General features: G+C 66.1%; 54 protein-coding genes. 22 read left to right on the forward strand and 32 right to left on the reverse strand.

All coding sequences use genetic code 11. The features are described from left to right. The 6 genes from FJV41_RS19695 to FJV41_RS52365 form a co-directional block, all read right to left on the reverse strand. A partial coding sequence (locus FJV41_RS19695) for an HK97 family phage prohead protease (protein ID WP_497812660.1) occupies nucleotides 1-247 on the reverse strand: 247 nt, incomplete at its 3' end. A gap of 21 nt (nucleotides 248-268) precedes the next feature. Then, entirely contained in the window at nucleotides 269-1,660 is a 1,392-nt protein-coding gene (locus FJV41_RS19700; RefSeq protein WP_246137291.1) for a phage portal protein, read from the reverse strand. A gap of 10 nt (nucleotides 1,661-1,670) precedes the next feature. Next, the gene (locus FJV41_RS19705) at nucleotides 1,671-2,642 is read right to left on the reverse strand and encodes a hypothetical protein (RefSeq protein WP_141644055.1); all 972 of its coding nucleotides are present in this window, start codon (nucleotides 2,640-2,642) and stop codon (nucleotides 1,671-1,673) included. 117 nt (nucleotides 2,643-2,759) lie between these two features. Continuing rightward, a complete protein-coding gene (locus tag FJV41_RS19710) occupies nucleotides 2,760-4,301 on the reverse strand; it encodes a terminase large subunit domain-containing protein (protein ID WP_141644056.1) in 1,542 nt (513 codons plus the stop codon). Then, nucleotides 4,288-4,914 carry a hypothetical protein gene (locus tag FJV41_RS19715; RefSeq protein WP_181790769.1) on the reverse strand — a complete coding sequence of 209 codons (627 nt, stop codon included), beginning with the start codon at nucleotides 4,912-4,914 and terminating at the stop codon, nucleotides 4,288-4,290. The genes FJV41_RS19710 and FJV41_RS19715 overlap by 14 nt, the downstream gene beginning before the upstream one ends. A gap of 22 nt (nucleotides 4,915-4,936) precedes the next feature. After that, a complete protein-coding gene (locus tag FJV41_RS52365; protein WP_181790771.1) occupies nucleotides 4,937-5,476 on the reverse strand; it encodes an ABC transporter permease family protein in 540 nt (179 codons plus the stop codon). Between the two features lie 382 nt (nucleotides 5,477-5,858). Here FJV41_RS52365 and FJV41_RS19730 point away from each other — a divergent pair, with 382 nt between their 5' ends. The 11 genes from FJV41_RS19730 to FJV41_RS19770 all read left to right on the forward strand — a co-directional run bounded on the left by FJV41_RS19730 (nucleotide 5,859) and on the right by FJV41_RS19770 (nucleotide 11,776). Beyond that, the gene (locus FJV41_RS19730; RefSeq protein WP_141644059.1) at nucleotides 5,859-6,476 is read left to right on the forward strand and encodes a hypothetical protein; all 618 of its coding nucleotides are present in this window, start codon (nucleotides 5,859-5,861) and stop codon (nucleotides 6,474-6,476) included. A gap of 62 nt (nucleotides 6,477-6,538) precedes the next feature. Beyond that, the gene (locus tag FJV41_RS52370; RefSeq protein ID WP_181790773.1) at nucleotides 6,539-6,712 is read left to right on the forward strand and encodes a hypothetical protein; all 174 of its coding nucleotides are present in this window, start codon (nucleotides 6,539-6,541) and stop codon (nucleotides 6,710-6,712) included. Between the two features lie 277 nt (nucleotides 6,713-6,989). Further along, a complete protein-coding gene (locus FJV41_RS19735; RefSeq protein WP_141644060.1) occupies nucleotides 6,990-7,322 on the forward strand; it encodes a hypothetical protein in 333 nt (110 codons plus the stop codon). Nucleotides 7,323-7,386: 64 nt separating this feature from the next. Beyond that, entirely contained in the window at nucleotides 7,387-7,776 is a 390-nt protein-coding gene (locus FJV41_RS19740; protein ID WP_141644061.1) for a hypothetical protein, read from the forward strand. A gap of 126 nt (nucleotides 7,777-7,902) precedes the next feature. Further along, on the forward strand, nucleotides 7,903-8,322 hold the full coding sequence (locus FJV41_RS19745) for a hypothetical protein (protein ID WP_141644062.1): 420 nt from the start codon (nucleotides 7,903-7,905) through the stop codon (nucleotides 8,320-8,322). Between the two features lie 81 nt (nucleotides 8,323-8,403). Next, nucleotides 8,404-8,865 (forward strand): C40 family peptidase, encoded by a 462-nt coding sequence (locus FJV41_RS19750; protein WP_141644063.1) that lies wholly within the window; start codon nucleotides 8,404-8,406, stop codon nucleotides 8,863-8,865. A 51-nt stretch (nucleotides 8,866-8,916) separates the two neighbouring features. Next, a complete protein-coding gene (locus tag FJV41_RS19755; protein ID WP_141644064.1) occupies nucleotides 8,917-9,426 on the forward strand; it encodes a hypothetical protein in 510 nt (169 codons plus the stop codon). Between the two features lie 56 nt (nucleotides 9,427-9,482). Next, a complete protein-coding gene (locus FJV41_RS52375; protein WP_181790775.1) occupies nucleotides 9,483-9,656 on the forward strand; it encodes a hypothetical protein in 174 nt (57 codons plus the stop codon). A 204-nt stretch (nucleotides 9,657-9,860) separates the two neighbouring features. After that, nucleotides 9,861-10,166 (forward strand): hypothetical protein, encoded by a 306-nt coding sequence (locus FJV41_RS19760; RefSeq protein WP_141644065.1) that lies wholly within the window; start codon nucleotides 9,861-9,863, stop codon nucleotides 10,164-10,166. A 562-nt stretch (nucleotides 10,167-10,728) separates the two neighbouring features. Further along, a complete protein-coding gene (locus FJV41_RS19765; protein ID WP_438616746.1) occupies nucleotides 10,729-11,193 on the forward strand; it encodes a hypothetical protein in 465 nt (154 codons plus the stop codon). Nucleotide 11,194: 1 nt separating this feature from the next. Then, nucleotides 11,195-11,776, forward strand: coding sequence for an imm11 family protein (locus FJV41_RS19770; protein WP_141644067.1), 582 nt, complete (start codon nucleotides 11,195-11,197; stop codon nucleotides 11,774-11,776). Between the two features lie 16 nt (nucleotides 11,777-11,792). Here the strand turns inward: FJV41_RS19770 and FJV41_RS19775 are convergent, their stop codons facing one another. After that, the gene (locus tag FJV41_RS19775; protein ID WP_141644068.1) at nucleotides 11,793-11,996 is read right to left on the reverse strand and encodes a hypothetical protein; all 204 of its coding nucleotides are present in this window, start codon (nucleotides 11,994-11,996) and stop codon (nucleotides 11,793-11,795) included. Between the two features lie 109 nt (nucleotides 11,997-12,105). After that, nucleotides 12,106-12,324 (reverse strand): hypothetical protein, encoded by a 219-nt coding sequence (locus FJV41_RS19780; protein WP_141644069.1) that lies wholly within the window; start codon nucleotides 12,322-12,324, stop codon nucleotides 12,106-12,108. A 211-nt stretch (nucleotides 12,325-12,535) separates the two neighbouring features. Between FJV41_RS19780 and FJV41_RS52380 the strand changes: the two genes are divergently transcribed. Next, complete coding sequence (locus FJV41_RS52380) at nucleotides 12,536-13,462, forward strand: hypothetical protein (RefSeq protein ID WP_181790779.1); 927 nt, start codon at nucleotides 12,536-12,538, stop codon at nucleotides 13,460-13,462. 249 nt (nucleotides 13,463-13,711) lie between these two features. Here the strand turns inward: FJV41_RS52380 and FJV41_RS19790 are convergent, their stop codons facing one another. Next, entirely contained in the window at nucleotides 13,712-13,942 is a 231-nt protein-coding gene (locus tag FJV41_RS19790) for a hypothetical protein (protein ID WP_141644070.1), read from the reverse strand. Nucleotides 13,943-14,002: 60 nt separating this feature from the next. Here FJV41_RS19790 and FJV41_RS19795 point away from each other — a divergent pair, with 60 nt between their 5' ends. Next, entirely contained in the window at nucleotides 14,003-14,548 is a 546-nt protein-coding gene (locus tag FJV41_RS19795; protein WP_181790781.1) for a RusA family crossover junction endodeoxyribonuclease, read from the forward strand. Beyond that, a complete protein-coding gene (locus FJV41_RS19800) occupies nucleotides 14,545-15,525 on the forward strand; it encodes a hypothetical protein (RefSeq protein WP_141644072.1) in 981 nt (326 codons plus the stop codon). Before FJV41_RS19795 ends, FJV41_RS19800 begins: the two co-directional genes overlap by 4 nt. 212 nt (nucleotides 15,526-15,737) lie before the next feature. Here FJV41_RS19800 and FJV41_RS52385 read toward each other — a convergent pair whose 3' ends face one another. The 18 genes from FJV41_RS52385 to FJV41_RS19890 all read right to left on the reverse strand — a co-directional run bounded on the left by FJV41_RS52385 (nucleotide 15,738) and on the right by FJV41_RS19890 (nucleotide 26,892). After that, nucleotides 15,738-16,007, reverse strand: a complete 270-nt coding sequence (locus FJV41_RS52385; protein ID WP_181790783.1) for a hypothetical protein — start codon at nucleotides 16,005-16,007, stop codon at nucleotides 15,738-15,740. Further along, on the reverse strand, nucleotides 16,004-16,204 hold the full coding sequence (locus FJV41_RS19810) for a hypothetical protein (protein WP_141644074.1): 201 nt from the start codon (nucleotides 16,202-16,204) through the stop codon (nucleotides 16,004-16,006). Before FJV41_RS19810 ends, FJV41_RS52385 begins: the two co-directional genes overlap by 4 nt. A gap of 119 nt (nucleotides 16,205-16,323) precedes the next feature. Next, nucleotides 16,324-16,887, reverse strand: coding sequence for a hypothetical protein (locus FJV41_RS19815; RefSeq protein WP_141644075.1), 564 nt, complete (start codon nucleotides 16,885-16,887; stop codon nucleotides 16,324-16,326). A gap of 74 nt (nucleotides 16,888-16,961) precedes the next feature. Next, entirely contained in the window at nucleotides 16,962-18,080 is a 1,119-nt protein-coding gene (locus tag FJV41_RS19820) for a DnaA N-terminal domain-containing protein (protein ID WP_141644076.1), read from the reverse strand. Continuing rightward, nucleotides 18,061-18,360, reverse strand: coding sequence for a hypothetical protein (locus FJV41_RS19825; RefSeq protein ID WP_141644077.1), 300 nt, complete (start codon nucleotides 18,358-18,360; stop codon nucleotides 18,061-18,063). Before FJV41_RS19825 ends, FJV41_RS19820 begins: the two co-directional genes overlap by 20 nt. Then, entirely contained in the window at nucleotides 18,357-18,545 is a 189-nt protein-coding gene (locus FJV41_RS19830) for a hypothetical protein (RefSeq protein WP_141644078.1), read from the reverse strand. Before FJV41_RS19830 ends, FJV41_RS19825 begins: the two co-directional genes overlap by 4 nt. Beyond that, nucleotides 18,542-19,114 (reverse strand): phiTE_072 family protein, encoded by a 573-nt coding sequence (locus FJV41_RS19835; protein WP_141644079.1) that lies wholly within the window; start codon nucleotides 19,112-19,114, stop codon nucleotides 18,542-18,544. The genes FJV41_RS19830 and FJV41_RS19835 overlap by 4 nt, the downstream gene beginning before the upstream one ends. Continuing rightward, complete coding sequence (locus FJV41_RS19840; RefSeq protein ID WP_141644080.1) at nucleotides 19,107-19,499, reverse strand: hypothetical protein; 393 nt, start codon at nucleotides 19,497-19,499, stop codon at nucleotides 19,107-19,109. Before FJV41_RS19840 ends, FJV41_RS19835 begins: the two co-directional genes overlap by 8 nt. After that, complete coding sequence (locus tag FJV41_RS19845) at nucleotides 19,492-19,692, reverse strand: hypothetical protein (protein ID WP_141644081.1); 201 nt, start codon at nucleotides 19,690-19,692, stop codon at nucleotides 19,492-19,494. Before FJV41_RS19845 ends, FJV41_RS19840 begins: the two co-directional genes overlap by 8 nt. Then, nucleotides 19,682-20,311, reverse strand: a complete 630-nt coding sequence (locus FJV41_RS19850) for a sigma-70 RNA polymerase sigma factor region 4 domain-containing protein (protein ID WP_141644082.1) — start codon at nucleotides 20,309-20,311, stop codon at nucleotides 19,682-19,684. The genes FJV41_RS19845 and FJV41_RS19850 overlap by 11 nt, the downstream gene beginning before the upstream one ends. Then, nucleotides 20,308-20,520 (reverse strand): hypothetical protein, encoded by a 213-nt coding sequence (locus FJV41_RS19855; protein ID WP_141644083.1) that lies wholly within the window; start codon nucleotides 20,518-20,520, stop codon nucleotides 20,308-20,310. Before FJV41_RS19855 ends, FJV41_RS19850 begins: the two co-directional genes overlap by 4 nt. Further along, nucleotides 20,517-20,888, reverse strand: a complete 372-nt coding sequence (locus FJV41_RS19860) for a hypothetical protein (RefSeq protein WP_141644084.1) — start codon at nucleotides 20,886-20,888, stop codon at nucleotides 20,517-20,519. The genes FJV41_RS19855 and FJV41_RS19860 overlap by 4 nt, the downstream gene beginning before the upstream one ends. 369 nt (nucleotides 20,889-21,257) lie before the next feature. Beyond that, complete coding sequence (locus FJV41_RS19865; protein ID WP_141644085.1) at nucleotides 21,258-22,481, reverse strand: tyrosine-type recombinase/integrase; 1,224 nt, start codon at nucleotides 22,479-22,481, stop codon at nucleotides 21,258-21,260. Beyond that, on the reverse strand, nucleotides 22,478-22,705 hold the full coding sequence (locus FJV41_RS19870; RefSeq protein WP_141644086.1) for a helix-turn-helix domain-containing protein: 228 nt from the start codon (nucleotides 22,703-22,705) through the stop codon (nucleotides 22,478-22,480). The genes FJV41_RS19865 and FJV41_RS19870 overlap by 4 nt, the downstream gene beginning before the upstream one ends. Continuing rightward, nucleotides 22,702-23,649 (reverse strand): DNA cytosine methyltransferase, encoded by a 948-nt coding sequence (locus tag FJV41_RS19875; protein ID WP_220137875.1) that lies wholly within the window; start codon nucleotides 23,647-23,649, stop codon nucleotides 22,702-22,704. Before FJV41_RS19875 ends, FJV41_RS19870 begins: the two co-directional genes overlap by 4 nt. After that, nucleotides 23,646-24,215, reverse strand: coding sequence for a hypothetical protein (locus FJV41_RS19880; RefSeq protein ID WP_141644087.1), 570 nt, complete (start codon nucleotides 24,213-24,215; stop codon nucleotides 23,646-23,648). The genes FJV41_RS19875 and FJV41_RS19880 overlap by 4 nt, the downstream gene beginning before the upstream one ends. A gap of 60 nt (nucleotides 24,216-24,275) precedes the next feature. Continuing rightward, entirely contained in the window at nucleotides 24,276-26,285 is a 2,010-nt protein-coding gene (locus tag FJV41_RS19885) for a DNA polymerase I (RefSeq protein WP_141644088.1), read from the reverse strand. A gap of 76 nt (nucleotides 26,286-26,361) precedes the next feature. Further along, nucleotides 26,362-26,892, reverse strand: a complete 531-nt coding sequence (locus FJV41_RS19890) for a hypothetical protein (protein WP_141644089.1) — start codon at nucleotides 26,890-26,892, stop codon at nucleotides 26,362-26,364. Between the two features lie 221 nt (nucleotides 26,893-27,113). On the opposite strand from FJV41_RS19890, the gene FJV41_RS19895 reads away from it, so the two are divergent. Continuing rightward, entirely contained in the window at nucleotides 27,114-28,145 is a 1,032-nt protein-coding gene (locus tag FJV41_RS19895) for an AAA family ATPase (RefSeq protein WP_220137876.1), read from the forward strand. 534 nt (nucleotides 28,146-28,679) lie between these two features. Here the strand turns inward: FJV41_RS19895 and FJV41_RS19900 are convergent. The 4 genes from FJV41_RS19900 to FJV41_RS19915 all read right to left on the reverse strand — a co-directional run bounded on the left by FJV41_RS19900 (nucleotide 28,680) and on the right by FJV41_RS19915 (nucleotide 35,157). Further along, on the reverse strand, nucleotides 28,680-30,626 hold the full coding sequence (locus FJV41_RS19900) for a DEAD/DEAH box-containing ATP-dependent helicase (RefSeq protein ID WP_141644090.1): 1,947 nt from the start codon (nucleotides 30,624-30,626) through the stop codon (nucleotides 28,680-28,682). A gap of 55 nt (nucleotides 30,627-30,681) precedes the next feature. Next, nucleotides 30,682-31,983, reverse strand: coding sequence for a PD-(D/E)XK nuclease family protein (locus tag FJV41_RS19905; protein ID WP_141644091.1), 1,302 nt, complete (start codon nucleotides 31,981-31,983; stop codon nucleotides 30,682-30,684). 241 nt (nucleotides 31,984-32,224) lie between these two features. After that, complete coding sequence (gene acpP / locus FJV41_RS19910) at nucleotides 32,225-32,593, reverse strand: acyl carrier protein (protein WP_141644092.1); 369 nt, start codon at nucleotides 32,591-32,593, stop codon at nucleotides 32,225-32,227. Between the two features lie 221 nt (nucleotides 32,594-32,814). Beyond that, nucleotides 32,815-35,157 (reverse strand): virulence-associated E family protein, encoded by a 2,343-nt coding sequence (locus FJV41_RS19915; protein ID WP_246137293.1) that lies wholly within the window; start codon nucleotides 35,155-35,157, stop codon nucleotides 32,815-32,817. A gap of 614 nt (nucleotides 35,158-35,771) precedes the next feature. On the opposite strand from FJV41_RS19915, the gene FJV41_RS19920 reads away from it, so the two are divergent. Next, on the forward strand, nucleotides 35,772-36,485 hold the full coding sequence (locus tag FJV41_RS19920) for a sigma-70 family RNA polymerase sigma factor (protein WP_141644093.1): 714 nt from the start codon (nucleotides 35,772-35,774) through the stop codon (nucleotides 36,483-36,485). Between the two features lie 49 nt (nucleotides 36,486-36,534). Here FJV41_RS19920 and FJV41_RS19925 read toward each other — a convergent pair whose 3' ends face one another. Next, nucleotides 36,535-37,452: a DUF4238 domain-containing protein gene (locus FJV41_RS19925; protein WP_141644094.1), complete on the reverse strand. Its 918-nt coding sequence runs from the start codon at nucleotides 37,450-37,452 to the stop codon at nucleotides 36,535-36,537. Between the two features lie 476 nt (nucleotides 37,453-37,928). Here FJV41_RS19925 and FJV41_RS53755 point away from each other — a divergent pair, with 476 nt between their 5' ends. The 6 genes from FJV41_RS53755 to FJV41_RS19955 are packed head-to-tail and all read left to right on the forward strand — an operon-like array spanning nucleotide 37,929 to nucleotide 43,313. Then, the gene (locus tag FJV41_RS53755) at nucleotides 37,929-38,213 is read left to right on the forward strand and encodes a hypothetical protein (RefSeq protein WP_246137294.1); all 285 of its coding nucleotides are present in this window, start codon (nucleotides 37,929-37,931) and stop codon (nucleotides 38,211-38,213) included. Beyond that, the gene (locus FJV41_RS19935) at nucleotides 38,213-39,625 is read left to right on the forward strand and encodes a terminase large subunit domain-containing protein (RefSeq protein WP_141644096.1); all 1,413 of its coding nucleotides are present in this window, start codon (nucleotides 38,213-38,215) and stop codon (nucleotides 39,623-39,625) included. The genes FJV41_RS53755 and FJV41_RS19935 overlap by 1 nt, the downstream gene beginning before the upstream one ends. Before the next feature lie 8 nt (nucleotides 39,626-39,633). Next, entirely contained in the window at nucleotides 39,634-40,980 is a 1,347-nt protein-coding gene (locus FJV41_RS19940; RefSeq protein ID WP_246137295.1) for a phage portal protein, read from the forward strand. Between the two features lie 35 nt (nucleotides 40,981-41,015). Beyond that, the gene (locus tag FJV41_RS19945; RefSeq protein ID WP_141644097.1) at nucleotides 41,016-41,792 is read left to right on the forward strand and encodes an HK97 family phage prohead protease; all 777 of its coding nucleotides are present in this window, start codon (nucleotides 41,016-41,018) and stop codon (nucleotides 41,790-41,792) included. Nucleotides 41,793-41,796: 4 nt separating this feature from the next. Beyond that, complete coding sequence (locus FJV41_RS19950) at nucleotides 41,797-42,888, forward strand: phage major capsid protein (protein WP_141644098.1); 1,092 nt, start codon at nucleotides 41,797-41,799, stop codon at nucleotides 42,886-42,888. Nucleotides 42,889-42,899: 11 nt separating this feature from the next. Continuing rightward, nucleotides 42,900-43,313 (forward strand): hypothetical protein, encoded by a 414-nt coding sequence (locus FJV41_RS19955; protein WP_141644099.1) that lies wholly within the window; start codon nucleotides 42,900-42,902, stop codon nucleotides 43,311-43,313. Nucleotides 43,314-43,401: the final 88 nt, after the last annotated feature.

Below are 43,401 nucleotides of genomic sequence, written 5' to 3' on the forward strand. Positions count from 1 at the left end.
TGGGCTCCATCAACCACTCGGTGCCCTCGCGGAAGCACCGCGCGACGCCGATGGCGGGGCTCCAGGAGTCGTGGTTCCACAACAGCGGCACGCGGAATTCGTCTCCCGCCGACTTGATGGCGAGGACTCGGTCCTTGTGCCTGTCCAACGATGTGGAGGTGATGCGGAACACCGGGGCGGCGTTGGTGGCGCCGCTCACGGCAGGCTTCGACTCCAGCAGCTTCTGGAATGACTTGGGCTTGGTCATGCCCCGGTAGAAGGGGCGGCGCTACACGCGCCCCTCCTCGCCCGTCCTGTCGCGCGGGGGCTCCGGCGTGGCGTTGGCGGCGGCGCTCTCCACGGTGTTGCCGCCACCGCCCTGGCCCGGCAGCGTCGGCCCGAGCACTCCCTCCAGCTCCGGCAGCGCCTGACGCCCGGCCAGCTCGCGCGCTTCGTTCTGCGTAAAGGCCGGGGTGATGGGCGTCGTCATCGCGCGGAAAACCCTCTCCCATTCCTGCGGGCGCGGGTCCTCGTAGTCGAGGATGACATCCGCGTCGACGAGCGGCACCAGGCGGTGCTGGAACCAGGAGAGGAGGAACTCCAGGCGCGGGGCCACGGCATACTCGGCAAGGTGGTACTTCGCTGCCTCGGACGTGCTCCGGTTGCTGGAGGCCGTGTCGCCCAGCAACTCGGGCGGCACGTTGTACGTCTGGCGCACGTAGGAGCGCAGGCCCTTCGCCAGCTCGTCCGCCTGCAGCTCGCGGTAGTTGACGGCAATCTGCGCGAGAGAAACACCGCCAGGGGCGAACCACACCTTGCCCGCGTTCTCTGGGCCCTTGTGCTCTTCCTTGAAACGCTTCTCCAGGTCCTCGGCGGCCTCCTCGCCCTCGAAGCTGTCGCGCTTCGAGTCGACGCCCACCACCGCAGCCGGGATGCCGCCGCGCTCGAAGGTGGCCTTCGCCGCGCGGTCAATGGCCTCCATCGTGTCGAGCTGGTCCCCCAGCGCCATGCCCCGCCCGGTGCCGCGTCCCAGGGGATTCTCGGGGTCGAGGTGCTTGAGCCAGAGCATGTGCGCGGCCGCCACGTGCCCATGGAAGAGGCCATACGAGACAGCGAAGAATGGGGCGCCGGGCTGGGGCGTCTGGAGCACGCAGTGCGGCGGCACCGCCTCCCAGCCGACGGGCCGGCCGTTCTCTCCGAGCCGAAGCCACAAGAACGCCTCTCCCACCAGGTCCAGGTGCAGCTGCGCGAGCTTGCGCAGCTCCCGGCCAGGGAACTCAGGGTGAGGCGACTCCAGCAGCCGGAGTATCTCGTGGGCCGGCAACTCCACCAGCTCGCCGGCCTCGGTCCCCTCCTCCAGCGCCCTGCGCCGCTCGGCCTTGACGGTAGACCTCCACCGCGGGTCCCCGTGCCAGCGCTTCGCGTCGCCATGCGCGACGCGCTTGTAGGCCTTCCAGCGGGGCGTTGCGACGGCGTCCGCCACCGTGTCCACCACGGCGCCGAGCCAGCCGTTCTCACGGTAGGCTGCGAGGACGGCGCGGCTGCCCCGGCGCGGTGAGAAGCTGACGACGGGCAGGGCGTAGACGAGAGGCCCGGAGTGGGTGGGCAGCAGGCCCACGGCTTTCAGGGCACGGCGGAAGAGAGAGGCCATGCCCGGGAGAAGGGGCGGTCGACGCCCCATCTCCTGGAGTTCATGTCTTAGGTGGAGATATTCGCTGAAGAAGGTCTATCGCCGTGGCGTGCGGCAATGGCTCTGCTTGGTCGATGGAGTATCCACTTGTTTGCGGTGCGAAGATGGTGCTTGCCGCCTGGGCCAGAATTACGTCCTTCACCTTTGAGTCTGATGCGGTGCTGGCAAAGACATTGAAGGTGCTCAGTGCGAGAGCGCGATGTCTGTTGACAATGTAGTTGTGTCGACTTGTCCTGTAGTTTCTCGCGCAAAGTGAAAGCGCGTAGAACGCAACCGACAAGGCAAAGAACCTGGGGATGTATGCCAGTACTGTCAGGGGCAAGGAATTGTCAACCAAGGCGCCGGGAGGGTGAAGGCTCGCATAGATCGTAATCAACAGGACCACTGCGGCCGAGCCTGCGATACCGCCAAGCCAGCGCTGAGCGTATTCTTCGTGAATGACTGCCTCGGACGAGAAGTGGGCTGCCTGACTCGCGACGATTGCATCGATAGCATAGGCCTTTACCTCTGCGAGTATTCGATCTCCTTCTGCCTTTGCGGCCTTTATTGACGCAAGCTCGACATGCGCTTGATTGGCGGCTTCACCTGTGCTTGTTAGAAGGGCAAGGGCGAGATGTGGCGCAGTCGATGTATATAGATCGTCGTACGCCTTTGAGATGGCAGTGACTGTTGTGTCGCGAAGCCTGGTGTCGAGGGCTCTTCTGTCGTTGTAGCTGGTTGCTGCCGTGAGATTGTTTAGCAGTGTGCTGGTGTGCCCCATGATCGGATTGAGAACTGTAAGTGGGACTGTGCTGAGTTGGACGTTCGCCAATAACTTCAATAGCTCAAGTGATGCAGCTACGTACGCGTCCATGAAGGGTAGAGCGCCGCCATCCTGTCGCGCACTGCCAATTATTCTAGCTGCGTCGAGTGTTGAGACTGTTTGTGCGGTGTCGCATATCTGCTTGCTTCTGTTGTCTTGGTCTGTGCGCATGTGGGCGGTGTGCCTTCTGTTGGGTGGGTTTTGATCTGCACTCTTTGTTTTAGTCTGGTGACTAGGTAATTTGGCTCGTTATGCCCACGCGCTTGCCAGTTCTTGATGGTCACCTCCTTATTCGGCTTCTTCATTATAATCGATAGAGTTTGTTGTGGAGCCCAGTTCTGTACGGCCCATTGCGCCCGCGTTCTTTCGCCGCCGCACCACCCAAAGATAGATGGGCCAGCACATGGCGTCCACGCGGTCATCCCGTGCGTGGCCGCCTTCCTGGCCGGTGAATTTCGCGAGCTGCTCCTCGAGCTTCGGGTGCTTACCCACCATGTGGACCAGTCCCGCTTCCGCGAGCATGGACACCGGGGCCGCGCGCTCGGCCTTGGACTGGCGCGCCCGCTCCGTCTTCACCTTCACCTTGGCCGCTTGGTGAATGGTGTGCTTCACCATGCTGCCTCCGGTGTTCGTCTCGGCAAACACCCACGCCTTTGGCCGGCCGCGTGCGTCCTTGCGCGCGAAGGGCTCCCAGTAGCGCAGGGCCTCGACAGCCTTCTTCGCCCAGGCGCTCGGCTCCGGGCTTCTTAGCGAGAGGTCCGCCAGCACATAGACGTGGTCGAGGCCGTCTGTCTCTTCGCGCACGCCCACCACGACGATGCCGTGCATGTCCGCGTTGCGCTTCTCCCCGGTGGCGGGGTCCACGCTCACGACGATGAAGTCAAACACCGCAGGCCGCGCCTTGGGCGCCACGTGATACCTGCGCCAGTCCACCTTTCGAAACAGCGCCGGGTCCAGGTCGAAGACGAGTTCTCCGAGGTACTCGCGCCGGCCGATGGAGGAGCCGGTCGCGGCGGCCCTCGCCTGGCGGATGTAGGCCGCGTCGAGGTTGGCCGCGTTGTCGAACGTCGAGGAGCGCGACAACACCAGCCCCTCTCTGTCCTTCAGGATGGCGCGAAAGAGCTGGGTGGGCGCGGGCGTGGTGGTGATGACCTTGCGCGAGGAGAGCCCCAGCTCTCGCATCCGCGTGGACGTGCCGCGTCCGACGCGGCAGCACTCCTCGTAGACGCCCTCGGGGTCTTTGTCCCAGGCCACGATTTCATCCAGCCACTCGAAGGTGTACCCGTACCCGCGGAACTTGTTCGCCTTCGCGGCAGGCAGGTAGTCCGCCACCACTCCGTTGGGGAAGATGAGCTGCTTCTTCGACTTTCGGTGCTCCGGTTTGAACCAGGGCGGCGCCAGGGTGAGGATGCCGCTGGGCCCCTCGAGCTGGTTCTTCTGAATCTCCGTGTACGTGGGGCCAACGATGAGGATTCGCGCGCCCGGGTCCTGGCGAGCCTCGCGGATGACGGAGGCGGCGCCCGCGTGCGTCTTGCCGGCACCGCGTCCACCCAAGAGGAACCAGACGCGCCACTGCGCCAGTGACGTGTCCACCAGGTCGGGTGGCTGCTGCATCGGGCGCAGGCTGAACTGGGGCTCGTAGTGGAGCGTGAGCAGTTCCTGGGGTGTCAGCTCGAGCCGCCCCGCGAACCCGTGGACTGCGCCGAAGCGCTCGCGCAGCTTGAGCGCCAGCCGGTCCAGCCGCGAGTAGCGGCCGTGCGTCTCCGGCCGGAGGATGGGGAGGCCCTCCAGCAGATTCCCGTTGTCGACGACAGCCTTACTCGTCGTCATCGTCGGCCTCCCTCTTCGTAGGGGACTCCTCGCCGCTGGCGCCCGGCGACTCCACGGACGGCTCGGCGGCCTCCACCTCGGCGGCGGGCACTGCCGATGTGTCGGAGAGGAAGCGCTCCAGCCTCTCGGTGAGGGAGCGCACTGCGTCCTCGGGCTTCACCAGTTCGAAGGGCCCCTGGCCATCGCTCGACTCTGCCGCCTCGCGCACCGCGCGGAACTCCCGGTCCGCGACGCCCAGGCGCCAGCGCAGGGCCTTGTCGTTCATCGTCTTGTCGCGGATGGCCTCGTCCACCGCGGAGAGCAGGCCGGCCTGGTACTCGGCCTCGGCGCGGTCGACCTCCTGGACGAACTCGGTATAGCGGCTGCGCTTGCCGGCCTCGATGGCCTCGCGCCCGCGCCGCAACCAGTTCTCCAGTCGCTTTGGGCTGGTGCCAGCGAGGGAGGCCGCGAGCCGGCGCGTGCGGCCCTTGCGCAGCTCAGCCACCAGCGCCGTCTGGAGGGCGTACGTCAACGACGTGGCCGGCCCGCTGAACTTCGAGGGCCGGCCACGCTTCTTCTTCGGGGGCCGTCCGGTGGGGGGCGCGGCCGGGTCGTAGCCGCGGGGTGGGGACATGCCCCGTCAGAAGGGGCGGCGACTACTTGCCGCGCGCGAGATGCTCGGCGCGCTCGACCATGGCCAGCGTCGCCTGGACGGCCCGCTGGCGCGTCGCCGCGTCAGCCCAACTGTCCACCCCGGTGAGGACTCCAAGGACACTACTGGCCGCGTTGATGGCGGCGGCGAGGTCCCCCAGGGTGACGATGCCGGCGACGCGCTCTGCGAGCGCCAGCGTCTTCGCGAACCGCTCGTCGAGTTGGTCCAGCTTCCCGGTGACGTCGCTCGCGTTGAGGGTGAGGTCGAGGTGGACGTCGCCGAGCTTGTGCCGGGGCGCCGCCTCGGTGCTCTCCGGGTTCTCCGCAGCATCGGCCGGTGACGACTCCGGCACGAGGAGAGAGACGCCGGCGAGGACGGGGATGGCCGCCACCAGCCCGCGCAGGATGGCCGGGGCCTCGGCCGGGGCGCAGACCACGGAGAGGTGTTGCCCGCCCCCGTGGGAGGACAGGGACAGGACGGACTCGCCCGCGAGCTGCTCGGGCGTGGGGGACTGCGACTCGACGGCGGGGGTGGTCTTGGTCATGCCCTCGCAGAAGGGGCGCCAGCGGGCCGCCACGCGATGCGAAAGCCGAGGGCGCCCCCGCCACGGCCGAACTCCCAGGACGCGCCAGCGGGCCGCCCAGGAACTGAGGGGCCCAAAAAATGGGGGGTCTACCCTCAGTTCTCCCTCGAAGAAATGCGGATAAATCCGTGACGCGAGATTGTGGGGCGCCGAGCAATCCAAAATTAGGGGTACATGTGGGTTTCCCACCCCAGGGGAGTCACGCCTACATTCAACCCCACTGGAACTTCCCGTGTCTGTCCTACATGGGAGCCATGCAGGCTGTCCTGTTCAGCTGAATGCCTCCTCCGCGAATGCCTGTACGCTGCAAGCCATCAAGGGGGCCTGATTGGATCCAAGCGCGATGTCTGCAGCTGCGGCGAAGTTGGCCGCGAGCTTTGGCGTCAAGAAGTTGCTCTCGTTCTCGACCCAGGCTCGATTCGATGTGGCACTGCAAAAGATGGTTGCCGATACGGTCTTCGAACTCGAGGCTTCCTTCGTCAAGGTCTGCGAGCGGCTCGCATCGCTTGAGGGAAGCGTTGCCTCGACGGAAACGCCGCGTCAACCGCCCATCACAGAGGAACAGTTCGCCGCGCTGTTCGCACGACTGTTCCCCGAGGCGCTGTACTCGGCGACCCAGGAGCGGCGGCGACTGATGACATCCGCGATTGCGGGCCTCATCGTTCCGAACCTCGCGCTGGAAGAGAAGTCACGGGTGGTCCGAGCCCTCGCCGCGCTTGAGCCGAGTGATGTCGTCCATCTCCGAGTGTTCGTACTGGGGGACAGGGCTGCGAATGACGACATTCGCAGGTGGCGACAACTCGGCAGAGGCGGGGATTTCTCACAGGTTGCCTTGGAGAACGCGGGCTGCCTCGTCCATGTGGACGGGATTGGGCAAGCTGGCTACGTCGCGACGGCACTGGGCAAAGCAGTCGTGAAGCATCTTGAGGGGTGGGCACCAACAGCAGATGTAGCGGCCTGACATCTCTTTGGTGATGCGCAGTCGCACCGCACTAGCCCGTTGTTTCGCCCCTTCTGCCGGGTATGGCCAAGACCACGGAACAGAAGCTCGCCCGTCGGCTCCAGGAGAAGACTGGCGCCTCGTACAACACGTGCCTCAACCACACGCGCGCGGTCCGCCCGTCGGTGGCCGATGGCCCGGACTACGTGGAGCGCTGGTTCGACGCGGCACTCGGGTCCCTGAATGCGCCTCGATGACCGCCCGGTGCGCGTCTTTGCCCGCTGGCGGTTCGCGACGCCGCGCCTCCCCGACCGCGCCGTCGTTCCAATCACCGGTCTTGGTGTAGAAATTCGAGCCTGGGCCACGCCCGACCTGCCATCTCCGTCTCACGGGCATGTGTGCTCCCCTGTCTCTCGGGCTCGCCCTACCACTCCGGTGGTACGCGGCAACTGTGGAAAGCCGTTGAGCAAAGGGTAGGGTGGCAAGTCGCCCGGCGCGTGACGTGTCGTGGCACTCCCCATGGAGGGGTGAAAGATGACAAGCCTCAATCTGTATAGCATTGCGTATGACCTCAACGGCGAACAGACGCGCGTGAAGGACGCGCTCAAGGCGGTGGGGTTCCGCGCGACGGCGGACGGAAACTTGGGCCACGCCACCCCCCTTCCCGACACGCTGCTGTTCTTCGAGGCCAAGTCCGAAGACGCAGTCGAGGCGGCATTCGATGGGGCGATACGGGCAGCATTCCTCTCCCCGCCAATCGTCACGAAGATAGCCATCATGAAATTGGCCGCCCCACCCGTCGTGAAGGCTCGCGATGAGATACCCTTGAGGGACTTCGTGCGAGCGCTTATCGAGTCGAAGGGCTAGCCGGAGGCGGTCACGCGCCCGCGTGGGCTGTCGCCGATGGACAGCCCGCCCCTTCTCGCGGAGCATGACCCCCTCGATTGAGACCGCCATCTTCGCCCTCGCGGTCAGCCAGCTCCTGGTGCCGCTCCTCAACGGCATGCTGGCGCGCCGGCAGGTGAAGCATGAGCAGGCCGCCGACCAGGTGCCCCTCCTGGTGCAGAGGGTGGAGGCCATCGGCGCCGACGTGAAGGAAATCAAGACGGAGCTGCGCGTGGTGCGCGAGCACGACGCGGAGCTTCGCCTGGTGGACCAGCGCCTGCGCGGGCTGGAGTCCTGGCAGGGCGAGGCCCGGCCCCAGCTCGGCCAGCTCACCAACAACGTCCACGTGCTGATGGGCGAGCGCGGGGCACGGCAGCAGCTCCAGCGCGCCGCGAACCTCGTGGTGGCTGCTGGTGGCGAGCGCTCCGACACCTGATGCGCGCCCCTTCTCCCGGGTTGTTGTCCCCTCGCAGTCCCGGGAGCACTACATGAGCCAGCAGCAGCAGCCCACCATCAGCGCATCGTCAACTACGTCATCCCCGAAGGCCCGACGAAGGGGCAGGTGCGGCCTGCCATCATCACCAACGTCGACGGCGGGCGCGTCGCGCTGCATGTGTTCACCGACCGCTTCGTGGACGACGTCTTGCCTGTCACACCGTCTGTCCCCAACGCCACGCTCGGAGGCCCCGACCAGCCGGGCACGTGGTTCTGGCCGCCCGAGCCAGCGAAGCCCGCGGCGCCGACCTATACCCCTCCCGACGAGTTGCTGGAGCGCGCCCTCGTCGCCATGGAGGGGGTCGAGGGCGAACTCCGCGAGGCCGAGCGCGCCTACAACGCGTACCTCAGCGCGACGGACGGGCGCTCGGCGGTGACGGGTGAGAAGTTGCCGCCCTTCGGTGCGTGCCCGCTGCTCGTGCGTGCCGGCTGGCTCGCCGTCGTGCGTAGCAGCAAGCCCCCAGAGGTGATGGGCGTCGGCTCCTGAGCCGTGCCCTGGCCCGTGCCCGTCTCGGCGCGGGCCGCCTCTTCTCCTGGAGGGTAACCCTCACCTCCAGGAGTGTTGTCCATGCTTCGTCCCACGCAGCGCACCGCCTTCATCGCCACTGTCCTCGCCCAGATGCACGCTCCGTATCGCTGGGGCGCGAAGGGCGAGCGCGACGTCGTCACCCACCAGCGCCTCTATGACTGCTCCGGCCTCGTGACCTGGGCGCTGCGTGAGGTGTGCGGCCCGGACTGGCGGGGCTCGCACAACACCGACCGCCTGTGGGCTGACTGCATGCGCGTGAGCCCCGGCGAGGAGCCGAAGCCGGGCGACCTGGTGCTCTACCACTCCAAGACCGACCCGTCCGACCCGGAGCACGTCATGGTGTACCTGGGTGATGGGCTGGTGGTGGGCGCGGCGGGCGGTGGCCGAAAGACGCTCACGCTGGAGGACGCACGGCTCGCGGATGCCCGGGTGAAGGTGTTCCAGACGCCGCACTACAGGCCCGGGTACATGGGCTTCGCGCGCCTGCCTCTCGCGGGATGACCGCCTCTTCTTCGGGGGTGTTGTCCTCTCGCTGTCCAGGAGCTGCACCCCATGAAGAAGCACTCCGCAGTCCTCGCCGTCCTCATGATGGCTGTCCTCGCCGCGCCGCCCGCGCTCGCCGCCGAGGGCACCAGCCCACCGGATTCCATCCTGTCGTCGCTTCTCACCACGCCCGGCGTCATCGGCTCCGGGCTCGCCATCATCGCCAGCGCCATCGGCCTGTTCGCGGGGGGCGCCTGGCTCACCGAGCGGCGCAAGCGGCGCATCGCCCTGGCGTTCCACCACGCGTACAACATCGTCGAGGACATTGCGGCCGAAGACCCGGCGGAGAACCTGGTGGACAAGGCGGCCCGGGGGCTGAAGCTGGCCGATGACTGGCTGAAGGCGAACGGCTGGCGTCCACTGAAGCCGCATGAGCAGGCACTCGCGAAGATGGCGTTCAGCTCGCTCCACGGCCAGCAGAAGACGACGGAGAAGATGCAGGGGGCCGCCGTGTCGGTCGCGCTCGGCGCCATCGGCAGTGCGGCGGCGCTGGCTCCGGTGGGTGCGGCGGTCCCTTAGGTGCCCCGCGCGCGGCAGTCGCCGCGGGGCTCTCCCGTGTCCTCGTCGACGTCCCGGTGAGGACGGGCTACCTGGAGGCGCAGGCTGGTGCCTCCTCCCTCTCGGGCGCATATGCGCGGCTGGAGGCGGGCGCGAGGTTGAGGCCGGACCTGGGCCTTTTCGCGTTCGCCGAGGCGAACCAGCGCGAGCGGATGGCCGGCGCCGGCATCCGGTGGACGTTCGGCTGGTAGGGCATGCGGCCCGCTCCTGAGCACCGGGGGCGGGCCGCTTCGCATGTGTCGTCCGGTCAGTTGTCACGTCAATCCATCGACGTGTGGTTGTTTGTCATTCATCAGAATTGGAGGAAACCGACTGGCTATTGATTGGATTGGGGTTCGGGGATAGGAGGTATGGGCGCGCCAGTGATGCACTTCCCGGCGCGGCAGAGGCAACTCATGTCCCCAATGCAGGTTCTGTTGATTGACTACGACCTCAAATCCGAGCCGCATACGGACCGAAGCAAGGACTACGCGGCGCTGGAGGAGACCATCCGGCAGCACAGCATGGGAACCTACGAGCGAGGTCTTCATTCGCAGTTCTTCGTGTTCAGCCCGATGCCCATCGTGAACTGGCACGGCCACATCCGACAAAGCCCCGGCTGGCGCAACGGCGACGAAGTCACCATTGTTCAACTGCAGCCCGGCAGCGCGTCGGGGGACATTCCTGCCAGGGTGCTGGGGTGGGTCGCGCGTTCAGCCTGATGCTGCCGCGTCGTGCAGGTCGAGCAGTCGTAGTGGGAGTCGCTGCGCGTCCCATGAGCTCGATGAGGGCTACTGCGAGGCCGCCGCCCGGCGCATCGAGGCCTCTCTCCGCGAGGGAAAGCCGCGCACGGCCTGAGCAGAGCCGCTCAGTGACGCGGTGGCCTGTCTCGTACTTTGGGGCAGGCCACCGCGCTCCGGTGGGCATCTCCAGGCTGGATTGCCGACTCTGCGACAGGGCTGGCCCGCTGGAGTTCACATCCGGCACGACCGCAGGTGTGCTTGCCCTATGCCTGTCGTCATTCGAGGTCGGAGAGTCCGCTTTGAGCAGGCCGGTCCGAACGACGGGCCCAAGCCACCGAAGCGCCCCCCGTGCGAGTACTGCGGGAAGCCAGCGCACCCATTTGCATCCGACCCAGGGTCGAACATGGGCAGCCCTCCGGCTCTGAAGCGGAACATCCTTGCTGGTGCGGCCGCTGAGGAGCACCCGTGGTACTCGGGGCGGTGGACCATCGCGGCCCATCACCTGATTCCGTCCGAGGCAATGGCCGACGACGAGGTGTGGATGCAGTTCTGTTGGCGCTTCGGCTACGCCATCAACCGCGCCCTGAACGGCGTCATCCTCCCGATGGTGATGGCCGTTGCCTGCGAGCTGCACGCCCCGGTACATGTCAGCCACCACGGTAGCGGCTGGGCATTCGACATGGACATGGCCTACCCCTCAGCGACGAAGGCACGGCTGGCGAAAGTCGCCCGCGCTGTTGCGGCTGGGGCCTACTGCTCCAACCCCGCCGGCTTGACGGAGGAGTTGGACCGGCTCAGCGCGGACATTCTCAGCCGAATCGCCAGCGGCCGGTGGACCATCACCAGCGACGGGCGTGACTACCTCCCTGGCGGCAACGGATGTGCCGGCGCGACGAGCCTTCAGGCCAAGCCGTCCCGCGCATGCCCCCACGGCCGACGTCACGGGAGCCGGCAGTGGCGCACTGGAGCGCCGTTGGCCCGCCGGGCTCTTCATGTGGGGGCCTGACATGGAGGGCGAGTACACCGTGTTGATGCGGGCGCGCTCTCAGCATCACCCCCTGCTCGTGTGGAACCAGGACTACCTGCCGTTCCTTAAGGCGGGCCCGGTCAACGTCGCTGAGCCCGTGCAGCTCCGGCTCGGTGACCCGGTCCCGCGCAAGCCGGTGATGGCCGACCACCACGCGCTGCCTGCGCCTGTCGTCTCGCCGCGGGTTCGTGACGTGCTCGCGCCGCTCGACCTCCACGGCGTCCAGTGGGTGCCGGCGGACGTCCAGGTGGGCGAGGGCGACGTCCGCCGCTACTGGCTGATGCACATGTGGCGCCCGATTCGCGCGATGGACCGGGCTCGTTCAGTGTTCACCGCCGCGCCGAGTGGGCATTTCCTCCTGAGCCTCGACAAGCTCGTCCTCGACGATGCCGTGCTGAGCGAGATTCCCCTGCGGGAGCGACTGGTCTTCATGCTGGAGGAGGACACGGTCCACCTGGTGCATCGGACGGTGGTGGACCGACTCATGTCGATGACACCACCACCGGACGGCCTCCGGTTCGTGCCGGTAGAGGAGTGGGACGACTCAGCCGGGTTTCGGTGATGCCTGTCGGCGGCTGCTACTTCGCGCCGCCCTGCCTCGCGAGGACGTCGAGGAGCCGGTCCAGGAGCCGCCGGAGGGACACTGCGTCCCGCCCGGCCAGCTCCGCAGGCTCCCACCAGGGCGACCAGTCGCCGTGCGCGTCGTAGACCTCCAGGCGCGGCGCGCGGCCGGGCTCCTGGACGACGCGCATGTCCTCGGCCTGCCATCGCACGTCGAGCATGAGTCCTCGCGGCAAGGGAGAAGAACAACCCCGCCCAGCACGACGCCGAGCGGGTGTGGCGGTATAACAGGCCGAGTTGCCGCGCCGTGGCCTGGGCCGCCACGAAAGCTCAGTCGTCGTGGAGGCCCAGGCCGCAGATGCGCTTGCTGCCCCTGAGCAGCCAGGGGCCGCCGCAGTAGCACCTCTCGGCGAGGGCAAGCGCGGGCGTGGCTGGCGCCTGGGGCTCGGGTTCGCCCTTTAGCTGGCGCAGGGCGCGGTCGTAGTCCTCGCGGACGCGCTTGCGGCGCAGCTGCTCGGGAGTCTGGGCGGGTGTACGGTCTCTATGCACGGTGCGGCCTCCGTGCAGGAGAAGAAGGGGCGAGGGTCTTGTGTCAGGAGGTCAATTTGAGGGGAAGGGTGATGTCGCATCCAGTCCGTCCGTGAGTTTCTTCGGCTGGGTTGTAGCGGAACTTTGTGGGATAGTGCCCACAGCAAATTGTGGCCGCTGGGGTATGGCGCGTTTCTTGGTGCACTCTTGATGAAGAGGGGAGTTCCTGCCGATGAGTAATAGTGGACAATCGGGGACAACGAAGCTGCTCTGGCTTGCGGATGCGCCGCATTTTATCGATGCGCGACAAATTGGTAGCTTTTACGATGCCATCGTCCGGCCGGTCGGAAACCGGGGCACAACAAAACACATCATCAGCAATGAGACGCTCAAGCAGGTTTCCGGAGGCATTGCTGCTTCTGCCTCAGTGGGTGCTGCTGAAGCCGCCGGGATACTTGCTCCGATTCTTCTGCTGGTTAAGCCCGAGTTGAAGGTGGAGGGAGAGGCCGGGGTTGAGGCTTCGTGGGTAAAGGCAGATACGCGAGAGTTTGAGTTGCATCCAATTGAGACGCCTCAACGCCAGTTGGTTCAGCTTGCGATGCATTACTTTACGGAGTTTCCGTCGCGACTCTTTCTTGTGACTGATGTTGCTAGTCCTCAGTGGCGTACACCCGAGGTGATTTCTGAAGTCCCCAGGGCACTTGTTTTTCTGGATTTGCCGGCCGGGACAAAGCTCATCCCTACTGCTGCAGAGTTTGAAGATGGGGTAGTGGTGCCTCTCTATGTTGAGCTAGATGCTAAGGATGCGTCGGCTCCTCGACAGCCACGGTATCCGGAGGAGGAGAAGGCGGGGCAGAGTCTGCAAGACGCTCGGAAAAGCTACTGGCAGTGGTTTGCCAAGCATGTCTCTGCGACGCAAGCAATGCTGGCTATTGAGGATGCTGCGAGTAAGCATGGGCGAATTCGCTGGATTGATTATAGGCTTCCGATCGGTGCGGACGGCGATACGCTTCATTTGCATATTCAGGCCAATGAGGCGTATGACACTGGAGTTTTTGCCTATAATCTCGTTAAACGTGCGTCAAAGCATGGTGTCCGCCTTGTTGGAACTCTGAGGTCCGAGCCCGACATGAGCGTGCTGGCGTTCTACGATAAGTGACACGTCAATCAGCAATAGGTTGATTGCCGACAGCGTGGCGCAGGGATGGCTAAGGCTCCCTGCCGCCAGCATTTAGGCGGCTCCGGTGATCTTCCTCAAGGACAAGGGTTGCTGAAGCTAGTCAGCGTCTCTGCTTGCTCTCATGCCACAAGGGAGACGTGGATCCTGTCTACCCGGACGGTGGAGCCAGCCGAGTCCTTCTGCTGTTCCGGGCGCGTCTTACTGCTGTCGTGAGGCACGGCGGGGCTGCTAGCCCACCTCTGCGTCCGCCGCGTGCTGATTCTCCACCAACGCCAAGGCGTCCCTCGGTCCGAGTTCGGCGAGCGCCGCCGCCTCAGCCATTCGGTATTCGGCTTTCGCGCGGACGTACCGGGTCCTCCACTCCGGACTGCCGTCCCGCGCCGCAACCACCGCCTGCATTTCCCTCTCTGCTGCGCCAAGACGCTGTGCGAGCGCCTCCCGCCGATACCAGTCGTTCATGCCTCGCGGGAGAGCACGGTGCATGCCGGCGCTGTCAGGTTTCGGTGGTACCGGATGGGCATGCCCGCCCCCATCATTACGACAGGTGGCCAGCCGCTCGCGGAGGTGCGGCTGGTGCTGCCCTATCCACCGTCCGCCAATACGTACTGGCGTCCCGCCCGAGGACGCGGCCTGGTGCCTTCCGACGAGGCCACCGCGTACAAGGCCTCCGTCACTCGCGCGGCAATGCTCGCTCGAATCCTGCCCCTGGTCGGGCCCGTGCGCATGGCTGTCACCGTCTTCCGCCCGCGCAAGTCGGGGGACCTCGACAACACGCTCAAGGTTTTAAATGACGCCTTGAACGAGGTTGCATGGCTCGACGACGAGCAGCTCGTCGTCATCATGGCCATGCGCGAGGACGACGCGGCGGCACCGCGGGTTGAGCTCCATGCCACGGCAGAGCGGCACGCTACACGCGAGGAAGCTGACGCCCACCGTCGTGCCCGTGCCGAGCGCGCCCAGAAGGCCCGAGCGACGCGGAACCGGAACCGGGCGGCGAAGGCCAGGGCTGGCGGTGTTCGGCTGTCCCCGTCGCTCCGTCTGCCCACTCGGAGGGACGACGAATGAACGAGCGCACTGTGCCAGCCCTTGCGCGGGAGTTCGTCCTCGAGGAGTTGCTCCACCAACTGCGCACCCTGCCAGCCGGGAGCGCGTCGGCCCTGCGAGCGGAGTCCCAGCTCGCCGAGCTGCTGATGCCGGACATGGTCCGCGTGGCCCGCGTTGTTGCTCGCGCCTGGAAGGTGCCTGCCGAGGACATGGTGCAGGAGGGGCTGGTGGCGGTGATGGCTCGCCAGCGCACGCACCCCTTCGAGCCAGGTCTCGCCGGCGCGGGCCGGAGTGCATTCCCTGCCTGGGCCATGCGCCTGGGACGACAGGCCATGGAGCGCGCGGCGGCCACCTGGTCGAGTCCCGTCCACCTCACGGACCACGCGCGCAAGGCGGTCCGCCGTGCGAAGCGCACGGCCGCTTCCGAGGGAGTGGCCGTGTCCTCGGTGCTGCGGCGCCAGGGGCTGGTGGCCGCCGCGACCTACGTGCTCGGCGAGGGCACGGTGACGGCACCGCTGTCCCTCGACGCCCTCCTGGCCTCGCGCGAGTCCACCGCTGACTCTCGGGATGCTGCGGTGGACCGGCGCGGCGGCGTCCGCGCCAGCGTGGAGCTGACGCTGTCCCTGGTGGACAACACCGCCGAGCGGCTGTCGACGGTGGCCCAGCGGGAGGCCGTCCTGTGGGCGCTGTACCGATTGCCGCGCCTGGAGCGCCAGGTGGTGCAGGCCTCCATGGGACTGGGGCGGCCCGACGGCCAGGAAGCCTCGACGCGGACGCTCGCCGTGGAGCTGCGCTTGTCGCTGGCCCAGGTGGCCCGCCTACGCGAGCGCGGGCTGGCGCGCCTGCGTGAGCACCTCAACGCCCAGGGGCTCGGGCCGGGAGAGCCGACGGGCCCGCGCACGGGCGAGGTGCGTCGCCGCGAGGTCGCCAGCGCGCGCAGCGTGCGGCGTCCGCGCCAGGGACAGATGGCGTTGCTGTCGCTCGGCGAGGGGACGTGAGGTGCCCGTCATCGTCGCGGAGAAGCCGGGCACGTGCACAGCGGCTGGGTGTGGCGGGCGCATCCTCCGCGGCGAGCTGTGCTGGTTCGAGGCCGCGACGGGCACGCGGCACCTCGAGCCGGCATGCCGCGAAGCCAGCGCCGGGCGCCGCTCCAACGGCCGGGCCGGGCGGTGTCGCTGCGGTGCTCACGTGCCACCGCGCGAGGGAAGCCTCACGCTGCGCGAGACGCGGCGTGCCGGCCGTCACCGCAAGCAGTGGACTGTGATTTGCGCGCGGTGCTCGTGACGGCCTGCCGCCGCTGTCGCGAGGCCCACTGGTAGAGGGTGCTCAGCCGTACGTAGGTCTCGGCGTGCACCGCGTGTGCATCGGCGCCGCGCCGAAGGAGCGCCTGTGCAAGCCGCCTGATGCGCGCCGCCTCGTCGGGGTCGTCCCGTGCGAGCTGGCGCAGGTCCACGCCTGGGTCGTTCTCTGGTGACGTCATCGTGTCCTCCCGTCTCGCATGGCGCGGCGGGTGCGGCGGCGCTTCAACATGAACGCGAAGAAGTCGCTCCACCACCCGCTCCACTTGAGGACGGCGCGAAGTGCAACAACAGACAACCACAAGCACAGGCCGAGGCAGACGAGGGTTCCCGTCATCACCACGGCCCACGCGACGACATGGAGGAGGCCCGGGAACATCACGGGCACCTCCGCAATCGGGAGCTGATGAGGGCACTGTTGAACGAGCGGAATCGAAGCATCTGGCACCTCCACGGAGAAGACGGGGCCCGGCACCCACCGGGCCCCTGGGGTCAGCACTACGGAATCGGCACGGCTTCACGAGCGAGCAAGACGAAGACGACGGTTCCGACGAGCGCGACCTCTCCCGGCGTCCACTCGTCCTTCTTCAGCAGCGCGTCGAGCTGCTTCTTCCAGCCCGACGGCAGGAGGCCTCCGGCATCGCGGTTCAACGTGCTGTTGTGCGCCTTCTGGCCCGCCAACTTCAGCATCTGGATGGCACGGTTGCCGGGCGGCGGCCCGTTCCTCGAGCACCACTTCGCCACCTCCTCTTCCAGCCACTGGATGGCGCGGGTGAATCTCTCTTTGACGGCAGCCGTCGTCGCCCTCGTCCGCGCGGCGCGCACGACGGCCTCTGCGGCGACAGCGAACATGCACTTCGCATCGGTGGCACCGAGTTCTTGCCCCTCGCGGTATCCAGACTGGCGGCCGAATTCGGCGAAGATGTCCGCGACCTTCCGCTTGGCGAGGTCCTCCGAATGCAACCACTCCGTCTCGGTGAGCCCGGGAGGGAGTGGCTCAGCGCGGGCAGCGGTGAAACCCAGGACGAGCGCCAGCAGTACGACTCTCACGACGGACTTCATGACGACCTCGCTTGTTGCGTGGGGGACGGTGCTGCGGTGACCCCGATGCCGTGCATGCGCACCGGGCAAAGGGCTCAGGACGTGCTCTCGTCGAGGGTGACGAGGGTGATGCCGGCGAGGCCGGTACGTGAGGCGTGCTCGTCGAGGAGGGCGCGGTAGTTCTCCTCGACCCACGCGAGGAAGAACCTGTCGGGGCACTCCAGGACGAGCGTGCCTTCGTCGAGGTTGTTGGGCCGGGCGCGCTCCAACCATTCCACCGCGTACTGCCGGCCCTCGCCCCTGATGGACGTGACGACGTGGCGCCACGCGCGCTCCGCTTCGGTGCCCTCGGGGATGCCCTCCAGGCACATGGACGCGCCGGGCTCCTCCGGAGGCGGCACCACCTCGGGCTCCGCGTCCACGCTCCACGCGCCTGACAGGAGCTGATCGGCGACTTCGTGCCCGCTGGACGTCACCCCGCGCAGCACCCGGACCACGTTGGCGCGCGTACGGGACTGCAATTCGCCGCGGCACACCGGTGAGCGAGGGACGAGGGCGAAGACCCGCCGCCACTCCTCCATCGGCCGGGACTCCAGCGCGGCCAGGGCGTCCTCGAGGAGCTGGCGGGAAGTGCGCTCCCCCCAGGGCCAGAAGCCGTGGGCGGCGACGAGGGTGTTCCAGGCCTCGCGCAGCTCCTGCACGTTGGCCGGCAGGGTCGACGGGTTGCGGTGGTCCCGAGGCGCGTCACGCTGGACGTCACGCACGTCACGCACGTCACGCGCGGCCACCGTGACGACTGCGAGCGCTCCCCTCCGGACAGAGGCAGAGGAGGAGGGGGAAGGGGGAGAAACCTGGAGTTGCGTCACGCTGGGCTGCGTGACGTCACGCAAGCCGTCACGCTGGCGCTTCACGGCCTGTCGAGCGGCGTTACCTGCCCGGATTCTTTCAGCTTTCTCGGCCTCCCCCGCCTTCTCCCCCTCCTGTGTCACGCTGGCCGTCACGCTGCGTTTGCGTGACGTCACGCTGGGCTGCGTGACGGGTGCCGCTGTCGGGGCGGGCACGGCGGGGCGGCCGGCGAACGCCGTGGCCAGCGCCTGGCGCAGCCCCTCGGCGAGGCCCTCGGAGTAGGCGCGGAGACGACGCTCCTCCGCGAGCGCGGCGCGCAGCTCCTCGACCTGGGCACGGCAGTCCGCGTCAGGCGTGAGGGTGGGCATGGGTGACTCTGGAGTTGTCGGTCGAAAGTGGGAGGACAGCGGGGCCCAGCGTCGGCACCTGGGCGCAGCAGCGCGGCGGCACTGGCTGGTTGCGACAGCCGGCCCGGTAGGGGACGTTGTCCGCGCAGTGGGGCCACGGGCCCACGTGGGCGGCGCGCACGGCGGCGCTGGCTGGCGTTGCCCCGTGGTAGGTGCGCAGGCCCGTCTCGGTGAACTCCTCGCCGCGCATCGGCTTGAAGCACACCGGGCAGGTGGTGACGTACAGGAGGCCGAGGCTCACGGTCGGCGCCCCCGCCCGTAGATGGCCCACACCAAACGGCGCGTGCCGTAGGCGAGGAAGACGCCGACGGCAGCGAGGCCGACAGCATGGCGACCGTCCTCCTCGACGTACGCGGCGACGAAGGCCACGACGGCACACGCCGCAGTGATGCCGGTGAGGAGGAGAGCTTTTGCGCGCGGGCTCACCGGGATACCTCCGGCGCGGCCTGCTCGGCGCTCTCTGCCTGGAGCTGCGCGCGGATGGCGGCAGCGAGGGCCGGCATCACCTCGCGGCAGAATGCGCGGAGCTGCGGCTCGTAGTCCAACGACGCGAACTCGCTCGCATCGTCGATGCGGGTCTCGCGGAGCCAGTCGTGAAACTGGTACTCCTCCATCTCGACCTCGTGGCGCGCGTCGCGGCCGTCGTAGTAGCCGAGGGCGAGGCCGAGCTTTTCCCACTCCTCCGCCGCACGCTCCTTCGTCCAGCCCCACCTGCGGCGGTACTCGATGATGTGCTCGCGGATGCCCTTGAGCGTGGCGGCGCCGTCCCACCAGTCGCTCGTACCGAGCTTGCTGCACACGTAGGACCTGTCATCCCGGCCGCCGATGCGGACGACGAAGTCCCGGAACGGCATGCCGGGGGCCGTCCACCGGAAGGCGTAGTTTCCATAGTCAGAGACAGTCGAAAAGTAGCCGTCGCTCCGAAGGATGACGTCCGCCAGCCACGACCCCTCGGGCGTGAGCAGGCGGTACTGCCAGACGGTCAGCTCACGCATGGCCCACCCCCGATGCGTGCGCCAGTTCCTCGGCAGCCCACGCCATGTACGCGCGCTCGGCCTGGGCGACGTCGCCAGCGGTCCCCACCCATCCGGCACCGCAGGAGGGGCACAAGAGCGTGTCCGTCTGCGCGGCGCGGTGGGGCGAGTCCGCGAGCCTCGCGGGGATGCCACAACGGGCCTTGCAGCTCGGGCACGCGGGACAGTCGTGCCAGGGCTTCGGCTCGGCGAAGTCGCCGCCGACCGGCATCGGCGTGAACTCGCGACAGCCGCACTCCGTCAACACACCCCAGAACGGGAGGATGTACGTGCAGGGGCTGTCGACGTGCTCCTGGTAGACGTGCCCGCACTTCGAGCACGGCGCGTCGAGGTTGACGCTACCCATGGGTGCCTCCGGTGGTGGAGCGCCCGCCCGGAAGGACGCGAAGCGGCTGCTGCGCGATGCCGCGCGAGCTGGTGCGCTGCTTGGGCGGGACCTTCCGCGCGGAGCGGTGCGCGAGCAGGACCAGAGCGCCGCATCCCAGGTGGACCAGCCCGCCGAACACGTAGAGGGCCGCGCCGATGACCTCAGGCGACATGGGTGGCGCCCCTCTCCCACGAAGGCGTCAGCGAGGCCGCCCACCGCAACGCGGCTTCCTCGGCCTGGGTGAGGAGTTGCTGCGCGCGCTGGCGGGTCCCTCCAACGTGCTGGCCGATGCTCTCCAGCGTCTCGCCATCAAGTCGCAGGAGGTACGCCTGCACGGCCTTCTCGCGGACGGGCTGGCTCATGCCGGGCCTCATGTGCGCGCACAGCCGCTCGCCCAGCGTCGCGGAGAGACGGTGTGCCTCTGCCGTTCGCTCCTGCGTAGGAGGGACAACGACGCTGAGCAGCTCGTCGACGTCGAGAGGAAGCTCGTGCCGTGGGACGTACGCGCCGTCCTCATCTCGCGTGACCCCCGCGAGAGCCAGCCATCCGCGCATCACGTAGTGGCGAACGGGGCGGCGGGCGAAGGTGACGAACGACGCGCCTCCATCGGGGAGCCACCGCTGGGCGGCGTACATCGCGCCCATCCACGCGTAGCTGGCGAGGTCGTCCTCGAAGCCGCGTGCGGCCGAGCAGCGCAGAACGAAGCTGCGCACAGCCCACCTGACAACCCGGTGGGCCTGGAGGACGAGTTGTTGCTCCGCTGCGGTGAGTGAGCGTTGGCCATTCCTCATGGCCGCCTCCGGCTCACCGTGCGGTGGACGCCGCGGCGCTGCTCGGCCTCCAGGCGCCGCCGCTCACGCGTGAGAGCGAGGGACGCGTCCGACTCGGCCTCCTGTCGGGTGGGGGCGTGCGCCTCCACCTCGACGTCCGTCCCCCGGAGGGTGACGACGTGCCCGAGCGGACCAACAGAGCTGATGCTCGCGAAGGTGGTGGCGCTCATGCCTTCGCCGCCTTCGCCATGTCCAAGAACTGGGTGCGGCCGTCCCGGATGCACACCAGGAGCGACTGGTGCTCCATGCTCAACCCGAGCATCTGGGCGCGCAGTTCGTCGGCGCTGCACGTCCAGTCGAGGGGCAGGTGCAGCAGCGCAGCAGCGGTGACGAGCGCGTGCGTGCCGTTGAGGGTGAGCGGCGCCATGAGCCGCCCCGACTGCTCATGGGTGATGCTGTAGGCGGCGCCCTCCGTCACCTCAATCGCGGCGATGGCCAGCCCACCCCGACGGAACACGCAGGGGTTCGACTCAGGGCCCTCGGAGGTGCTGATGGTGATGGGACGGAGCCCCTGCTGAAACTTGAGGGCGCCGCTCACCGGGCACCGCCCTTCGAGGGCGCGTCCGGAACGTAGTCGCCGGCGCGCTCATCCGCGTTGGAGACCCGGAGAGCCAAGACCTCGGCAACGGCCGCTCCGATGGAATGGTAGAGGCACGCCTGTCGGACCCGCGCGTGGCTCTTGGCGCAGGCGCGACAGCCCTCCATGGGAGGCACGTTGCGCCGGTACTCGGTGACCGCCGCTGAGAGGGGAGGGAGGGGCGTTACGTTGTTACGCTGCGTGCCGTCGCCAGGGGCCTTAGCGCCACGTCCAGAGACCGTTTCAGAGGGAGAGGGAGGAACCTGCGGCTCAATCTCCCCGTGGGGTCGAGGGTTCGATTCCCTCCGCCTCCACAGTTTAGCCTTGTAGTTACGGGCAGTTAGACGCTTCAACTGCCCGTGTCGCACGTATGTCGCATTCGGGAACAGAGGGGCGGTCGAGCACAGAGACCGCCTCTCTCCGAGTGTCGGGGCTCAGGTGGGCGTAGCGCATCGTCATTTCGATGGTCGCGTGCCCCATCAGCTCCTGAATCACCTTCAGCGGAACCGCCCTCATCGCAAGGTGGCTCCCGTAGGTGTGCCGCAGGTCGTGCCAGCCGATTTGCCCCTGCTCGCGGGTAATGCCCGCCTCCCTAAGCGCACGACGAAGCGGAGCCTTCATCAGCCCGGCCGTCAGTGGCTGTCCGTCCTCTTGGCAGAAGACGAAGCGGCCCCGAAGGTGCCGGTGTGCCTTGAGGGCATCCACCACGGAAGCGGGCAAATCGACCGCTCGCTCGCGCCCGCTTTTCGGCAAGTCCTCCACACCGTTCCAAATCGTCCGGTTGACGTTCAGCAGGCCTCGGGTCAGGTCCAGGTCGTTCCATTGAAGCCCCATCAGCTCCCCCTGCCGCAGCCCCGCCTTGAGGGCGACGAGGAGCACGGGACGCCACTCCGGTTCAGCGGCTGCAACGAGCCGCTCGGCTTCCTCAAAGCTCAGGAAGTCGAAATCAGGCTTGGGCACTTTCACGAACAGCTTCACGTGGGGAGCCTTCGCGATGACCTCTTGCTCCTCCGCGACAGCCAGGAGCTTGCTGAGCGACGACAAGACGTTGTTGATGAATTTCTTGCCCAGCGTCTTGGGTGCAGTGTCCTTGCGCTTGCGAATGGCTGCCTTTGTGGGGGCGTCCTTGCGTGCACGAGTAGCCGAGGACTTCTTCTTCATTGCGGCTTTGAAGTCCTCGATTTGCGCCGGGCCGATGTCATCCAATGCCATCTCCCCGAAGAACGGAATGATGTGGTTCTCCAGGTGTCGTTGCTGGGTGTCTGCCGTTGAAGCCTTGTTGTTGTTCTCGCTGTAGGTGAGGAATCGTGGCGCGAAATTCGCCAGCGTAGGCGCGCTCCCCTCCTCTTGCTTGCTCTCCTTTCCGAAGGTTCCGCTGAGGATGGCGTTGCGCAGTTCTCGTTCGTAGTGCTCGGCACCCCGACGAGTCTGAACGGGCGAGAACTTCACGACTCGCTGTTTCCGTCCGTCCGCGTGCTGAAACACGAAGTCCACTTGCCACGCCTCCTCTGACTTCCCTTCCTTCGTCGTCCACTTCCGCAATCTGACGCTCATCGTCGACTCCCAAGCGCAGAATCACGGCCCTTACCCGGGGTGGACTCTACCAGCGCAGCGCGGCGGATGCGGAGGGCTTTCCCGATGCGAACGACCCCCGGCACCTGCCCCAACCGAATCGACTCGTAGAGCGTCTTCCGGTTCACGCGCAGGAGAGCTGCGGCCTCGTCGACCGTCAGGAACTCGGGCGGATTCTCTGCTGCGACCTGTTCGGACGCCTTCATTCCGAGGCCCTCAACGCGGCACCGAACAGCCGCGCGTGCAAGAGTCCATAGGCGAGCGCCGCTTGCTGGGGCACGACGCCATTTCCGAGGAGCCGCAGTCGGTCGATCCGATGGGCCAGCCCATCAGCCATTCGACAAACCGCGGGTTCAACGTCCGGGCGCCTTGCGAGGACTGCGCGCCATCCTGTGATGTCGTCGCGCCCTGGGGGCCACTGGGGAAGGTCAGAATCGCTTCCGAGAGCTGTCGGCGACGCTGACCGACGCAGCTCGCGACCTTCCAGTCGAACGCCCCCGGCGTCGGCCAGTCCTTCACGAGCGCGCTCAGGTCCGCCCCCGACTGGCGCCCGTTGCCCGGCTTCCCTCCTCGTCTCCCGTGTCCGTTCGAACTCTCCCCAGTGTTCGGCGTGGGCCAGAACGAAGAGACGTTCTCGCTTGTGAGGGGCTCCGGCATCGGACGCTCGGAGACACATCCACTCCGCATCGAACCCGAGCGAGGCAAGGTCGGCGAGCACGCGGTCGAGGCCCCGCGAACGGAGCGCCGCGACGTTCTCGACGAAGACAAAGCGGGGTCGAACCTCAGCGACGATTCGCGCGTACTCGCGCCACAAGCCCGAGCGCTCGCCGTCGAGGCCAGCACCCTTGCCAGCAACGCTGATGTCCTGACAGGGGAACCCCCCACTGACGCAATCCACAATGCCACGCCATGGGATGCCGTCGAAGGTTCCAACGTCGTCCCAGACAGGCGCCGTATCCAGTTCTTCTTTTTCCATCCGGGCCACGAGGCAGGCCGCTGCGTATGCTTCCCGCTCGACGTAACAAACAGTCCGGAGGGAAGGCACGGCCAGTTTGAGGCCGTGAGCGAGTCCGCCGCCGCCAGCGAAGAGTTCAAGTGCGCGGCGCGGATGAATTCCGACGGGATGAATAGCCAGGCCATGCGCGCTCACCTGGGGAAGACTTTCCGGGGCGCGAGTCGGCCGACGACGTGAAGGCCGATGCCGATGGCGTCCCAGACGTTGTGGTGCTTGTCCTGGGCGCGCGGGAGCTGCACGCGAAGGTGTTCATGCGGTCGCTCGCCGAGACGCGCTTTGATGCGCTCGACCATGACGTCACCGTCGAGCGTTCCCTTCCACTCGCGAGGCAGGTAGCTCCGTTCCGACGTGGCTCCCAATGCACCCGCGACGCGTCCGACGACACCGGCAAGTTCGATGAGGTCGTTCGGGTCGCCCTTGCTCTTCCCGGCCGTGTAGACCTGGGGGCACTCACTCGCGACGGTGACGGAAACAGCCCCGCCTGCGGCCCTGAGCGGCTCCAGGAGCGACGAAACGAACGCGGCCACCCCGTCCGCCATCCGCGACCATGCCGGAAGCCCTCGGGCCTTCCGCTCGGGATTCGTGGGCATGCCCGCCGCGAGCAGCTCGCCCGAGTCCAGGTCGAAGATCGCGACACCGCACTCGCGAAGCCCGGGGTCGAGCGCCACGAGGAGCTGTCGCGCGGTGGAGGTTGAAGTCATCCGTTGCACCAATCAGGGAAAGAGGTCCCTCCCTAAATGGGTGCGGATTCCGAGCGTGGTTCAGGCCGCGCGCTTCGCGGGTAGCTCCCAGACGAGCAGCCGCCCGGAGCTGTCGCGCACGGTGGCGACGTCCTTCGACATGATGCGGGACAGCGCGGGCTCGGCTTCGATTGCCGGTGCCAGGTCAGGCGTCACCTCGCGCATCGCTTGCCGCATCAGTTCTGCCTTGCGCTCGGCCGCGTCGTGCAACCGCTGCGGGTCGTCGGCGAGCAGCTCGCTAATCAGCTCGTCATGCACCATGAGGACAAGCCGCGAGCCATAGAGAGGCGAGCTGCGTTCGACGTACATCTCGCGACTGACGCGCCACATCGCGCGCTTGCAACCGACGGCCCCCAGGCCCTGAAAGGGCGTGTTGAGAATCTGGGTGTAGCCGCATGCCCCGCGCAGGATGTTCGCGCCCGGAATCATCACGTCGGCGAACCCGCCCCCGTAGGTGCGCGACTTCGCCCGGTGCTGTAGCTCGCGCTGCTCGGGCCACGCGTTCAGCCACTTCTTATCCAAGTCCTTCGCGACCTCGACGCACGCCCGGCAGACCATCTTCGGCTTGCGCTGGACGGTCACGACGACTCGCTCGACACCGCAGACGTCTGCGCGCTTTGCCAGCAGGCAGAACGAAACCCGGTCCTTCGCGCGCGCGTTGTAGACGAGCGAACCGCCAGTCATCCCGCCGCCCTTGCCGAAGTTGAGAATCTTCGCGAGCTGGCGGAAGGCGACCGCGACGGGGTCCTTCGCTTTGACCTTCGAAAGCAGCTCGTCGTAGTTCGCCCCGAGGAACTCGGCCGCGGCAAGGGTGTGAACGTCGAGCCCACTGTTCAGGGCGTCGGCCATCTTCGAGAAGCCCAGCTCCCAGATTGCCCGCTGAGCCATGGTGCGAAGCTCAAGGCCGCCGTAGTCGACCGAGCAGTAGACGAACCCGGGCCGGGCCTCGTGGACCTCGCGAATGCCGCCCTTCTGGGGGAGCTGCTGGTAGTCGCTGGAGACGCGCGTCGTGGACACCAGCACGTTGAAGCGCGGGTTGATGGGGAGCGCGGTGCCGGCCTCGACCACGTCCAGGTAGGTCGACTTGTACTTGTCGACGCGCCCGCTCTTGCCTAGGTCTTCGAGGAGCACGTCACCCGAGCCGAGCAGCGTGTCACGGTCGGTCGCGACCTGGCCGTCAGGGAATCGGTCGCTGGGCGCGGTGACGGGAGGCTGCCCGTCATAGGCGGCAGTCACGAGCGCCGCGAGTCGCTTCGAGTCCTTCGTCCCGTCGTCGCGGTAGATGCCTGCCGCCTGGAACTTGGCCCGGTTCTCGCTCCACTCTCGCTCGACGCGCTCACGGAGCTGGGCCACCGACGCGCCGTTCGTCCGCAGGCCCCAGATAGAGGCGAGGTGGAGCGCGAACGCGGCGCGCATCTGGTCGGCTTCGGCATGCAGGTTGCCGCCGTTGGGCGTCTCGCGAGCGATGGCTTCCTGCCGGAAGTAGACGTCGAGCGTGTAGCGAGCGTCGCGCTTCGGGTAGTCAGCGGCTTCCTTGGGCCAGCGCTCGACAGGGACGCCGTCGAATTCTCCGTAGCGGAGGCGCCATGCCTTCGGGTTCTTCTTCTCCTCGCTGATGTCGAGCCCCAGGTGACGCTGCACGAGGAGCGCGAGCGGGTAGCGGGCTCCCTCGTCGTCGTCGAGCTTCCGCCCCGTCGACGGGTCAACGCCGTACATGCCCCGAGCAATGTCGATGAGCGCTTCGCGAATCTGGACGCAATGCAGGCGACCGGCATCGAGCGCCGCGAAGATGGGCGCGACAAGGCTCGGGTCGTCCGCCGCCATCACTCCGAGGTCGTAGGGGAGATTCGCGCCGACGAGATGCGTGTCAGGTGCGGTAAGGACCTTGCGAAAAAACTCCCGGGCCTGGGCCTTGTCGAGTAGCCGTTCGCTACCGGGTTCGCGCGTCGCGATGCTGCCGCAGACGAGAGGTGGCGCAAGCAAGCCGGGCTGAATCAGCCACGTCTCCGTGTCGAACGACCAGACGTTCACGGGATGCCTTGTGGAAAGGGAGAGCGGCCCGTGTCGTGGGCCATCCGCCGACGGAAGAGCGCCGCCGGACGTCAGGTCAGTAGAGGGCGTCGGCCAGCGCGGGCAGCTTGCTCGCCTTGCGGGCCTGCTCGACCTGCGCGAGCTGCTCGTTGTTCAGCTCGACATGGGACCAGCGATAGCCGCTGATGACCTTGCCGGCGTGGCCCTCCTTCGCGGGGAGCTGCTTGGGGAAGACCTCGCAGCGAATCAGGAGGTGCGTGCCGGCCTGCCGCTCGTCGAAGAACTTCTTCAGCGCGGCCGGGTTGGCGAACTCGTACTCGTCAGCACCAACGAGCGTCATCAGGAAGGACTTGAAGCGCCCGCCGCCGCCCTTCTTCGCGTCACTGAGGTTCTCGACGTAGTCGACCGTCTCACCGGCCCGGCTCGGCGACTCGCCACCCGGCAAGGGGTCGGACTCGCGGACCTTCAGCTCGGCGATAGCTGCGTCCCCCTTGAAGCCCTCCTTGGTGCGGATGACTTCCACTTCGAGCAGGTATCGCCCGAAGCGCGGATAGCGCCCGCCCGCCGCAGCCTGCGCGGTGGCAATCTTCGTCAGTGCGTTGTTCATGTTACGTGGGCCCTTCGGCTTGGGTTGCGTCAGCGAGGAAGTGTGCTGACCCCACGTAAATGAGTGCGGATTCTGGGAGTGGTTCGGACTGGGTGGTCTTATGTACCCAAAAGACGCACCACTGAAGCCGCTAAGTGTTTAGTGAACCGAAAAGCAACGCGCGCCGTTGACACCGTTCACAAACGGTTGCATTCTGTTGACGAAGGTAACAGGGTTCGCGCATGGAGTTGGTCGGTATCTCTGAAGTCGCAGAGCTTGCAGGCGTCACTCGGCAGGCGGTTGTCAACTGGCGCGGGCGGTACGTTAACTTTCCTCAGCCGCTAGCAGATCTCAGAAGTGGTCCCGTGTGGAAGCGGGATGAAATCATTGCATGGCTTAAGCAAAAGGACGGAAAGATGACGAAGATCATTAGCTTCATCAATTTGAAGGGCGGCGTAGGAAAGACGACGAGCACTGTTGCTATTGCCGAGTTCCTGGCCGATGAGCATCGGAAAAATGTTTTGGTGGTCGACCTCGACCCTCAGACCAATGCCACTGTTGCCTTGATTTCTGAAGAGGAGTGGCAGCGGCGTGACGATGCTGGTCAAACCCTGAAGCAGCTCTTCAAAGACAAGCTCGAAAAGACGAACGTCTTTAATGTGAATGACGCCATCGTTCGCAATGTGTCAAACCTTCATGGTGGAATCCCACGGCTGGCGCTTCTCCCGTCAAGCCTTGGGCTGATTGAACTCCAGGATCAGTTGGCGTTGATTCCCGGCGGCAACTTCTATGCCATTAGTCCAGTCGATGTGCTCGCAGGGGCGCTGCGCCCAGTTCTGGATGGCTTTGATTATGTATTGATTGACTGTCCGCCCAATCTCGGAATTATCACTCTGAATGGCATTGGCATGAGCAATGGCTATGTCATTCCGGTGGTTCCGGACATTCTTTCGACCTACGGCGTTCCTCAGATTTTGAATCGAATAGAGACATTTGCCAGTACGAAGGGGATCTCCGTTCCTTCGAAGGGGATCATTGTTAGCAAGTATCGCGTTCAAAGCGTTTTGCACAACTCCCGACTGAGTCAGATGCAACAGGCTGCGGCAAGAAACGAACTGCCGCCAGTATTTCCAACGGTGATCCCCGAAGCCGCAAAGATTGCTGAGGCTGTTGATTTTGAGGCCCGGGTCAATACGTTGCGTCAGAAGTATGGCTACGGAAACAACTACGAAAGATACTCTGAGTTGACGAAGGACTTTGTGAGGCTATGCTGAAGGGAAGGCAACTGCGTAGAGTGGCCCATGCACTGGTCGACGTGGTTTGCGAGGAGTTTATTCGAAATCCAGAGTTTGCTGGCCGTCTGGAGTCGGTGCTTCGCGATGCTTATGCAGACACGTTGTCCACTGAAGATAGGCCAGTTCGGCCAAAGAAGCCAAAGAAGCGGCAGTTGGTCGACCCCTTTCAAATCCTATCGGATAAGGGTGCGCTGGGGTTGCGCGCTTTTTTGCAAGCACTACCCATTCAAGACTTGAAGGGTATCGTGCGTGCCCACCGCCTCGACCCATCTCGGCTCAGTGACAAGTGGAGGAGTCAAGAGCGTCTTGTCGATTTTGTCACCGAGCGCGTTGAATCGAGAGCTAGGCAAGGAGATGTATTTCGCCAATATGGAGCGCGGCAGTCGGGGGCGCACACCCCAACGACAGGAGAGCAAGTAGCTGGCGCTAGCCTGTCAAAGCCGGAGGATAAAAAGGATCAGGGCCCAGGACGTGTTTAGTTCGCCCTGAGTTCTATTGGCTTGCTGGTATGGGCTATTGCGTCTGGGGCGATGTCTCATGACCCGCCCCGTCGTAATGCGCGAAGCACAGTTTCTGCGGTGTGCCTTCGGTCTGTTCAATGAACCGCGCGAAGTCGCAGGCCTTCTGGAAGGCCCCGACCAACTCGGCGGTGTGCTGGTACAGCTCCACCTCGACGTCGTCGGCAAGCTGCCCCTGTCGATGGCATCGGCCGATGGCCTGTTCCCACGCGGCGCCATCGGCTGGCGGGTTCACGAACAACATCCGCGAGAACATCGTCAGGTTCTTCCCGGTGCCGTGCGCGCGGAGTGACGCGACGATGGAGCGCTTCCCACTCTCCCGGATGATGGTCGCCGACGCTTCCGGGCCACCGCCGTAGAAGGGCACGCCCGCCGCCTTCGCGATGCGCTCACCCAGTTCCGGGAACTCCATCCACACGATTCCCGGTTGCCCCTTCCGTAGCGCCCACTTCGCCGCGTCGTTCACGATGAAGTCGGAGAGCCACACGGCTTCCGTGACGTGGACGACGCGCTTGTGAATCTCGCCCCAGGCGGGCCAGGAGTGCGCGCGCCACGTCGGGAGGTCGCCGTCATAGGGCGGGGACTGGTGAGCGCGAATCGCGGCACGGACGAGCAGGCCGGGGGAATCGAGGTGCTCGGCGGGGCGCTTGAGGCGCTCGCGCAGCTCCCGGTTGAACTCCTGCCGGCGTGAGAACCAACGAAGAATCAGCTCGGGATCTTGCGGCGTGCCCTGGATGGCCGGGTAGCGCCAGCGATGGAAGAAGCCGCTCGCGAGCTGCCGCGCGCAGACGACCCGTTGCAACTCGTCGACGAACTCTTCGCCATCGGGGCGTTGCCCGCCGAGCGCCGTCTGAATGTGAGCAAGCAGCTCGTCGGGCACCTTGCCCGGGTCGCGCGTGCGGATAGTGAGCGACATGCCAACGGCGCTCTCGTCGGTTGCCACGACACCCGGCGTCGCGTTACGCCACCGCCGATAGGCATCGCGCACCCGTCGGCGCTCGCGTTCGGCTTCGTTCTCACCTTCGAGCGGGGCGAGTGGGTGCGACGGGTCGACGAGCTTGAGCAGCTCTCCAGGAGGCGCGGCGACGAGCCCCGGGTCCAGTGCCGACGCCCACTCCTCGACGACGTGGTGCTTGAGCGGGAGCGGGCTGCCGTCCCGTAGGGCGTACTCCGCGAGGTGGGCGTAGTCCTTGACCGTTCTCGTCGCCAGCGTGCCCGACTGGGCCACGAGACGCGTTTGGGGGTGCTGTTCCAGGTAACGGAGGAACCGGCCCGTGCGTGCGCTCTTCCGGTCCTTCAGCTTGTGGGCCTCGTCGCAGATGATGAGGTCCGGCCTGACGCGCGTCAGGAGGTCCGTGCCTTCCTGGGTTGAGAACTTCTCGTAGGTGATGACGTGGAGAACCGGCAAGCCAGGTCGGAACCACCGGCCGCCTGCGAGGTTGGGCAAGCACCAGTGCCCGCCGTAGAACTGCCAGTCGACGTCGAGGAGCTGGGGGCGCAGGTTGGACGGCAGGAGGAGCACGGCGACCTTGCACCCGGGCATTGCGAGCGGAAGCAGGAGGTCAATCAGCGTCTTCCCGTGCCCTACTCCGATGGGGAAGAGCCCGCCACCCGTGCGCGCGGCTTCCAGGAGGGCAAGGCGCTGGATGGGGAGCAACGAGGACGGGCAACGTTTCCCGAGCGTCCCGCAGACGCAGGGCGTTCCAGGTGGGGCGCGCAACGAGGCTTCCAGCGTGGCGAAGTCAGCCCTGCCATAGCTCGCCGCGAGGTCCCGACGCGGGAGGCTGAGCACGCGAGCGAGGTCTGGAGACCAGCCAACGGGCTGACCCTTCGCGATGGTGGCGCGGTCGCCCGTGAGCTTCGCGAGGGTAACGGGCGCAACGGTAGCGGGACGCTCGGCAAGAGGCGCCGCGCCCGGGTTCAGCCGGTGGAGAAGTCTCATGCTGGGAAGGGCAAGTGCCCCGCCAGCCGAAGCCGACGGGGCTGGTGATGTGCCGTCAGCGGATGCCGCGAACGACCACGTCGAAGGACGGTTCGAGGGCTTCGACGATGACCTGCATCAGCTCCGATTGGGCGACCCCGAGCGCGGTGTAGATGCCGGGAGGGGGCAACTCGACACGCGCGGCCATCGCGAGCGCGCCACGCCACTTCCCGAACCCGAGCGGGGAGTCGGAGCCCGCGAAGCGCACATCGTCGACGCCTCCCGCCTGGGCGACCTTGTGGTGCATGTCGTCGACATAGCCAGTGAGCGACTCGGGGCGGGGCCCGTCATGCTTGGTCGGCACGCAGTCAACGAAGAGAACACGAAGGTCGCTCGTAGCCTGCGCGGGCTCTGGAGCCTTGCGCGGGCGCCCTCGTCGCTTCGGCGCGGGCTGCTCGGCGACCTCGGGGGCCATCTGCACAGGCGCGGGCTGCGGCGCGTCGGGAGGCAGGACGGCGGGCAGGTCAACCGCGGCGTCGGTGGTGGGGACGGATTCGGAAGGCTTGCTGAGCAGCTTGTCACGCAGGGACATCGTCTTGTTCTCTCCTGTGAGGCACTTCGCCATGAACGGACACCCGCCGTACTTCGTGCAGGCGGGGCCGTAGTTCGCGGGCACGTCGGAAGCGCGGGCGGCTTGCGCGTGCGTCTTCATCGCTTCGACCTGGGGCTCGACCTTGGTCCGCCACTCGCGCGCGATGTGCTCGACGGGCACCGACGCGACAACGGAGGCTGCAAGGCGCTGGCCCCGGGTCTGGTAGTAGAGGTGCTCCAGCTCCAGCTCGCGCACGCCCGGGAAGCGCTCGGCCTGGCTGAGCGCCCACGCGCCATAGCCGACCATTTGCAGGCCGGGTTCCGTGTTGGCGTCGGCGAGCTGCTCGGGCGTCGCGGCGTTGCTCGCGATGTTGCTCGTGAACTTGTGGTCGGTGATTCGCAGCACGCCGTCAGTGGCGAGGTTCCGCGCGTCGACGAGGTCGATGAAACCGGTGAACGGGATGCCGCCCGCAGTTAGTGGGGGGGCACCGTCGAGAGGCTGTTCGACGAGTAGGTCGGGGCCGGGAGTCGGCAGGAGATGGGCACCCGCCTTCGCGAACGCGCCGAGCACGTCTTCGCCCGTCGACAGGTAGTGCTCAAGCTGCGCGTGGCCCTCGGTGCCGACCTGCTGTGCCCCCGTGCTCGGCTCGGGCAACCGCAACACCTTGGCGAAGTACCAAGCACGGGGGCACAGCTTGTGTTTCTTGAGCTGGGACACGCTCAAGCGCTGGATGACCCCGGCGATGACGGAGGGGCTGTTGCTGGGGGCTTCGAGGGAGGGCGTCACCCTCTCTAAATGAGTGCGGCTTCCGGGAGTGGCTCAGCCCAATTTCGGCCCAACGAATTCCAGAGCAGCAGCGAAAGAGAGGGCATAGATAGGCATCCCTCTCGGTTCAACAAGAGGCCACGCTTAAAGCATGGCCACGTACCCTTCTTGGCGAAGCGACAAATAGGGGGAGCGCGCTGTCTTGAAGGTGTGGCGTTGAATTCAGGGCGAGCGCCTCAGTCCCGATAGGTCGTGGCGACCGCTAGGAGCCGACGGCCCCTTCGACGTACTTGCATGCATCGCTGACTGTGTGAATGAGTTCGACGTGCTCATCGGGGATTTCGATTTCGAACTCATCTTCGAAGTGCATGGCGAGCTCGATTAGGTCTAGCTCATCCATTCCCAAGTCGTTAATGAGATCCGCACTGTCGGTGACGCTGGAGGGGGGGACGTCGGCCTTCTCTGCGATGATTCTCTTTACTTTTGTGCAAGTACTCGAAAGCCCAGCCGTGACTTGCGTGGTGGAGGCTTGCGTGGACGCGAGCTGGCTGGGTGAGGCGCTCCCCGTGGTTGAGATTAGCAGCGCGGCGAGAAAGCCTAGTGCGGAATGGCGAGCAATGGAGTGGTGCATGGGGCTCCTGGATATGGGGGAGGCTATTCTGATGGATCTGCATTTGTGGTCAAGGGAGTTGGCATAGTTTGCAGTGTTTTGGTTTCCGTGGCGGGTCGGTGAAGATGTTGTGAAGAGAGGATGGATTCGGCCAGCCGTGGCGGAAACACGGCTTGCCCCGCCAGCCCATGTACTGTCCGAATTTATTTGTGTGACGCGCTTTCGTTTGGTTGGACTGCTCTCTACGGCCTGAATGCCCTTGGCCGCTCGCCGTGCTTCTCCGTAGGCGCGTCCTTCAGCTCGTCCGGCAAGTAGTAGACCAGCGGCCGTGTCCCATCCCCCATCCGCCGCTGGCCTCGGGTGAAGTGCAACGACTTCAGCGCCGCCCCAATCTCGCGTGAGAACCGAAGGTCGACCTGAGCAGGGTGGAGCGCGAAGGCTTCCACGCCGACCTGGAGCAACGTCACGTCCGAGGGCCGCCTGTCGGCCGGCATCTCCAGCAGCCACTTCAGGATGACTTCCTTCCGGCTATCCCCATGGTTCTCCATGCGCAGGGCGGCCTGCTGCTCGGCCCCGGCCGCCTCCTCGTTGCTCAGCCACCAGTCCTCGCCCTGGTGGAAGCGCACGACGGCTTCGGCCCAGATTTGGTCACGGTCGCGCGCGAGCCCCTCGGTGTCGATGCGAGTGCACTTCACCGGCCAGAAGCGGCGATGCCCCGTGGGGTCTCTCAGGTAGTCATCGTCGTTCGTGGTCCCGACGAAGATGCACCGACGCGGGCTCTTCACGTTGGCGCGTCCGTAGGGAGGCCGGTAGGTGTCCTCAACCCGGGTGATGAACGCCTTGAGGGCCTGGTCCTCGCTCTTGCGGAACGTGCTCAGTTCGGCCAGTTCGATGAACCAGAACTGAGAGGCCAGCATCGCACTGTCCTTGCTGGTGACGTCGATGGTGGCGTCGCTGAAGTACCTGCCGCCCAGAATCCGGAACGCCGTCGACTTCCGGAGGCCCTGGGGCCCCTCCAGAATCATGACCGTGTCGACCTTGCACCCAGGGCGCAAGGCACGCGCAACGGCTGAAATGGCGAACTTCGCGCCGACGGCCCGCAGGTAGTTGGGCTCCCCCCGCGCGCCGAAGTACGTCACGAGCAACTCGTCGAGCCGCGGCTTTCCGTCCCAGACGAGTTCCGCGAGGTAGTCGGCCACCGGGTCGTAGCTGTTGGCCTTCGCCACGGCGAGGAGCTGCTGCGCGACGACGTGCGCCTTCGGCATCAGGCCGAGCTGCCCGTACTTGCTGAGCTGAATCCAGTTGGCGACGAGCACGTCGAGCGTTTCCAGGTCCACGCTGGGGCCGAGCGGGCTGGCTTCCACTTCGAGCCCCTTCGTCACTTCGTTGAAGCGGAAGACGCCGCGCCACTCGGGGGACTTGAGAAGCACCGTGAAGACGTTCGCCTGGCAGTTGCGAATGCGCTTGCCGCCGTCCTTCGTGGTGTCGAGCAGCAGCTCCCCCACCCAGGCGTCGGGGTCCGGGGCGTCTTCCTCGAAGCCAGGGGCGTCGATGGAGAGCGAGGCAGGCGTGCTCCCGCCAAGGGCCTCCCAGATGGCGCGGTTATCGGCGAGCTGTGACGCGTCCCGGGCCCGACGGCGTTCCTTGTGGCGCCGCAGCTTGAAGAGGGCCTGCTCGCACAGGTGCTCCGTCCCTTCCTGCCAGTCCGTGGCCGCGAAGGACGCACGGAACAGCTCGACGATGGCCGATTCCGGCGTGCCGAGCGGCAGGACGAAGGCCGCGCACGACATCAGGGCGTTCAGGGCGTTGTCTTGCCCGCCGATAGGGGCCAGGGGCTCACCGGCAAGGGCCCGGCGCACGAGGGCAACGTGCTCGGGCTTCCGGATGCGCCGCAGGAGGGCCCGCAGCTCGTACAGGTCGGCCGGAGCGTCGTCAGGGGGTGGGGGAGTAGCCGGAAGGCCCGAACGTGCCATTGCGAGCAGCCCGTCGACGTCCAGGGGCATTCCCTCGGCACTGAGGGCCATGGGCTCGACTCCCTCGGGGGCGTCCGGCAGGAAGTAGAGGCGCGCCAGGTCCTTCGTGGCCGGGTCGGCCGGGAGGTCGAGGAGGCGGATTGCTGCCTCACGCACGGACGGCCACTCGCGCGGGAGCACGGGCCGGGACAATGGCATCACCAGTCGCAGGCAGTAATCCTCGGGCGGGCGATTGCTGTGCGTCGAGTGGACCGCGAAGGCCAGTCCCCGGCTCCTGACGGCATCCAGGCAGGAGAGTTGCGGCGAGGTGAGGTGGTCCAGGTCGAACACGGCCACGGTGACGGCGCGCACGTTCTCGGAGCGTCGTCGCTCGACGATGTCGACAGGGCTCCATGCCGGGCCATTCTTCGCAGGGCAGCCACGAGGGCAGGGCGACGTCGGGCAGCGGCTGCGACGGTGGGCGACGAGCTTTGCTGACAGCTCGGGCCACGAGAGTTCCGCGACTTGCGGCACGTTGTCTTGAGCGGACGCGTAGAAGGCGACCTTCAGCCGGTGGGCATGAAGGGGCGAGGGGACGGGCTTCGGGGCGAGAACGTCGAGTGGTTGGTTCACATCGACGTAAATGCGTGCGGATTCCGGGAGTGGCTCAGGAAGTCGCGAGAGGCTCAGGGACAGAGGACGAGTCGTGTGCATGCCCCATGTAGATGCGTGCGACTTCTCGCCGTGGCCCGCGTGCTCGCTTTGTTCGCCGGCAAGAGGGTGTCAGCTCGTCACTCGTCAAAAACGCTGGTTTGCTAAACCCCTTAGCTCCCCCTACCTCTTCTCCTCCCTTATACTACTTCATCATCTTCTTCTTTAGAGAGAGATAGAGAGTAAAGAGAAGAGAGGATAGACAGTTGACTAGCTAAGGTCGGTCCTGAGCTGAGGTAGCTACTTCGGGCTCGACTCGCCCTCTACCGCTGCCGCTCGCTTCGCTGGGCCACGGTGAGAAGTCACACGCATTTACTCGGAGACGGCGCTCATGCCGTTGGGCTGCCGCCGTGCGGTCCTGTTCCGAGGGGCGATGTGTCACCGTGACTGAGACTGTCTGTGAACTGCGATTGGGCGGCATGCCGCGTGCTCCTGGAGTGGCGATGTTTCACTCGCCCACTTGCTTCAGGGCCAGCGCTGAGAGGGCCGTTGCACGGTACGGGTACGCCACTGAGGCAGCACAGCAGACTGTCCTCGTGTCGCGCATCATGCAGGCCCGGGAGGATGAGGATGCCGCCCTGGAGCGACGCCTGTCCGCCGAGCTACTCAGGTCCGTGCGTCCAGTCATCCGCCGCGCCGTCGGAAAGTGCCTGTCGTTCGCGGGCACGCTGTCCCCTGAAGATCTCGAACAGGTCGCAGTGATGGCCGTGCTTCGCACCGTCGACAAGTTCGACCCTACGAGGGGCCGGCAGTCGTTCGGCGAGGTCGCGTACTTCCGTGCGAGGACCGCATGCGAGCAGTACGCGCGACTGCACGCGAGCGACGTCCACCCGAGCGATGGCGCGCATAAAGGCCGCACCGTTCGTTCAACCACTTGCACCGGAAGTAATGCCATTCGAGTCCAACGCATAGATATACCGTCTCACTTCTCGGACGGTGCCCTGGGCTGCGACCCGTTGGTCGATGCGCTGGAAGCCGCACTCGGCGAGAGGTCGGGGCGAGATGCCGACGACGAGACGCCCGAAGCCATGCTGCTGGCGGCTGAGCGTCGAGCCCTCGTGTTCGAGGCCGTGCGGCAGTTGGCCTCCGAGCAGCGAGAGTTGGTGTCGCGCGTGTTCGGCATCAACCGACCTGCTCAGTCCGTGCGCTCCGTGGCCGAAGCATGGGGCGCGCCAAAGAGTCGGGTCGACAGGATGCTGGCGCGTACCCTGGTGGAGCTGCGCGAGCTGTTTGTGGATGCGAGGGAGTAGCATGAGCGTCAGCTCAAGTCTGGGGGCAACACTGTGAAATTCAGGTTTGCTACCTAAAATAGAAGACAGGCTCACTTGGCAGTAGTTCGACACCCTTGAGCGGGTCCGTGTCTGGGTGATGGAAGATCCAGCGGCGGGCCTTGTAGGCGACGAGTTCATTCAATTTCGCCCCTAGCTCAGGGCCTATCTTACTTCCAAGTCGAAACACCTGCTCTTTGAGCTCATTCTCCCATGAGAGGCACAACGAGAACCGTGGTGATAGTGGCATCTGGACTTCATCTGCCGTTGCCCAGCCGCGACCGGAGAAAAAAGTCGGGGGAGTTGGTTTCGACCACATCACTACTGGAGTGTCGGACGTGAGAAGGCAAGGGTCGCCGTGGTCGCTGAGAAACCACCGGCGTTTAAGCATGATGTCCGCGAGTTCGGGAGCCAGCTTAAGCATTACGTTAATTCTTCTGTTTTGATGCGGCGTGATGGTGAAGTTGTTTACGTTTTTGAAGATGAGTTTTCGGGCGGCAATCTCCTCTTCAGTCGGTTCGCGGCCTTCTCTCCGATGGAACGTTTCGATGATCTCCTCTCTGGTTGCGTTAGAAATTATTTTCTTGGTTAGTACGTCGACGACTTGTCCGTAGCCTTGGAGGGTTTCGTCTCCACGAACGCACTGAAAGCCGATGAATAGGGCAATTGCCTCCCTGTCTGTGGGAGAGGGAGGGAACTTGCCACTGAGAATGTTTTCAATGGCTGCGGCTGCATTGCTTTCAATGACGCTCAGGAGTCCCTCCACGTCTTGCATTCGTCCGTTGTTCGTCTCGACGGCATAGTAATCCGTTTGAACGCAAGCCTTCTTTATATCAGTAGAGACTCGCTTCTTTTGATCACGAGAGACCATGATGATCCGGCGCTTATGGTCCGCAAAGCGCTTGAGATGCATCTGAGGCACGAGGTGATGGCGGCGGGGTTCAGACATAGTGCTAACAGCCTAACGGAGAATTGGACGCCGACTGCATGGCTCCTAACCTCATGGGGCCACTGCTCGCTTGGGGCCGTGTGGGCGGGTGTGGTTTTTGGTGCGGTTGAACTCTCGCCTGGGGAGCCCCCCCGTGATTATTTCCTTTCGCGGGCCGGATTCTGGCTTGCTCGGAGCGCCCCCACTTTCAGAAAATTTTGGGAAAATCCGCTCGGCGGGTCGATGTGTGCACTGGGGACCCAAGAAACTGAATCGATGGGCGAACCAGTTCCGTAAGTCGCACGCATTTAGGAGTTGTGGCCCCTCCTACAAAGCTCACGCACGAGCTGATTAAGACATTCTGCGACCATCTGCGAAGTGGGCTCTTCCGCCGAGCAGCGGCAGGACTCTGCGGCGTTGAGGAACACTCCGTTTCCCGCTGGTATCACCGGGGTGCAGGAGAGGCGCGAGGGCTCTATCGCGAGTTCTTCACCGCAGTGAACCGGGCGGAAGCCGAGTTCATGCAGGGCGCGACGGAGACGCTCCAGGCCGCCGCCACGACGAACCCCAAGCACGTCCAGTGGCTCCTGAGCCGTCGGTTCCCTGAGCTGTACGGCCGACGCGACAACGTCGAGACGAAGAGCCCCGAGGACCAGACCGCCGACACCGCCGCGCTGCGTGAGCTGCTGATTGACCGGCTGGGGAAGTTCCTTCCCGACGAGCCTCCCGCGCCCACCGATGCCGCCACGCCCGCGCAGCCCAGCAACGAAGGGGGCGAGTGATGCGAAGCGTGCTCACAGGGGCCTGGGGGAAGTTCGCCGAGGGACTCGCACCCCACGAGTCGCCCGCGTCGAGGATGGTCCAGACGGCCGGCTCCCGCGTGCAGCTCGCGAAGCTGTTCGGCGGGCTCGACGACAAGGAAGTGGAGCTGCTCGTCTACGACCTCGACTTCTGGGCGCGGCGCGAGCAGACCCCTCCGGACAAGTTCTCGACGTGCTTTGTCATGGCCGGGCGCGGCTTCGGCAAGACGTGGTGCGGCGCGCGGTGGGTCATCAAAAAGGCGTGGCAGGCGAAGAGCGTCGGGGCGCTGATTGGCCCGACGGCGGCGGACGTGCGCGACACGATGATTCGCGGTTCGTCCGGCATCCTGGCCCTGTCGCCTCCGTGGTTCACCCCGAAGTATGAGCCCTCGAAGCGGCGGGTGACGTGGCCCAACGGCGTCTATGCCATCTGCTACTCGGCGGATAAGCCCGACCGACTGCGCGGCCCGAATGCCGGGTGGGGATGGGGCGACGAGCCCGCTTCGTGGAAACACGACATGGCGGCCGTGGACCAACTTCCCCTGGTGCTGCGAATCGGCACGCGCGAGGACCCGCCGCAGCTCCTCCTGACGGGGACGCCGCGCCCGCTGAAGAAGATTGAAGAGCTGCTCTTCGCGAACGCGGAGACACAGGAGTTGAAGCCGGGCGTCGTGCTGCGCACGGGCTCGTCGCTGAGCAATGCCGCCAACCTGGCACCCACCGCGGTCGCGAACATGCGGGCCTTGGCGGGTACGCGTTGGGGCCAGCAAGAGGTGCTCGGGCGGCTGCTCTTTGATGTGCCTGGGGCCATCTTCGGCTCGGCGAAGTGGAAGCGCGTCGACACGGACCCGCACGAGTATGCCCAGCAGTTGGACAGGCGAATCGTCAGCGTCGACCCGAGTCCCACGAGCGAAACCGGCTCGGACGAAACGGGAATCATCGTCCAGGGGTGCAAGTCGAGCGCGCTCTTTGGGGCAGACAACGTGCCGCTCAAGCGCGTGTCGGTGCTCGCGGACCTGTCGCGTCGGGCGAGCCCTCGCGAGTGGGCGACGACGGCCATCCGCGCCTATCTCGAATGGGGCTGTGACGCGCTCGTGGTGGAGGTGAACACGGGCGGGGAGATGGTGGAGACGCTTATCAGCACCGTCGCGGGCGAGATGGGTGTCAGCGTCAACGTGAAGCCCGTCCGGGCGACGAGCGCGAAGAGCAAGCGCGCCGAGCCTGTGTCCGCCCTGGCCGAAGCGGGCCGCGTCGAGTTCGTCGGGACGTTCCCGAAGCTCGAACAGCAGCTCAGCAAATTCACCGGGGTTAACGGCCGAAGAGATGATCGCGCCGACGCCTTCTGTTGGGGCGTCCACGACCTCGTGTTCGCCGAGCAGTTCTTCGCGGTGTGAGGTTCTCCATGGGGTTGTTGGACAGGATGCGCGCCGCGCTGGGCGGTGGTGCGAAGCGGAAGGGGACGGGGCTGGAGCTGAGCCGGTGGGCTTCGGCCCCGCCGCGTCGGGAGGTGCCCGCGCTGCTCGCCGCATACGCGGAGATGCCGTGGCTGGGGACCATCGTCGACACGGTGGGAGACGCCTTCGCGGATGTGACGTGGCGGGCCTTCGTGCGGCAGGACCCCACAACGAGGAAGGCGCTCGTCGACGTGTCGCTGCGGCGGGCCTGCGGTGACGTGCGCCGCGAGCGGTTGAAGTCGCTCGTCGATGGGGCCGGTGCGGTGGAGCTGCCGGACCATCCCCTGTTGCGGCTGCTCGCGGACCCGAACGACTACATGACGGGCCGCGACTTCGCGAAGCTGTTCTGCCTTCACTACGACCTGGTGGGCGAGTTCTTCGCCGTCGTCGAGGAGGTGGCCGGCGTCCCCGTGGGCTTGTGGCCGGTGCCTCCTGATTGCGTGCTCGCCCTGCCGGACCTGAGCAAGCCGAAGTCAGAGCGCACATACACGGTGACGGCGGGTGGTCGCATGTTCTCGCTGCCCGCCGCGAGCGTGGTCTACGTGAAGCGGTTGAATCCGGCAGACCCGCTCGGCCGCGGCATCGGCATCGCCTATGCGCTCGGCGACGAGGTCGACACGGACGAGCACGCCGCGCGCTTCACGAAGAATGCCTTTTTCAACAACATGCTGCCGGGCGCGGTCATCGCCATTGAGGGGTTCAACGAGGGGCAGGCCGGGCCCGCGAGGGCCTTCAAGGAAAGCCTCGCGCGCGAGTACGGAGGCCCCGCCAACGCCGGCCGGGTGATGATTACGAGCGGCCGGACGACCTTCGCGCGGCTCGACACTCCGTTCCGCGACATGCAGCTCGTCGAGTTGCGCCGCTTCCTCATGGACTTCGTCCGCATGGTCTACCGCGTGCCCCCGGAGATTGTGGGCGACGTGACGAGCAGCAACAAGGCGACGAGCTATGCCGCGCGTGAGCATCTCGCGGAACAGGCGACCAAGCCGCGCGCGGAAGTCTTCCTGGCCGCCATGCAGAAGCATCTGGCTCCGCGCTTCAACGACGATGTGCTGCTCTCCTACGACTCGCCCGTACCCGCCGACCGTGAACACCGCCTGCGGGTGATGGGCACGCTTCCGAGCGCCTTCACTTTCGACGAGTGGCGCACCGAAGCGGGCTTCAAGCCGCACCCCGAGCGCCATGGGTTCGCGGAGCTACTTCCCGGCCAGAAGCCCAACGAGCCAGGTCAGACGCCAACGCCCGCCGAGGGCAGCTCAGCGGAAGCAAACGCGGAAGCTGAAAAGGGCACCTGAGCCACTCGCGGAATCCGCACGCATTTACAGGGGGAATGTCTGTCCCAATTGCACGCTCCCTGAGTTTGAGCGCCGTCCGAAAGGACGCGGCGACGTTGAGTGTCGTCGAGTCCATCGGTGGTCGACGCATCTACAAGTTTCGAGCGAGTGACGGTGACTTCGACCGCTACTCCGACCGGCTCAACGTGAAGGGCTGGCGCGTCGACGGCTACAACGCGAACGGCGTCGTGCTCTTCAACCATGACGACGGGGCCGAAGCGGCTTCGTCGGGTGCCGAGCCGCAATTGCCCATCGGCAAGGGGCGCGTCTACGTCGAGGGCGACGCGTTGATGGTCGACGTCGAGTTCGACGACGAGGATGAGTTCGCGAAGAAGGTCGAGCGCAAGGTCGCAAAGGGCATCCTGAATGCCGTCTCGGTTCGTTACCTCATGCTCCCGGGGCAGTACCGGCAGAACGAGCGGGGCGGCTACGACTGCGACGCGCAAGAGCTGCTCGAAGTCTCGGTGGTGACCATTCCAGGCAACGCGCGGGCCGTGCGCGCGAAGTCCTTCGAGGACGAAGGCGAAGACATCGTCGAGCGGATTGCCGCGCGCGTCGTTGAGTTGCTCGACGCGCGTGCCGAAGCGAAGTCGACGGACGACGAAGAGCCCGAGACGGAAGAGGCCGCCGAGCCCGCGTCCGAGACGGAAGTGCCGCCTGCCGAGCCGCCGAAGGCAGACGACGAGGAAGACGACAAGGCGAAGGGTTTCAACGCCTCCGACGCGGCGAAGAGCTTCGTCGAGGCATTCAAGAGCTACATCCGAGGAGTGTGAGGGAATGACTCGCGAGCAGGTTGCGGAGATGGTGAAGGCGCTGGGCCCCGAGGTCGCGCGAGAGCTGATGGACGCCGCAGCTCGGAGCGCGCCGGGCCGCATGGAGTCGGGCAAGGGGCCGCTCCCGGGTGGCGTCTATTCGAGCCCCGAGAACCTGGGGGCGTTCGCGAAGAGCGTCATCGCGGCGGGACGTCGCACGGGTGCCGTTGAGCTGGTCGACGCCGCGAAGCGCTTCGGCAACGCCGATGTGCAGAAGGCCGTCCAGCTCAGCAAGTTCGACTCGGCCGGCGTGCTGGTGCCCATCCAGCAGAGTGGCGAGGTCATCGAATTCCTGCGGCCCGAAGCGGCGCTGCTCAAGCTTGGCGTGCGCACCCAGGCGTTCAAGGGGGAGTTGCACCTGGGCCGCCAGACGGGCACTTCCGAATTCAGGTGGGTCGGCGAAGGCGAGACGGTGCCAAAGAGCGCGCCCAAGTACGGGAAGGTCGTGCTCAAGGCGCACAAGGGCATGGTGCTGGCCGACATCAGCAACGACTTGCTGCGGACGCCGGGCGTGGGTGATGCGGGCGTGGGCGAGGACATCCGCGCGACGGTGGCGGATGGCCTCGACGACGCGGGCTTCAATGGCGATGGGACGGGCGCGGCGCCGAAGGGGCTCTTCGCGCAGCTCGACGCGGCGCACGCCTTCGCGTCGACGGGCACCACTGCCGCCGCGTATCTGGCTGACATCGACAAGGCGGTGGAGCTGCCGCTGACTGCGCATGTCCGCATGGGCAACGCGGCCTGGGTGCTTCACCCGACGCGGGCGACGGCGCTGCTTCAGCTCCAGAACTCCGGAGTCTGGGTGTTCCGTCAGGAGATGCTCGACAAGGGCACGATTCGCGGCTTCCCGTTCGTCATGACAACGCGCGTCCCCTCGGCGCGAATCACGTTCTCGGCCGACTGGCGTCAGTTCATCTACGGCATCGACGAGGACCTGATTCTGTCGGAGCACGACACGCGGGCCGAGTTCGACGAGACCACCGTTCGCGCCATCGTGAAGGCTGACTTCAAGGTCCGCCAGCCGAAGGCGTTCAGCTCCATCACCTACAGCACCTGAGAGGCCCCACCATGAACGCCAATTCCACCGACGCGGGTGTGCTCGTCGGCATCCGCTCCGGCACCGTGCCCGCCGCCGTCGGCGCGGGGACTCGCAACAGCGCGGCCATCGACCGTATGGGCTTCGACTCCTGCGTGCTGACGGCCTCGACGGGAGCTGCTTCGGGCACGCCGACGGCGGTGTCGCTCGCCGCGAAGCTCCAGGAGAGTGCCGACGGCCAGACTGGGTGGACGGACCTGCCCGGTGCGGCCGTCGATCCCCTCACGGCCCCCAACGCGGTGGCCCGGGTCAACGTCCGCCTGTCCACCGCGCGGCGCTATGTGCGTGTCGTCGAAACCGTCGCGCTCACGGGCGGTACGGCTCCCACGCTCGGCGCGTCCAGCCTGATTGTGCTGTGCGGCCCGGACGAGATTCCCGCCCCCTAGTCCCACGAGACGAAGCCGGGGCTCCTCACCCCTCCGGACCCCGGCTTCGTCGCTCCTAGGCCCCCCTGAGCCCTGTCTCTTATACACC

The sequence above is a fragment of the Myxococcus llanfairpwllgwyngyllgogerychwyrndrobwllllantysiliogogogochensis genome, assembly GCF_006636215.1.
Lineage (GTDB): Bacteria > Myxococcota > Myxococcia > Myxococcales > Myxococcaceae > Myxococcus > Myxococcus llanfairpwllgwyngyllgogerychwyrndrobwllllantysiliogogogochensis.

Bases quoted from the DNA above. Each gene is read 5' to 3' on its own strand.
- FJV41_RS19700 (WP_246137291.1), bottom strand. From the start codon at position 1,660: ATGGGGCGTCGACCGCCCCTTCTCCCGGGCATGGCCTCTCTCTTCCGC.
- FJV41_RS19705 (WP_141644055.1), bottom strand. From the start codon at position 2,642: ATGCGCACAGACCAAGACAACAGAAGCAAGCAGATATGCGACACCGCA.
- FJV41_RS19710 (WP_141644056.1), bottom strand. From the start codon at position 4,301: ATGACGACGAGTAAGGCTGTCGTCGACAACGGGAATCTGCTGGAGGGC.
- FJV41_RS19715 (WP_181790769.1), bottom strand. From the start codon at position 4,914: ATGTCCCCACCCCGCGGCTACGACCCGGCCGCGCCCCCCACCGGACGG.
- FJV41_RS52365 (WP_181790771.1), bottom strand. From the start codon at position 5,476: ATGACCAAGACCACCCCCGCCGTCGAGTCGCAGTCCCCCACGCCCGAG.
- FJV41_RS19730 (WP_141644059.1), top strand. From the start codon at position 5,859: ATGTCTGCAGCTGCGGCGAAGTTGGCCGCGAGCTTTGGCGTCAAGAAG.
- FJV41_RS52370 (WP_181790773.1), top strand. From the start codon at position 6,539: ATGGCCAAGACCACGGAACAGAAGCTCGCCCGTCGGCTCCAGGAGAAG.
- FJV41_RS19735 (WP_141644060.1), top strand. From the start codon at position 6,990: ATGACAAGCCTCAATCTGTATAGCATTGCGTATGACCTCAACGGCGAA.
- FJV41_RS19740 (WP_141644061.1), top strand. From the start codon at position 7,387: ATGACCCCCTCGATTGAGACCGCCATCTTCGCCCTCGCGGTCAGCCAG.
- FJV41_RS19750 (WP_141644063.1), top strand. From the start codon at position 8,404: ATGCTTCGTCCCACGCAGCGCACCGCCTTCATCGCCACTGTCCTCGCC.
- FJV41_RS19755 (WP_141644064.1), top strand. From the start codon at position 8,917: ATGAAGAAGCACTCCGCAGTCCTCGCCGTCCTCATGATGGCTGTCCTC.
- FJV41_RS19760 (WP_141644065.1), top strand. From the start codon at position 9,861: ATGTCCCCAATGCAGGTTCTGTTGATTGACTACGACCTCAAATCCGAG.
- FJV41_RS19765 (WP_438616746.1), top strand. From the start codon at position 10,729: ATGCAGTTCTGTTGGCGCTTCGGCTACGCCATCAACCGCGCCCTGAAC.
- FJV41_RS19770 (WP_141644067.1), top strand. From the start codon at position 11,195: ATGGAGGGCGAGTACACCGTGTTGATGCGGGCGCGCTCTCAGCATCAC.
- FJV41_RS19775 (WP_141644068.1), bottom strand. From the start codon at position 11,996: ATGCTCGACGTGCGATGGCAGGCCGAGGACATGCGCGTCGTCCAGGAG.
- FJV41_RS52380 (WP_181790779.1), top strand. From the start codon at position 12,536: ATGAGTAATAGTGGACAATCGGGGACAACGAAGCTGCTCTGGCTTGCG.
- FJV41_RS19790 (WP_141644070.1), bottom strand. From the start codon at position 13,942: ATGAACGACTGGTATCGGCGGGAGGCGCTCGCACAGCGTCTTGGCGCA.
- FJV41_RS19795 (WP_181790781.1), top strand. From the start codon at position 14,003: ATGCCCGCCCCCATCATTACGACAGGTGGCCAGCCGCTCGCGGAGGTG.
- FJV41_RS19800 (WP_141644072.1), top strand. From the start codon at position 14,545: ATGAACGAGCGCACTGTGCCAGCCCTTGCGCGGGAGTTCGTCCTCGAG.
- FJV41_RS52385 (WP_181790783.1), bottom strand. From the start codon at position 16,007: ATGACGTCACCAGAGAACGACCCAGGCGTGGACCTGCGCCAGCTCGCA.
- FJV41_RS19810 (WP_141644074.1), bottom strand. From the start codon at position 16,204: ATGTTCCCGGGCCTCCTCCATGTCGTCGCGTGGGCCGTGGTGATGACG.
- FJV41_RS19815 (WP_141644075.1), bottom strand. From the start codon at position 16,887: ATGAAGTCCGTCGTGAGAGTCGTACTGCTGGCGCTCGTCCTGGGTTTC.
- FJV41_RS19820 (WP_141644076.1), bottom strand. From the start codon at position 18,080: ATGCCCACCCTCACGCCTGACGCGGACTGCCGTGCCCAGGTCGAGGAG.
- FJV41_RS19835 (WP_141644079.1), bottom strand. From the start codon at position 19,114: ATGCGTGAGCTGACCGTCTGGCAGTACCGCCTGCTCACGCCCGAGGGG.
- FJV41_RS19840 (WP_141644080.1), bottom strand. From the start codon at position 19,499: ATGGGTAGCGTCAACCTCGACGCGCCGTGCTCGAAGTGCGGGCACGTC.
- FJV41_RS19845 (WP_141644081.1), bottom strand. From the start codon at position 19,692: ATGTCGCCTGAGGTCATCGGCGCGGCCCTCTACGTGTTCGGCGGGCTG.
- FJV41_RS19850 (WP_141644082.1), bottom strand. From the start codon at position 20,311: ATGAGGAATGGCCAACGCTCACTCACCGCAGCGGAGCAACAACTCGTC.
- FJV41_RS19855 (WP_141644083.1), bottom strand. From the start codon at position 20,520: ATGAGCGCCACCACCTTCGCGAGCATCAGCTCTGTTGGTCCGCTCGGG.
- FJV41_RS19865 (WP_141644085.1), bottom strand. From the start codon at position 22,481: ATGAGCGTCAGATTGCGGAAGTGGACGACGAAGGAAGGGAAGTCAGAG.
- FJV41_RS19870 (WP_141644086.1), bottom strand. From the start codon at position 22,705: ATGAAGGCGTCCGAACAGGTCGCAGCAGAGAATCCGCCCGAGTTCCTG.
- FJV41_RS19880 (WP_141644087.1), bottom strand. From the start codon at position 24,215: ATGACTTCAACCTCCACCGCGCGACAGCTCCTCGTGGCGCTCGACCCC.
- FJV41_RS19890 (WP_141644089.1), bottom strand. From the start codon at position 26,892: ATGAACAACGCACTGACGAAGATTGCCACCGCGCAGGCTGCGGCGGGC.
- FJV41_RS19895 (WP_220137876.1), top strand. From the start codon at position 27,114: ATGGAGTTGGTCGGTATCTCTGAAGTCGCAGAGCTTGCAGGCGTCACT.
- FJV41_RS19900 (WP_141644090.1), bottom strand. From the start codon at position 30,626: ATGAGACTTCTCCACCGGCTGAACCCGGGCGCGGCGCCTCTTGCCGAG.
- acpP (WP_141644092.1), bottom strand. From the start codon at position 32,593: ATGCACCACTCCATTGCTCGCCATTCCGCACTAGGCTTTCTCGCCGCG.
- FJV41_RS19925 (WP_141644094.1), bottom strand. From the start codon at position 37,452: ATGTCTGAACCCCGCCGCCATCACCTCGTGCCTCAGATGCATCTCAAG.
- FJV41_RS19935 (WP_141644096.1), top strand. From the start codon at position 38,213: ATGCGAAGCGTGCTCACAGGGGCCTGGGGGAAGTTCGCCGAGGGACTC.
- FJV41_RS19940 (WP_246137295.1), top strand. From the start codon at position 39,634: ATGGGGTTGTTGGACAGGATGCGCGCCGCGCTGGGCGGTGGTGCGAAG.
- FJV41_RS19945 (WP_141644097.1), top strand. From the start codon at position 41,016: ATGTCTGTCCCAATTGCACGCTCCCTGAGTTTGAGCGCCGTCCGAAAG.
- FJV41_RS19950 (WP_141644098.1), top strand. From the start codon at position 41,797: ATGACTCGCGAGCAGGTTGCGGAGATGGTGAAGGCGCTGGGCCCCGAG.
- FJV41_RS19955 (WP_141644099.1), top strand. From the start codon at position 42,900: ATGAACGCCAATTCCACCGACGCGGGTGTGCTCGTCGGCATCCGCTCC.